Raw genomic sequence first — 46621 nt, 5'->3', positions numbered from 1 at the left:
GGTCTTGTCCGCGAGGTTGCGCACGCCGACCGTGGTCTTCCACTTGCTGACGGAGTCGCTGTAGGACAGCGACACCGAGTGCAGGAAGTAGTCAGGCGTGTTCAGCTTGTAGATGCTCGTGTCCGGGTTGTAGGCCGTGGACGTCGGATTCCGGCGCTGGTAGTACTCGTAGCTCGACGTCTTGCCGACCCACTCCATGCCGTAGTAGACGTTCCAGCCCTTGACCGCGTAGTTCACGTCCAGCGCACCAGACCAGCGCGGCAGCCCGATGCGGCCGTTGTTCTGGGTCAGCGGGTCGGTCGCGAAGACCTTGCTGGCTTGCGAGTGGTACTCGGTCGCCGACATGTTGACGCGCAGCTTGCCGATACCCACGTCGTTCGTATAGCGCAGGTTGTAGTCATAGCCGCGCACGACGTCGGTCGCGAGGTTGATGTAGCTGTTGTTGACCGTCAGCGCGCCGGTATTCTGATCACGCGTGATCAGGTTGCAGAAGCCGCCGCCCTTGCGGAAGGCCGGGTCGTCGTAGCACAGCGTCAGGATGGAGCCGGTGGTGACGCGCGACACGCCGTTGTCGACCTGGATGTCGAAACGGTCCAGCGCAACGGACAGATCACCCCAGCCGGTCGGCAGCGCCGGCTGCAGGATCAGGCCCCACGACGAGTTCTTCGAGGTTTCCGCAGCCAGGCCCGACTCGCGACCACCCTTGGTGATGGAGGTAACGCTGTTCTTCTGCGCGAAGTCAGCCGGCAGGCCTTCGCTCGCGCAGTTGGTGGCGCGCACGCTGCCAGCGGACGGGGTGTTGCAGGGGTCGGTCGAAGCGTTCGCGAAGCTGGTCGTGGCACCGACGAACTGCTCGAACAGCGCCGGGGCGCGGTACGAGGTGCCGCTGGTGCCGCGCAGCGAGACCCACTTGACGGGCGACCACAGCGCGCCGATCTTGTGCGTGGTGCCAGAGCCGTAGGACTTGTAGTCGGCCAGGCGGGCGGAGGCATTCAGCGTCAACTCATGGGCGGCCGGCAGGTTCTTCAGCAGCGGCACTTCCACTTCGGCGAACACGTCGGTCGCCTGGTCGCTGCCGCGCGTCGGTGTGGAGGACGTGAAGTTGTAGATGTTGGCGGTCTGCTGGTCGATCGACGGGGTGTCGTCGATGGAGTTGCGACGGAACTCCGCACCGATCGCGCCCTGCACGTTGCCATAGGGCAGCGCAAAGAGCTTGCCGGTCGTCGAAGCCGTCACCACGTCTTCCTTGTACTTGGTCACGCCGGTGTAGTTGCCGTAGACGAAGCCCAGCCATGCCGCCGGCAACTTGCCACCCACCACGGAGGAGCTCAGGGCCGGTGCGGCCACGCAGCCATTGGCCGTATTGACGCAGTTGAAGCCGCCGCTGCCGTTGGACACGACGTTCAGGCTCTGCGCCAGGCGGTCGGTGCGGAAGCCGTCGAACGTATAGGAGCCACGGCTCTCACTGTGGGTCACCGAGACGTCGTAGTCCCAGCTGATCTTGGCGAACGAGCCACGCAGGCCGGCGACGGCGCGCGTGAAGTCCACGGCTTGGCTGGAGAAGCTGTTGCCGGCACCGATGAAGGCGCGCACACCCAGCGCGGCACCGTTGGTGAGCGACGTAGGCGCCGACTGGAGCGTGCTGAAGGCCAGGCTGGCCGGGATCAGCGGGCTGCCCTTGGCGTAGTCCAGCGCCAGCTGGCGGAAGCCGACCTGCGACGAGTCGCGACGGTTGAACAGCAGTTCCCAGTAGGCCTCGGCGTCACCGCCCAGCGCCGGCACGTCGAACGCGCCCTGGGCATAGAGGTTGTGGTTGCGCACCGGCGACATCACCGCGTTGTTCATCATGCGCGGGTCGAAGGTATCGCGGACGTTGAGGTTGTTGCTGCCGCCGCCCACGCCCTCCCAGCCGGCCATATTGCCCGTGATGGCGGAGTTGGGACGCCAGCGGTCGAAGCTCGTGCCCACCGAACCTGCGGCACCGGTGCCGGCAACGCTGTTGGTGCCGATGGTGTTGAGGCTCGTGCCGTTGGAACCCGTATCCGTGATCGGGTAGCACTTGGCCTGGCCGGTCAGCGGGTCCTTGAAGTCCCAGCTGCCCCATTCGCCGACGGTGCCATTCACGCTGGTGCGACGGTAGTCGGTGTTGCAACGGGTCCAGTCACGCTGGCCCAGCGTCATGCGGGTGTTCTCGTTGAAGTTGTACGAGACCAGGAAACGCGAATGGTCCGAGACCATGCCACCTGCCGCGGAGAAGTTGTAGGCGTTGCCGCCGCCATGCTCCGTCTGGGACACAGAGGCGTCGAGGCGGATGTCGGTCAGATCCTTCTTCGTGATGATGTTGATCACGCCGGCCACCGCGTCGGAGCCGTAGATGGACGAGGCGCCGTCCTTCAGCACTTCGATGCGGTCGACGATGGCGTTGGGCAGCGTGTTCAGGTCAGCGGCGCCGACCGAACCACGGGTGCCCGAGGGCGACATGCGGCGGCCGTTCAGCAGCACCAGCGAGCGGGTCGGCGCGAAACCGCGCAGGCCGACCGTGTTGGCACCCGGGCCACCGTCGGTGACATAGCCGCCGAATGCGTTGTTGATCTGGCCGGCGCCGCCGGTCACGGCCGTGCTTTGCAGGACCTGGGCCGTCGACGTGAAGCCCGCCAGCGCGGCGTCTTCGTTCTTGATGACCTGGATGGGGGCGGGCGAGCTGAAGGCGTCACGCTTGATGCGGGAGCCGGAGGTCACAACGACCGTATCCAGCTTTTGCGTGGCTTCGGTTTTCGCGGCGGTGGATTGCGCCGTGGTTTCGGACTTACTTTCGGCCGAGGTTTGCTGCGCCGCAGCATGCTGCGCCAGGATCAGGCCAAGAACGGCCAGTGCGATGGGTTTTTGAACAGGCTTGAAACCGGAATATTGGATAGACATATGAAAATACAGCTGAGAAAGCATGTTCACGAGCAATCCGCCAAGCGGTCAGGCGCTTCAGCCTTCATCTCGTCAACAAACATTCATGTTAGGGATGGGGTGGCGTTACCCAGAAGTTTCGAGCCCAACCTAGGGTCTTCTCTTAGTCTTCAGGCCGGTCCAGGCGGCCGAACCGTTGCACGCAACCAACAAAGCGAGCCGGCGGCCGGCGATCGACCCGCGCAGGCCGGCACCCCAGCGCTACACGCCAGACATACTCGGCAAGGTAAAAATTAACGTTCGCAGATTCCAGATCTGGGGATTGCGGATGGAGAAATCAGGGCCTTCACCGCCGTGGCCAGAAATGCTCGCGGCGTAATTTTTCTTACTAGAAAGAAAAAATATCCCGACATGATTGGGATGGAGTTGTCGGCGCCGAAAATACGCCCATGAGTTCCATGCCTGATGCCGCCGTCCCCGACCTGCTGTTCGTGCTGCTGCCGGACAGCGGCCTCGCGCCCGACGGCCCCGACACCCTCGCACCGCTGGCGGCAGCCCTGCAGGCCCAGTACCCCCGGGCCGCGACGCTGACCGTGCACCCGCCGCTGCGCGACGCCGAGGGCCGCTGCCGCTGGTGGGCCGACGCCCAGCCCAGCGCCGAAGGCGTCGATGCTGCCCTGCCGCACCTGATAGCCCGCCTGCGCATGGAGGCCGCCAAGCTGGACCTGCCCTGGCAGCGCGTGGCGCTGGCCGGCATGGGCGACGGCGGGCTGCTGGCGCTGGAGGCCGTGCAGTCCGAACCCGCCCTTGTCGGGCGCGTGCTGTCCTTTGCCGGCGGCTATCTGGCCCGGCCCGAGCACGCGCCGCAGGACGTCTGTGTGCACCTGCTGCACGGGCTGGACGACCAGCGCTACCCCTACCGCCAGGTCGTCGACGCGGCCCAGTCGCTGGTGGACCTGGGTGCCGACGTGACGGCCGACCTGTTGCCCCATCTGGACCATGGCCTGCACCCGGCCCTGATCGAAAAGGCCATGGAGCAGCTGCGCACCTTCATCCCCGCGCGGCTGTGGCGCGAGGCGGTAATCGCCGCCCAGGACAGCGAGCGTCCCGCCAGCTGACCGCTCAGGCCGCCGCCACCGCGCGCGCGGCCAGCTCCGGGATCAACGCGGCGCGGTAGGCCGCCGTGCCGTGCAGGTCGCTGTTCAGGCCCGCGGCGTCGACCTTGACGGCGCGCGCCGCGGCCGGGCTCCAGTCGCGGCCCAGCGCCTGCTCCAGCGGCGTGCAGCGAAACACGCCCGGCCCGGCGCCGGTGACGGCCACGCGCACGCCAGAGTCGAAGCGCGCGACGAACACGCCCACCAGCGAGAAGCGCGATGCCGGCTGCTTGAACTTCTGCCAGGCCGCCGCCTTCGGGATGGGAAAGCCGACCGCGGTGATCAGCTCGCCATCCTGCAACGCCGTCGTGAACAGGCCCTGGAAAAAGTCGTCGGCCGCGATCTGGCGGCTGCCGGTGTGGACAGTGGCGCCCAGCGCCAGCACCGCCGCGGGGTAGCAGGCGGCAGGGTCGTTGTTGGCCAGGCTGCCGCCCAGCGTGCCGGCATTGCGCACCTGACGGTCGCCGATGCGACCGGCCAGGTCGGCCAGCGCCGGAATGGCGTGCTGCACGTCGGCCGACGCGGCGACCGCGGCATGCGTCGTCGCCGCGCCTATGCGCAGGGTCTTGCCGTCGACGGCGATGCCTTGCAGCTCGGGCAGCCGGCGCACGTCGACGAGGCCGGCGGGCGCGGCCAGACCCAGCTTGATCGCGCCCAGCAGTGACTGGCCGCCGGCCAGGAACTTGTCGTCCGCGCCCAGGCGGGCGGCGGCGACGGAGGATGCGGCTTGGTAGTTCATCGCAGTGGTCTCCTCAGGCCCGGGCCGATTGCAGCGCCGTCCAGACCGCGCAGGGCGTGGCCGGCATGGGCAAGTCCTTGACGCCTATGGCGTTGCAGATCGCATTGATGACGGCCGGCGGCGAGCCTATGGCGCCCGCCTCGCCGCAGCCCTTCACGCCCAGCGGGTTGTGCGTGCAGGGCGTGCCGGGCGCGGTCCGCACCTGGAAGCTGGGCAGGTCGTCGGCGCGCGGCATCGCATAGTCCATGTAGCTGCCGGACAGCAGCTGGCCCGACTCGGCGTCGTAGACGCCATGCTCCAGCAGCGCCTGGCCTATGCCCTGGGCGATGCCGCCGTGCACCTGGCCCTCGACGATCATCGGGTTGACGATGTTGCCGAAGTCGTCCACGGCGCTGAAGCGGTCCACCCGCACGACGCCGGTGGCCGGATCCACCTCCACCTCGCAGACATAGCTGCCGGCCGGGTAGGTGAAGTTGGCGGGGTCGTAGAAGGCGTTCTCGTTGAGGCCCGGCTCCAGCTCGCCCAGCGGGTAGTTGTGCGGCACATAGGCCGTCAGCGAGACCTGGGCAAAGGGGACGACGCGGTCCGTGCCGGCGATGCGGTACTCGCCGTTCCTGAACTCGATGTCCCCCTCGCTGGCCTCCAGCAGATGGGCGGCGATCTTGCGACCCTTGGCGATGACCTTGTCCACCGCCTTGACGATGGCCGTGCCGCCCACGGCCAGCGAGCGGCTGCCATAGGTGCCCATGCCGAACAACACCTTGCCGGTGTCGCCATGCTGGATGTCCACGTCCTCCAGCGGGATGCCCAGGCGGTCGGCGACAACCTGCGCGAACGTGGTCTCGTGGCCCTGTCCATGCGAATGGCTGCCGGTGAAGACGGTGACCTTGCCGGTGGGATGCACGCGCACTTCGCCGGCCTCGAACAGGCCCGCGCGCGCGCCGAGCGCCCCGGCGATGTTGGACGGCGCCAGGCCGCAGGCCTCGATATAGGTCGAGTAGCCGATGCCGCGCCTGAGGCCCTTGGCCTCGCTGACCGCCTTGCGCGCCGCGAAGCCCGCCACGTCGGCAAGCTGCTGCACCTGGGTCAGCGTCGCGTCGTAGTCGCCGGTGTCATAGGTCAGGCCCACCGGCGTCGCATAGGGGAACTGGGTGATGAAGTTGCGGCGGCGGATCTCGGCCGGGTCCAGGCCCAGCTCATGCGCGGCCGTTTCCACCAGCCGCTCGACCACATAGGTCGCCTCCGGCCGGCCCGCGCCGCGGTAGGCGTCCACCGGCGCCGTGTTGGTGAACACGCCGGTGACCTCGGCATAGATGCTGGGCGTCTTGTACTGGCCGGCCAGCAACGTCGCGTACAGGATGGTCGGCACGCACGACGCGAAGGTGGACAGGTAGGCGCCCAGGTTGGCCGTCGTATGCACGCGCATCGCGAGGAAGTGGCCGGCCCTGTCCAGCGCCAGCTCGGCCGTCGTCGCGTGGTCGCGTCCATGGGCGTCGCTGAGGAAGCTCTCGCTGCGCTCGGCCGTCCACTTGATCGGCCGGCCCAGCTGCTTGCTGGCCCAGACCAGCGCCGTCTCCTCCGCGTACAGGAAGATCTTGGAGCCGAAGCCGCCGCCCACGTCGGGCGCGACGACGCGCAGCTTGTGCTCGGGAATGCCCAGCACGAAGGCGCACATCAGCAGCCGTTCGACATGCGGGTTCTGGTTGGCGACGTAGAGCGTGTAGCTGTCGTCGGCCGGGTTGTAGCTGGCGTTCGCGGCGCGCGGCTCGATGGCGTTGGGGATCAGGCGGTTGTTGCGGAAGGCCAGCGTCGTCACGTGCGCCGCCTGGTTGAAGGCCGCGTCGGTCGCCGCCTTGTCGCCGCAGCTCCAGACATAGCTGCGGTTGTCCGGCGCCTCGTCGTGCACGCAGCCTGCGTGACCGGCCGCGCTGGCCGTGTCGGCGACGGCGGGCAGCTCCTCGTAGTCCACGTCGACCAGCGCCGCCGCGGCCTTGGCCTGGGCCAGCGTCTCGGCGACGACCAGGGCCAGCGCGTCACCCACGTAGCGCACCTTGCCGTCCGCGAGGATGGGGTGCTTCGGCTCCTTCATCGGCGTGCCGTCGGTGCTGGTGATCAGCCAGCCGCAGGGCAGTCCGCCGACGGCACGGAAATGCGCGCCCGTGTAGACGCCCAGCACGCCATCGGCCGCCTGTGCCGCGGCGGTATCGATGGCACGAAGCCGCGCATGCGCATAGGCGCTGCGCACGAAGACGCCGTAGGTCTGGCGCGGCAGCACGATGTCGTCGGTGTACTGGCCGCGGCCGGTCAGGAAGCGCGCATCCTCGCGGCGCTTGACGCTCTGGCCGATGAAGCCCTTGTCGGGTGCATTCATGTCACACCCCCTTCATCGCGGCCGCGCCCGCCTGCACGGCGCGCACGATGTTCTGGTAGCCGGTGCAGCGGCACAGATTGCCCTCCAGGCCCTCGCGGATGGCGGCCTCGCTGGAGCAGTCGTGGTGCTGCACGAGATCGACGGCGCTCATCACCATGCCGGGCGTGCAGAAGCCGCACTGCAGGCCATGGCAGTCCTTGAACGCCGCCTGCATGGGGTGCAGCGTGCCGTCCTGGGCCGCCAGGCCTTCGATGGTCGTGATGCTGGCGCCGTCGACCTGCACTGCCAGCAGGTTGCAGGCCTTCACGGCGCGGCCGTCCAGGTGGACGGTGCAGGCGCCGCATTGCGCGGTGTCGCAGCCGACATGGGTGCCCGTCAGGGCCAGGTCTTCGCGCAGCAGCTGCACCAGCAGGCGGTCGGCATCGACCTCCCTGCTGACAGCGCGGCCGTTGACCACGAGATGGATCCTGTGGCTCATCGCTTGTCTCCTGGTTGTGAGGCCGATGCTCGGCCCGCTTCAAGGGCTTGTGATTGCCGATTACCCTAAGGCCTTGTTCAAGACCTCGAAGCTGGAGATGGCAATCCATGGACAACCTCGACCTGAGCGTGTTGCGCTTGGCCGCTGGCTGGCTGGCCGAGGGCCGCGGCGTCGTGCTGGGCACGATCACGCGCACCTGGGGCTCGGCACCGCGGCCGGTGGGCTCGCTGGTCGCCCTGCGGGATGACGGGCGGATCGCCGGCTCGGTGTCCGGCGGCTGCATCGAGGACGACCTCGTCGCCCAGCTGCGCGCTGGCGGCCTGGCGATCACGAAGCCCACGCCGCTTCGCTACGGCGTCGGCGCCGAGGAGGCACGGCGCTTCGGCCTGCCCTGCGGCGGCACGCTGGAGCTGATGCTGGAGCCGCTGTCGCCGCAATCGGCCATCGACGCGCTGCTTGCGCGGCTTGAGCGCGGCGAGCGCGTGCAGCGCAGGCTGGACCTGGCGACCGGCGCCGTCACGCTGTCCGAGGCCGAGCCCGGCGCCGACCGGCTGACGCTGACCGACGCCCTGCTCGTCAGCCACCATGGACCGCAATGGCGGCTGCTGGTCATAGGCGCCGGCCAGATGACCGACTACCTGGCGCAGATGGCCCTGGCGCTGGGCTATGGCGTGACGGTGTGCGACCCGCGCGCCGAGTACGCCGACGGCTTCCACCTGGCCGGCGTGACGCTGACTCGAGACATGCCGGACGACGTCGTCACCGCCTTCCGGCCCGACGGCGCGACGGCCATCGTCGCGCTGACGCACGACCCCAAACTGGACGACCTCGCGCTGATGGAGGCACTCCGCGGCGCGGCCTTCTACGTCGGCGCCATCGGCTCGCGCGTCAACCAGGCCAAGCGGCGCGCGCGGCTGGCCGAGCATTTCGGGCTGACCGCTGCCCAGTTGGACCGCCTGCACGGCCCGGTGGGTCTGGACATCGGCGCACGCACGCCGCCGGAGATCGCGCTCAGCATCCTGGCCGAGATGACCTCGGTGCGCTATCGCGCGGCGGGCGCCCGGCCCGAGGCCGGTTGCGTCGTTTAGCCCCGTGCCCCGGGCCGCCCCGGGGACAGAGGCTGGACAAACTACACCCAGTGGGCGCGATGTGCCTGCCCAGGGGCCGCGGCGCGGCCTGCAGGACAGGCCAAGGTATTCATCGGACAGGGGTTCATTTCATCGTGTAGCCGCGCCCGTCCATGCAGGCCTCGACGGCGCGGTTGAACACACTGGTGTCCGCCTGCGCATTCGGCTGCGTCGTCGCCCAGCGGTTGCAGTCGCGGCGGTCGCTCTCCTGCTGCTCGGGCGACTGGCCGTTGCGCGGGTAGATGACCGGATCGGCCCTGGACGCGGGCGGTGGCGGCGGCATGACTTGCGCGGCGTCGGCCCCGGGGGGCGGTGCGACGACGACATAGCCGTCCGGCACCGACTGGTAGTAGACGCCGTTGGCGTAGTAGTAGGGCAGGCCGCCCAGCGTCAGCGTCACGTAGGCCGCCGGCAACAGCGGGATGACGAGGCCGAAAGGCGGCAGCACGACGCGGAAGCCGGCGCCATACGGCCGGTACCAGACACCACCATGGAACCAGTAGCGGCCGGGCCCGACGCCGACGCCCACGGCGCCGTAGGGCACGCGCGGCGCCACATAACCGGGCGCGGGGTAGTAGTGGTCGTGGTGATAGCGGCCATCGAACACCATGCCGATGCGGGCGTGGGCACGCGCGTCGGCGTGGGCGGCGGGCGCGCCCATCGAGGTGCCCAGCACGAGCAGGGCCGCTGCACAGGAGTGGAGCAAGGTCTTCATGATCTTCAGCCGTGAAGCCGCGGGAGTTTGCCAACGCGTTCAGCCTCGCGCGGGTGCACTGCGGGGGCGTTGCGGCAACGTAAAGTTCGCCGACTCACCCGTCGCCACGCCATCCCGCCATGATCGAACTGCACTACTACCCCAGCAACGCCAGCTTCGCACCCCATCTGCTGCTCGAGGAGATGGGCATTCCGTACAGGCTGCGCGAGGTGGACCGCGCCAACGACGAGCACAAGTCGGCGGCCTATCTCAAGCTCAACCCCAATGGCCTGATCCCCGTGCTCGTCGACGGCGACATCGTCCTCTACGAGACGGCCGCCATCCTGATGCACCTGGCCGACTGCCATCCTGCTGGTGGCCATGTCTTCGCGCCGGCAACCGGCACCGCCGAAAGGGCCCAGTACTACAAGTGGATGGTGTGGCTGACCAACACGCTGCAGGCCATGCTGATCCACTACTTCTATCCGGACCGCATGGCCAGCGCTGCGGCCGAGGTGAAGGACCGCGCCGAGGCCCAGATCGCGCCCATGCTGGACCAGCTGGACGCCGAGCTGGCCCGCCATGGCGGGCCCTGGTTCATGGGCCAGCACTACACGGCCGTCGACCCGCTGGTCTTCATGCTGTGCCGCTGGACCCGGATGCAGGCCCGCCCGGCCAGGGCGCGGCCGGTGCTGGGTGCCTATCTGCAGCGCGTGCTCGAGCGCGCGGCCACGCAACGCGTGGTGGCCAGGGAAAAGCTGGCCGATCCGGTCTACTGATCGTTGGCCCGGATCGCCGCCACGACATAGGCCGCGAGCCCGGGTGCCACGGCATCGAAATGCGCTGCGAAGCGCTCGTCGGTTTCGTAGAGCCGGGCCATCTGCGCATGCATCTCGCGCGAGCAGGGGTAATGCCAGCGGTGGATGTGCTCGCGATGCCGCTCGGCGTGCGACCGGGCGGCGGCGCTGTCGGCGGCTTCACCCTGGCGCATGACGACCGCCCAGTCGGCCAGGATGCCCGCCTCCTCGGCCTTCATCGCCGCCGCGTCGGCCGGGCCGCGAGCCTTGCGCCGCGATTCGGATGTGCGCCATTGCGGGCTGGCGCCCCAGCGCTGTTCGGCTTCGTCGGCGAAGGGGGCGGATTCGGGATCGGGTTCAGGCAGGTTCTGGTCTTGCAGTCGCATCGCGGGGCTCCAGTCGAGAATGTTGAGGAGGGCGACGTCCAGGCCCCGAAGCCGTGAGGCCGCATCGGCCAGCTCGGCTTCCAGCACCGCCCGCTGCTCGCGCAGTGCCGCCTGCAGCCCGGCTGCGTCCGCACAGAGCAGGGCACCGATGCGCTCCAGCGCAAAGCCCAGGCGGCGCAGCCAGACGATGCGCAGCAGCTGGGCCACGTCGCTCTCGCGGTAGCGGCGGTGCCCTGCCTCGCTGCGCGGCGGGGCGAGCAAACCCAGGTTTTCGTAATGGTGCAGCGTGCGCACCGTCACGCCGGCACGGCGGGCGATGCCGGCAGGGCTGAGGAAGCGGCTCATGGCGGGGTCTCGGAAGTCACAAACACAACTCTGGAACCTGACGCCGCGTCAGGTGCAAGCCCCGCAACCGTTCATTGCGGCCGCTTTTGCATCTGCGCCAGCAACTCGCCCATCTTCTGGTGCACGGCCTGCATGCCCTTGAGCGGCCTGACCATGACCTTGAAATCGACGATCTGCCCGGCGTCGTTCCAGCGGATGATGTCCACGCCGTTGACCTGCACGCCCGCCAGCTCCAGTTCGAACTCAAGCAGGGCATCATGCTCGCCGCGGATCTCGCGCACATAGCGGAAGCTGTCGTTGGCCAGCACCGCCAGCGCGGCGCTGAGGTATTGCCTGACGATGGCGCGCCCCTTCTGCGGGGTATGGACGACTGGCGAATGCAGCACGGCGTCTTCGGCCAGCAGCGCGTCCAGCCCGCTGACGCTGCGAGCGCGGACCAGCTTGTGCCAGGTATCGATGGGATGGGTCATGGGGTCCTCACGGGTTCAGGGCCAGTGGCGCCGGAAGACGGCGGCGACTTCCGGCTGCTGCTCCACGCGCAGCAGCTGCGCGAAGAAGCCCGGCCGCTCGGCCTGCAGCATCGCCCGCACGCCCGACCACTTGGACACCACCGTCGCCAGCAGTTCCAGCGCGCCGGGCGAGCCAGCGTCGAAGCCGATCTCGAACTGGTCGGCGAAGCACCGCCAATGCTCGTGCAGCCGAGCCCGCGTGCCGGCGCGGATCTGCGCCTTCGTCGCGTCGTCGCAGGGCTCGCACCAGCGCTCCGGGTAGTCGATGACGCCGATGGCCGAATAGCAGTTAGCCGCGATGTAGACCAGGCCGCGCAGCACCCGGGCCCGCGCGCCGGCATCGCTGGGCAGCAGCAGGCCCGGTGGTGTCGTCAGGCCGAGATGGATGAGGATAGCCGCGCTCTCCGTCAGCACCGTGCCGTCGGCCAGCAGCAGCGCCGGGATCTGGCCCAGCGGGTTCACGCGCAGCAGCTCGTCCCGCCCCGGGCCGGGATTCCACGACGCTGCGTCGACACCGGTGTAGGCCAGGCCCGCGCGCGCCAGCGCCGCCTCGATGGCCGCAGAACCCGAACCCTTGGTGCCGTATAGGGTCAACATCGCCATGACTCCTTCGTTGAGCGTGCAAAATCGTCGCACATCATGAACGCCCGCCCCGCTCTGCCCCCGTCACGCCGCGCCAGCCCCAGGCCCAGCTTCGGCCGGGTCAGCGTGGGCGTGCACGGCCGCGTGATGATGTCCATCGCCGAAGGCCCCTTCGACGCCGAGCTGATGGCCGCCACGCGGCGTGCCATCACGCTGGCCGGCAAGCGCCTGCCGACGGACCGCCGCTTCGCCGACCTGCTGGAGATCCGCGGCAACCTGCTGATTGACGCCAACGCGCTGACCCAGTTGCGCGCCAGCATCGATGGCTTCGCGGCGCGCGGCATCGTCGCCCTCTCCACCGTCTTCCTGGTGCGCCCCGGCATCCCCGGCATCGAGCGCCTGCCGGCGCTGATGGACATCTGGCGCGCCAGCCGGCCGGTGCGCCGCGCGGACAACTTCGAGTCTGCCTGGGCACTGGTCAACGCCGACCTCGCAGCGGCCGGCCTGCCCACGCAGCCGCCGCCGTCGCGGCCCTGAACTCAGGCGGGCCAGGCTCGTTGGGCCGGGCGCAACTGCTCCCAGGCCGCGGCCAGCGCCAGCACGCCTGCATCGTCGAAGCGGCGGCCGATGATCTGCAGGCCTATCGGCAAGCCCTCCGACGTGTAGCCGGCGTTGATGGCCAATGCCGGCTGCTCGCTCATGTTGCTGGGCAGCGTGAAGGCGATGTGCTCGAAGGGCTTGGCCGGATCGTGCAGAGGGCTGGCGAGATGTGCCGGGTAGGCCGGCATGGGCGCCACCGGCGACAGCACGAAGTCGAAGGGCTCGCAGGCCGCATGGGCGGCCTCGCGCAAGGCCTGCATCTGGCTGTAGCCGCGAAAGACCGTCGCACCGTCATACCCGGCCGCGGGCGCGACCCAGTCCAGGATGTAGGGCAGCACGCGGGCGCGGCGCTCCGGCGCCAGGGCTGCGATGTCCAGCCAGGAGCGCATGCGCCAGAAGCGGTCGATGCCGTCGGCCATCTCGCGAGTCGTGAAGGCGCCCAGCAGTTCGACGACGGCGCCGGCCCGCTCGAAGGCGTGCGCCGCAGCGGCCACCGCGGCCGCCACCTCGGGCCGCACCGCTTCGCCCCAACCGGCATCCAGCAACAAGCCCAGGCGCAGGCCGCGCAGCTCGAGGAGGCGAGACGCGAAGGGGCCGGGCGGCAGTTGCGTGGGGTCGCGCGCGTCCGACTGCGCGAGCACGGCCAGCATCAGCGCGGCGTCCGCCACCGTGCGCGTCAACGGTCCGGCGACGCGGCCGGCATAGCCGGGCTTGATGGGCACGCGGCCATGGCTGGGCTTGAGCCCGACCAAGCCGCACCAGCCGGCCGGCAAGCGGATGGAGCCGCCGATGTCAGTGCCCAGGTGCAGCGGGCCATAGCCAGCCGCCGCCGCCGCGGCTGCACCGGCACTCGACCCGCCGGGCGTCATGCGCGCATCCCAGGGGTTGCGAGCCGGCTCGGCGTAGAGGCTGGACAGGCCCGAGCTCAGCATGCCGTAGTCGGGCATGGTCGTGCGCGCCCAGGCGATGGCGCCAGCCTCGCGCAGCCGCGCGGCGGGCGGGGCCTCGAAGTCGGCGATCGCCGCGTCGGCCGTCGCCGCCGTGCCCAGGCGGTAGGCCGCGCCGGGCTGGGCGATGTTCTCCTTCAGCGTGACCGGCACACCGTCCAGCGCCCCGGCGGTACCGGCACGCCAGCGCGCCTCGCTGGCGCGGGCGGCGGCCAGCGCGCCATCGGCGTCGACGGCGCACAGCGCATGCAACTCGCCCTCGCGCCGCTGCGCCTGGGCCAGCACCGCCTGCATGACCTCGACGGGCGACAGCGTGCCCTTGCGGTAGGCCGCCAGCAGTTCGGCCGCGCCGAGGCCGGCGATCACTTCTTCAGCTGCTGAACGGCCTTCAGCATCGCGTCGATGTGGCCGTCGGGGTTCATGCTGGCGTGCACGGCAGCGACCTTGCCGTCGGGAGCGATCAGGTAGGAGACGCGGTCGGCCATGCTGCCCGGCACCATCTTCAGCTCCACGTCGTAGTCCTTGATGACCTTGCCGCCGGCATCCGCCGCGACGCCGAACTTGTTGCGGCAGGCCTCGACGCTGAACTTCTTCAGCGTCTCGATGTCGTCGTTGGACATGCCGATGACGGTGGTGCCCAGGGCCTTGAACTTGTCCGTGGCCTCGGCGAACTGGTGGGCCTCCACGGTGCAACCGCGGGTAAAGGCCTTGGGGTAGAAGTACAGCACCACCGGGCCCTGCCTGAGCGCTTCGGCGAGGCGGAACTTGAAGGGCTGTCCGCCGACGGCGGCGTCGGCCGTGAAGTCCGGGGCGGCGGCCCCCACGCTCAGCGCGGCCCGGGCCGGCGCGATGGCCAGCAACGGCAGGATGGCGGCCAGCGTGAGGCGGCGCAGGCGAGTCGGAAAGGTGTTCATGGCGGATCCTGGTTCACGAAATCGGGGCTGCGCCAGTATGCGGGCTGCGCGAAGTCCCGGCGCGCGGCGGGGCCACCGGCTGCTGCGGCCCTACGCAACAAGGATCTCGCGGCGCAACGCCGTGGCGCGCAGGAACTGCTCGCGCTCCAGCGCATCCTCGAACACCGCGGCGCGGCCCGCCAGGCAGCGGCGCGCGGCATCCGCGGTAGCCGCGGCGCGCGGGTCGCGTTGCAGCGTCAGCAAGCGTGCGCACCAGAGTGCGGCATCGGCCTCGTCGTTCCGCCAGCCGCCGCGGCCGGTTACGTCGGCCAGCAAGGACTCGACGGCGGCGCGCGCGGCGGGCTCGTCGCCCGCCTGCTGCAGCGCGCAGGCGACGCCGGCCTCGCTGATGAGCGCATCTGCCGGTTCGCCATGGGCCGCGAAACCGGCATGCGCCAGGCGGCCGTGCTCGACGGCCTCCTGCCAGCGGCCCAACAGGTAGCAGCACTCGAACACGGCGCCATGGCCCGAGGCCTGGATGTAGCTGTCGCCACTGCGCTCGCCTATGCGTATGCCGTGGTACGCGTGCTCCAGCGCCTCCAGCATCTGCCCCGATTCGGCCAGCACGCCGGCCAGGTTGCAGCGGGCCTGGCCGCTGATCTGCTGGTGGTCGATGGCGTCGCTCATGGGCAGCAGGTCCAGCAACTGGTCGCGAGCCTGGCCCAGCTGGCCGCGCAGCTGCGCCCCATAGGCCAGGTTCAGCAGCGCGATGGCCTCGCCGTAGCGGCTGCCGATGCGCCGGTACAGCGCCAGCGCCTGCTCGCCATAGGCCGCCGCCTCGCGCAGCTGGTACTGGGCCGTGTAGCCGACACTCAGGTTGTTGAGCAGCGAGGCCTCGGTGTAGGCGTCGCCAGCGGCGCGCGCCAGCGCCAGCGCGGCATGGGCCTGCTCGCGCGCCTCCGCGTGGCGGTTCTGACGCGCCAGCGCGATCAGCAACATGTTGCGGACCTTGGCCGCCTCCAGCGGTGCCAGCGCCTCGGCCGCGGCCAGATGGGTCAGGCCCAGCGCCAGCGCCCGCTCGTAGTCGCCATCCCAGCATTGGCGGTGCATGCGGGCCTGGGCGGCGATGAGCCGCATCACTGCGTCGCCCTGCGCGTCTGCCAGGGCTTCGAGCGCCTCGATGGCCTTCAGGTGCTGGGCCACGTCGCCGCGGCGCGACCCGACGATCGCACGCACGCGCAGCAACGCGAACCGGCGCTGCACGTCATCGCCGGCGTCCAGAGCCAGCGCGCGCTCGGCATGCGCCAGCGCCGCGGCGTCGGCATGCCGGGCGGCGGCTTCCTGGGCCGCCCTCGCCCAATGGGTGGCAGCGCGGTCGGCGATGCCGGCGCGCTCGAAGTGCTCGGCAATCAGGCCGGCGAACTCTGCGCCGCGCCCGGCACTGCGCGCCTCCAGCCACAGGGCCACGCGGCGGTGCTGCTCGGTGCGGTCGCGCTTGAGCACCGTGCCGTAGGTGACGTCGTGCAGCACATGATGCTTGAAAGCGAACTCCAGCGCATCGCCGAAGGCGCTCTGCGCCTGCGGCAGCACGAGCCCGCGCTGGCCCAGCGCGTCCAGCGCCGCCGGCGCGCGGGTGTCCAGCGCGGCCAGCGTCTCGTCCCAGAACACGGCGCCGACGACGCTGGCCTGCTGCAGCGCGCGCCGCTGCGGCGCCTGAAGCGCATCCAGCCTGGCCTGCAGCACGCCCACCAGCGTGGCCGGCACCTGCAGCTCCGGCAGGCCCGCGGCCGCCAGCTGCCAGGGGGTGGCGCTCGTGACCAGCACGCCCTGGTCCACCAGCATCTGCAGCAGCGCCTCCATGTGGAAGGGATTGCCCTCGGTGCGCTCGATCAGCAGGCGCTGCAGCTGCGGTGCGTCGGGGTGCTCGCCCAGGCGCTGCAGCAGGGACTGCGCCAGCGCGTGGCGGTCGGCCGCCCCCAGCGGCGACAAGGCCAGCGCCAGATGGGCCGGCCAGCCCTCGGCCCAGCGGGGCCGCCGCTCGATCAGCTCGGGCCGCGCCGCGCACAACAGCAACAGCGGCAGCGCCTGCCCCGCACGGGCCAGCTGCGAGATGGCGTCGAGCGAGCCGTCGTCGGCCCAGTGCAGGTCGTCCAGCATCAGCACCAGCACACCCCCCGCCGGCAGCCGCGCGCAGGACAGGCGCAGGTACTCGACCCAGGCATGCACGGCGCGGGCGCGCAACTGCTGCCCGTCCTGCAGGATGCCGGCGACGAAAGGGCTGGCCCGGTAGTCCAGCCCGATCAGCTGGCCCAGCAGCGCCGTCTGCTCCTCGGCGCGCTCACCGAACAGCGGCGCCAGCCCGGCGGCCAGCTTGGCCTGGGCCTGCGCCAGCGGGTCGCTGTCCTGCACGTCGAAGCAGCGGAACAGCTGGTCGCGGATCACGCCATAGGGTTGGTTCAGCCCCTGCGGATGGGCGCCGGCATGCTGCGTGACGACGGCCGCGGGCAGCCCGGCTTCGAACTCGGCCAGCAACCGCGTCTTGCCCAGGCCGGCGTCGCCGACCAGCGTGACCTGCTGCTGCCCCGACTGCGCGGCGGCCAGCGCGTCGCGCATGCGGGCCAGGTCGGTGTCGCGGCCCACCAGGGCGGCGGTGACGGCGTCGAGGCCGTGCCGCACCTGCTGCGCGCTGCGCGGCAGCTCGCGCTCGACCCCGTAGCTGAGCATGGGCGCATCTATGCCCTTGACGCGCAGCAGTTGTCCCTGCTGCACCTCGAAACGGCCCGGCACCAGCCGGTAGGTGTCAACGCTGATTAGCAGGCTGCCCGGCGCCGCGCTCTGCTCCATGCGGGCGGCGACGTTGACGGCGCTGCCGCGAATCGTGCCCTCGGCATCGACACCGCCGCCCAGCAGCACGCGGCCGGAATGGATGCCCACGCGGACGTTGAAGCCGTCATGGCCATGCGCGGCCCGTACCTCGCCACCCACCCGGCCAGCCTCGACCAGCAGTGCCAGGCCGCAGCGCACGGCGCGCTCGGCGTCGTCCTCATGCACCTCGACGGTGCCGAAGCCCGCCAGCAGGCTGTCGCCAGCGTACTGCAGCACGCGGCCGCCATGGGCCTGCACGACGCCTGTGAAGCGCGTCATGGCACCGTCCATCACCGCGTGGATCTCTTCCGGGTCCAGCCGCTGGCCCAGCGAGGTGGAGCCCACCACGTCGAGGAACAGAATGCTGACCAGGCGCAGGGCCTGCTCGCCGGCGTCCGGCGGCGCGCGCAGCCCGTCCAGCTGGGCTCGCAGGCCCGCCACCGCCACGTCGACGACCGCATCGCCGAGCACCGCACGCTGCGACTCGAGTGCCGCGATCGCGGCTTGCAGGGACTGCGCGGTATCGCCCGGTGGCTGGCTCATGGAGACTCCCTGATCCTGGCGCGGTTCTGCGCCGCGACGACCGCGCCACTATCGCATCAACACGGCCGCCGCAGCAGCCCCTCGGCCAGCCATTGCTGCAGCGCGCCGACGACGGCCGGCGCGGCGGCCTCGGCATCGCCCAGTAGCGCCGCGGCGCGCTCGCACAGTCGCGCAAAGGGCTGTCCCGTGGCTATGGCCTCCAGCAACGCCGCCTCCAGCGGCTCCAGCGAGCGCCAGCGCGTCTCCAGGCCCTGGCGCCATGCCAGCAGCACATGCTCGTGCGGCACGGGTTCGGGCAGCGCGGGCGGATCGGCTCCCGACCCGGGCTCCCATGCGCGCAACATTCGCCAGGCGGGCTCGATGGCGTGGGCGAGGTGCACCCGGTGCACGCCGGGCTGCAGCTGCAGCACCAGGCCGGCCCAGTCGTCCGGGCCCAGCGCGGCCAGCGTGGCGGCTTCCAGCAGCGGCGCGTCGGCGGCGTCAAAGGCCGCGCGCAGCGCCCAGTCCATGCGGGCGAAATCGATCAGACTGGCATGGGGAACCAGCGCGTCGCCAGCCGCCGCCATGAAATCGGCGAGCTGGTGGCCAAACCAGCGTATGGACGGGTGCCGGCTGGGCCGCGCATCGACATAGGCACGGCCCAGCGCGTCAAAGGCCGCGTCGCCCAGCGCACGCGCGAGCACGCTGTAGTTGTCGGCCAGCGCGGCCAGCAGGCGGGCACGGTAGGCGTGACGGTAGACGGCCAGGCCGGTTGCGAAGTCGCCTGCCAGCAGGCCGTCCGCATCGGCGCCGTCGCGGATCGCGGCGGCGAGGCGCTGCTGGAGCTCGCGCGTGCTCACGGGTGCACCCTTCGCGGGCTTGCTCCCGCCGGGCGGGCGCGAATTAGCCTGGGGCGGCTCGACGCGGCGCTCATGCCTCGGCCGCCAAACGGCGTGCCTGCGCCAGCTCGGCGAGCAGCTCGTCCAGCGGGGGGATGTGGTCGTCGCGCTCGATCATGGTCGGCACCGGGCCGAAGCGCCGCAGCGCCTGGCGGTACAGCGCCCAGACCTCGTCGCGCACCGGGTGGTCATGGGTGTCGATGACGATGTCGCCGCGATCCTCGTGGCCGGCCAGATGGATCTGGCGCACGGGCTCGACCGGAATCGCCGCCAGATAGGCGGCGGGGTCGAAGCCGTGGTTGCGGCCGGAGACATAGATGTTGTTGACATCCAGCAGCAGCTGCGCGCCGGTCCGCTGCAGCAGTTGCGCGATGAAGTCCCATTCCGTCATCTCGTCGGCCGCGAAGCGCACATAGCTGGACACGTTCTCCAGCACCAGCGGCCGGCCCAGCAGGTCCTGCACCTGGGCGATACGGCCCGCCACGTGAGCCAGCGCGGCGCGCGTCAACGGCAGGGGCAGCAGGTCGTGCAGCTGGCTGTGGGCATCGGCGCTCCAGCAGAGGTGGTCGGACACCCAGCCGGGTTCGATCCGGTCCGCCAGCGCCTTCAATGCGCGCAGATGCCCCAGGTCCAGCGGCGCCGGCCCGGCGATGGACAGCGACACGCCATGCATGACCAGCGGATAGTCCGCGCGTATGCGCTCCAGGTGCGCCAGCGGCGGGCCGCCGGGCACCAGGTAGTTCTCGGCAATGATCTCCAGCCAGTCGGGCCGCCGGTCGGCCTCCACGCCGGCCTCGAAGGCGGCGTAATGCTCGACGCGCAGGCCCAGGCCGAAACCTTGGATCTTGGTCATGTCAGGCGCAAAGACGGCGCGGCACCACAAGTGCTCGCACCCCATCCAGCGGCACTGGCGGAACCGGCTGTGCCGGGCCGCTCAGTGCGCCACCTCGAGGGGAGACGCGGAGCGTCTCGGGGGCGGCCTTACTTCTCGACCTTGCCACCAGCCTTTGTGCAGTCGTCGGCGCTCTTCTTGCTGACCCAGCCCTGGCCCTTGCAGCCGTTCTGGCCCTTGCAGTCGTTCTTGGCCGTCTTGCACTCGGATGTGCCCTTGCAGCTGTTCACGCCGGAGCACTTGACCATGCCGTCGGCCGCCACGGCGGTCGTCGGGAAGGCCGTGGTGGCAAACAGGGCCGCAGCGGCGGCGGCGATGCCCAGGCCGTTCTTCAGGGATGCATTCATAGGGAGTCTCCAGAAGGTAAGTGGATGAGATCGGGTCACCACAGGCCGGCCCAGCTCAGCCCGAGCCGACTTGCCAGCTTGCGTCGTAAGGACTCGCCGAGTCCTTACAGCCAGCCCATGGATTCTGATTACCTGCCGTTATGGCTGCAATGGTGTGCGGCATTCGTCAGGGGCCGGGGGCGAGCTAGAGTCCGCGGGCTTGATGATCGCGCCCCCTTTGCCCATGCTGAACACTGAAACCCCGAGCACCCGCCACCCCGACCTGGACAGCTACGCCACACCCGCCCTGCTGGAGGCCTTCATCGACGACCAGACGGCCGCCATCGCCGCCGTCCGGGCCGCCGCGCCGCAGCTCGCCGCGGCCGTGGACGCCGCGCTGCCGCGCATCCGCGCCGGCGGCCGGCTGCTGTATGCCGGCGCCGGCACCTCGGGCCGCCTGGGTGTGCTGGACAGTGTGGAGCTCTACCCCACCTTCTCCTGGCCACGCGAGCGCGCCGTGGCCGTGCTGGCCGGTGGCCAGAGCGCCATGTTCGTCGCCGTCGAAGGCGCCGAGGACGACCGCGCCCAGGGCGCAGCCGACCTCGCCGCGCTCAACCCCGGCCCCAACGACGTCGCGCTGCTGCTGGCAGCAAGCGGCGGCACGCCCTATGTGCTGGGCGCCATAGAGGCCGCGCGCGCGGCCGGCGCGCTGGCCATCGGCATCGCCAACAACCCCGGCGCGCCGGTGGCGCAGCAGGCCGACATCGGCATCGTGCTGGACACCGGCCCCGAGGTCATCTCCGGCAGCACCCGGCTGAAGGCCGGCACTTCGCAGAAGATCGCGCTGAACACCTTCTCGTCGGCGCTGATGGTGAGGCTCAACAAGGTCTACGGCAACCTGATGGTGGACCTGAAGGCCACCAACGCCAAGCTGGTGAAGCGGGCGCTGGCGCTGACGGTGCGCGCCTCCGGCGCCAGCGAGGCGGAAGCGCAGGCGGCCCTGGCCGCCTGCGACAACCACGTGAAGACGGCACTGGTCATGCTCAAGCGCAGCGTGGGCGCCGATGAGGCCCGCAGGCTGCTGGAGGCCGTCGACGGCAGCGTCAGCCGGGCGCTGGCCGCGTGAGCGCCAACCACCGGTCGCCTTGGGCGTGGATCCCCACGCTCTACTTCGCCCAGGGCATCCCCTATGTCGTCGTGATGACCTTGTCGGTCGTCATGTACAAGAACCTGGGCATCTCCAACACCGACATCGCGCTCTACACGAGCTGGCTCTACCTGCCCTGGGTCATCAAGCCGCTGTGGTCGCCGCTGGCGGAGCTGTTCGGTACCAAGCGGCGCTGGGTGACGGTGCTGCAGTTCTTCGTCGGTGCGGCCCTGGCCGGCGTGGCGCTGACCATCCCGACGGACAAGGCCTTCCAGCTCTCGCTGGCGGTGTTCTGGCTGATGGCGTTCGCCTCGGCCTCGCACGACATCGCGGCCGACGGCTACTACATGCTGGCGCTGCCGCAGCACAGCCAGGCCGCCTTCGTGGGCGTGCGCTCCACCTTCTACCGCCTGGCCAACATCGGCGGCCAGGGCGGCCTGGTCTACCTGGCCGGCGAGCTGACCGAGCGCAGCGGCAGCGTCGTTCAGGCCTGGAGCCTGGTGTTCTGGCTGCTGGGTGGCCTGTTCGTGGCGCTGGCCGTCTGGCATGGCCTGGTGCTGCCGCGGCCCGCGGCGGATGCGCGCGGTGTCGGCGGCGGCGCGGCGCGCGGCCTGGTGGCCGAGTTCTTCGCCGTCTTCGCCAGCTTCTTCAAGAAGCCGGGCATCGCCGTCATCCTCGGCTTCCTCCTGCTCTACCGCTTCCCCGAGGCGCAGCTGCTCAAGCTCGCCAGCCCCTTCCTGCTGGACCCGGTCGACAAGGGCGGCCTGGGCCTGTCCACCAAGGCCGTCGGCATCGCCTACGGCACGGTGGGCCTGACGGCGCTGACACTGGGCGGGCTGGCCGGCGGCTGGGTCATTTCCCGCATCGGCCTGAAGCGCGCGCTGTGGCCGCTGGTGCTGGCCATGCATGTGCCCAACGTGGCCTTCCTGGTGCTGGCACTGACGCACCCGACCCATCTCGCCATCATCAGCGCCGCGCTGGCCGTCGAGCAGTTCGGCTACGGCCTGGGTTTCACGGCCTATCTGATGTACATGATCCACGTCGCCGAGGGCCCGCAGAAGACCGCCCACTACGCGATCTGCACCGGCTTCATGGCGCTGGGCATGATGATCCCGGGCATGTGGAGCGGCTGGCTGCAGGACCACATCGGCTATGTGCCCTTCTTCGTCTGGGTGCTGCTGGCCACCGTGCCGAGTATCGTCATGGCCGCGCTGATCCGGGTGCCGGACGATTTCGGCAAGAAGGAGGGCGACGCATGAAGGACCGGCTGCTGTCCCTGGACGCCTTCCGCGGCTTCGCCATCGCGGCCATGCTGCTCGTCAACAACCCGGGCGACTGGGGCAACGTCTATGCGCCGCTGCTGCATGCCAGGTGGCACGGCTGGACGTTCACGGACTGGGTCTTCCCCTTCTTCGTCTTCATCAGCGGCATGGCGATGACGATCAGCCTTGCGCGCCGTGCCCAGGCCGGCACCGACAAGACGGCGCTGCTGCTCAATACCGCGCGCCGTGCCCTCGTCATCATCGGCATCGGGCTGCTGCTCAACCTCATCCCCGGCTTCAACTTCGAGACCGTGCGCCTGCCCGGCGTGCTGCAGCGCCTGGGCCTGTGCACGCTGCTGGCCGCGCCCATCGTGATCTGGTGCGGCCGGCGCGGCGTGGCGCTGTGGGCGCTGGGGCTGATGACGGTCTATGCGCTGATCCAGCTCTGCGTGCCGGTGCCGGACGCCGAGGGCGTCGTCCATGTCGGCCTGCTGGAGCCCGGCAAGGACGTCGGCGCCTGGCTCGACCGCCTGCTGCTGGACGGCCACCTGTGGCGCCAGGCCAAGACCTGGGATCCGGAGGGCCTGCTGTCCACGCTGCCGGCGGTGGCCTCGCAGCTGCTGGGCGTGCTGGCCGGCTATGTGCTCGCGTCGAACCGCCAGCCCGCCGAGAAGACCATGACCTGGGTACTGGCCGGCCTGGCGTCGCTGTGGCTGGGCCAGGTGCTGGACGCCTGGCTGATGCCCATCAACAAGTCGCTGTGGACGCCGTCCTATGTCTTCACGATGGCGGGCTGGGCCTGCATCGTCTTCGCCGCCTTCTACTGGCTGCTGGACGCCATGCCCCAGCCGCTGGCCCGCGCGCGCTGGGCCCGCCTGCTGCACCCGCTGGTCGTGTTCGGCATGAACGCGTTGTTCCTGTTCGCGCTGTCGGGGCTGCTGGCCAAGATGATGTACACGGTCAAGTTCGCCGACGGGCGCACGCTGGGCCGCGTGCTGTACGCGCCGCTGCGCGACTCGGGACTTGCGCCCGTCAACGCCTCGCTGCTGCACGCCCTGCTCTTCTTGCTCGTCATGTACGCCATCGCCTGGCTCATGTACCGCAAGCACTGGTTCGTGAAAGTCTGACAATGAAACGCCGACACCTCCTCAGCCTCGCCTCCGCCCCCCTGCTCGCCGCCTGCGCGACCCCCCCGGTGCCGACCGTGCAGCCCGGCGAAGCCGCGCTCGCCGCCGCGCCGCCCGCACCCGCGACAGCGGAAGCCGGCCCCCTGCCCCCGCCGCCGCCACGCGAATGGCGGGCCGCATGGATCGCCACGGTCGCCAACATCGACTGGCCCAGCAAGCCCGGCCTCAGCGCCGAGGCACAGCAGGCAGAGATCCGCGCGCTGTGCGACACCGCCGTCGGCGTCGGCCTGAACGCACTGATCCTGCAGGTGCGCACCAGCAACGACGCGCTGTACGAGTCCAAGCTGGAGCCGTGGAGCGAGTACCTGACCGGCACCCAGGGCCAACACCCCGGCTACGACCCGCTGGCCGTCTGGCTGAAGGAGTGCCGCGCGCGCGGCCTGGAACTGCACGCCTGGTTCAACCCCTACCGCTCGCGTCACAGCTCCGCCAAGTCGGCGGTGGCGGACAGCCACGTCAGCCGCACCCACCCCGACTGGGTGAAGCGCTACGGCGACCAGCTGTGGATGGACCCGGGCGAGCCGCAGGCCGCCGAGCACACGCTGGCCGTCGTCCGTGACCTGCTGAGCCGCTACGCCGTCGACGGCGTGCACATCGACGACTACTTCTACCCCTACCCCATCCAGGACCCGGCCACCAAGCAGGAGATCGACTTCCCCGACGAGCCCAGCTGGCAGAAGTACCTGGCCAAGGGCGGCTCGCTCAGCCGCCACGACTGGCGACGCTACAACGTCAACACGCTGGTGCAGCGCCTGTACGCGCTGGCCCATGAGGTGCGCCCCGGCACGCGCGTGGGCGTCAGCCCCTTCGGCATGCCCAAGCCCGCCGCACGCCCGCCGGGCATCAGCGGCTTCAGCCAGTACGACAAGCTCTACGCCGACGTGGAGCTGTGGCTGCGCGAGGGCTGGATGGACTATCTCGCGCCCCAGCTCTACTGGCCGCGCGCGCAGACGGCCCAGGCCTTCGAGCCGCTGCTGCAAGCCTGGCGCGCGCAGAACCCGCTGGGCCGGCCCATCCACCCGGGCCTGTTCACCAGCCGCATCAACGACACCGACAAGAGCTGGCAGCCCGACGAGGTGCTGGCCCAGATCGACATCATCCGGAGCGTCTCGCCGGGCAGCGGCCATGTCCACTTCAGCATGGCCGCGCTGGCGCAGAACCGCAAGGGCATCGCCGACGCACTGCGCAGCGGCCCCTACGCCAAGCCCTGAGCAGGCGTGATGGGCGCCAGTCGCGCCACCTCCGCGTCGGTCCAGAGCCGGAGGTGGGCGACGAAGTGCTGCCCCGAGCCATCCTCCAGGCCGAAGCTGCCGCTGTTGCCGGGCGCCACGTCCAGGGTCATCTGCAGGCCGGCCAGGTAGTCGCACTGGGCCTCGCTGGCGTAGACCGGCACGCCGTCCACGCTGCCCAGCAGGCGATCGTCGGCGTTGAGCCTGAGCTCGTGCGCGGCGAAACACATGGGCGCGCTGCCGGCGCAGCAGCCGTGCGACTGATAGAACAGCAGCTCGCCATGCTCGCGCTGCAGTTCTGCGATCAGCGCCTGTGCCGCCTCGCTGGCCCGTACGCGGGGAATGCGGTCGCTCATGGCGATGAAGGGGGCGGCCGGGGCCGCCCCGCCCGCGTCAGAAGAAGCCCAGCGCGTTCGGCGAGTAGCTGACCAGCAGGTTCTTGGTCTGCTGGTAGTGGTCCAGCATGGCCTTGTGGGTCTCGCGGCCGATGCCGGATTCCTTGTAGCCGCCGAAGGCCGCGTGCGCCGGGTAGGCGTGGTAGCAGTTGGTCCACACTCGGCCGGCCTGGATGCCGCGGCCCAGGCGGTAGGCGCGGCTGCCGTCGCGGCTCCACACGCCGGCGCCCAGGCCGTAGGGTGTGTCGTTGGCGATGGCCAGCGCCTCGGCCTCGTCCTTGAAGGTGGTCACGGCCAGCACCGGGCCGAAGATCTCCTCGCGGAAGATGCGCATGTTGTTGTGGCCCTGGAACAGCGTCGGCTGGATGTAGTAGCCGCCGGCCAGGTCGCCGCCCAGCTGCGCGCGCTCGCCGCCGATCAGCACCTTGGCGCCCTCCTCCTTGCCCAGCGCAAGATAGGTCTGGATCTTGTCCATCTGCATGGCTGAGGCCTGGGCGCCCATCATGGTGTCGGTGTCCAGCGGGTTGCCCTGCTTGATGGCCGCAACGCGCTTGAGCGCGCGCTCCATGAAACGGTCATAGATGCTCTCCTGGATCAACGCGCGGCTGGGGCAGGTGCAGACCTCGCCCTGGTTGAACGCGAACAGCACCAGGCCCTCGATGGCCTTGTCGAGGAAGGCGTCGTCGGCCGCCATCACGTCCTCGAAGAAGAGGTTGGGGCTCTTGCCGCCCAGCTCCAGCGTGGCCGGGATCAGGTTGGTCGCGGCAGCCTGCGCAATGACGCGGCCGGTGGCCGTGGAGCCGGTGAATGCGATCTTGGCAATGCGCTTGCTGCTGGCCAGCGGCATGCCGGCCTCGCGGCCGAAGCCGTTGACGATGTTCAGCACGCCCGGCGGCAGCAGGTCGGCGATCAGCTCGGTCAGCACCAGCAGGCTGATGGGCGTGCTCTCGGCCGGCTTGAGCACCACGCAGTTGCCGGCGCCCAGGGCCGGGGCCAGCTTCCACGCGGCCATCAGGATGGGGAAGTTCCACGGAATGATCTGGCCGACGACGCCCAGCGGCTCGTGGAAATGGTAGGCAATGGTGTTGTGGTCGATCTCGCTGAGCGCGCCTTCCTGTGCGCGCACGCAACCGGCGAAGTAGCGGAAATGGTCGGCCGCCAGGGGGATGTCGGCATTCAGCGTCTCGCGGATGGGCTTGCCGTTGTCCACGGTCTCGGCATAGGCGAGCAGCTCCAGGTTGGCCTCGATGCGGTCGGCGATCTTCAGCAGCAGGTTGGCGCGCTCGGCCGGCGGCGTGGCGGCCCACTTCGCCGCGGCCGCGTGGGCGGCGTCCAGCGCCTTGTCGATGTCGGCGGCCGTGGAGCGTGCGGCCTGGGTGTAGACCTTGCCGTTGATGGGCGACACCACATCGAAGTACTGGCCGTCGACGGGCGGCTGGAACTTGCCGCCGATGAAGTTGTCGTAGCGGGGCTTGTAGGCGATCTTGGCGCCTGGGGTGCCGGGGGCGGCGTAGACGGTCATGGCTGTCTCCTGTGCGGATGGGTTGGGGCTCGCTGGACAACGCAGAACCCGTGCCAGCGCCGCCGGGCCCGGCTGCAAGGCCCGCGCTTACGGGAAAGCACGGGCCGACTGTTGCAGCCTGGAGCAGCCCGGCCGCCCTGCCACAGCCCGCCGGGCCGCCCGGCGCCGCGGAGTGCTCCATCCCGCGGCGATTTCGACTGGCATGGAGCTTGCGCCGCTGCCGCTCATCCGCGCCGCCTCTGCACGGCCGCGGAGCCCCATCAACACCGGAGACAGAACCATGCAACTCAAACCCCTCGCCGCCCTGTTGTCCCTGGCCCTGCTGGCCGCCGGCAGCGCGCCGGCCGCCGTGACCGAACAGATGATCCAGGCCTCGGCCAAGTCCGGCCAGGAGGTCCTGTCCTGGGGCCTGGGCACCGAGGGCCAGCGCCACTCGCCGCTCAAGCAGGTCAACACCGGCAACGCCGCCCGGCTGGTGCCGGCCTGGGCTTTCTCCTTCGGCGGAGAGAAGCAGCGCGGCCAGGAGTCGCAGCCGGTCATCCACAACGGCAAGATGTTCGTGACCGCGTCGTACTCGCGCATCTTCGCGCTCGACGCCGCCACCGGCGCCAAGCTCTGGAAGTACGAGCACCGCCTGCCCGAGGGCATCATGCCCTGCTGCGACGTCGTCAACCGCGGCGCGGCGCTGTACGACAACCTCGTCATCTTCGCGACGCTGGACGCACAACTGGTGGCCCTGGACCAGAACACAGGCGATGTGGTCTGGAAGGAGAAGATCGACGACTACGCGGCCGGCTACTCGGCCACGGCCGCGCCCATCATCGCGGGCGGCCTGCTGCTGACGGGCGTGTCCGGCGGCGAGTTCGGCGTGGTGGGTCGCGTCGAGGCGCGCGACCCCAAGACCGGCAAGATGGTCTGGATGCGCCCCACGGTGGAAGGCCACATGGGCTACATCTGGGACAAGAACGGCAAGAAGACCGAGAACGGTGTCTCCGGCACGCTGGGCAAGAGCTGGCCGGGCGACCTGTGGAAGACCGGCGGCGCTGCCACCTGGCTGGGCGGCAGCTACGACGCCAGGACCGGCCTGGCCTACTTCGGCACCGGCAACCCCGCGCCCTGGAACAGCCACCTGCGCCAGGGCGACAACCTGTTCTCCTGCGCCACCGTCGCCATCGACGTGAAGACCGGCCAGATCAAGTGGCACTACCAGGGCACGCCCAACGACGGCTGGGACTTCGACGGCGTCAACGAGTTCATCACCTTCGACATGGACGGCAAGCGCATGGGCGCCAAAGCCGATCGCAACGGCTACTTCTACGTGCTGGACGCGAACAACGGCCAGCTTGCCAACGCCTTCCCCTTCGTCAAGAAGATCACCTGGGCCTCCGGCATAGACCTGAAGACCGGCCGGCCCAACTTTGTGCCCGAGAACCGCCCCGGCGACCCCACCGCCGGCGCCGACGGCAAGAAGGGCAACTCGGTGTTCTCCGCACCCTCCTTCCTGGGCGGCAAGAACCAGATGCCCATGGCCTACAGCCCCGACACCAAGCTGTTCTACGTGCCCGCCAACGAATGGGGGATGGAGATCTGGAACGAGCCCATCGCCTACAAGAAAGGCGCGGCGTATCTCGGCGCCGGCTTCACGATCAAGACGCTGAACGAGGACTACATCGGCGCGCTGCGCGCCATCGATCCCAAGACCGGCAAGATCGTCTGGGAGGTGAAGAACGGCGCACCGCTGTGGGGCGGCGTGCTGACCACCGCCGGCAACCTCGTGTTCTGGGGCACGCCCGAGGGCTGGCTCAAGGCCGCGGACGCCAAGACCGGCAAGGTCGTCTGGCAGTTCCAGACCGGCTCGGGCGTCGTCGCGCCCCCGGTGTCATGGATGCAGAACGGCGAGCAGTACATCGGCGTGGTCTCCGGCTGGGGTGGCGCCGTGCCGCTGTGGGGCGGCGACGTGGCCAAGAAGGTGAACTACCTGGAGCAGGGCGGCATGGTCTGGGTCTTCAAGCTCGCCAAGTAAGCCGGTCCCTCCCGCTGCTGTGAAGGCGCCGGCCCGCGCAGGCCGGCCGGCGCCGCGTTTTATTCCGAGGTTCCCATGCATCCCACCCGCCGCATCTTCATGCTCCAGGCGACCACCGCCTGCCTGGCCTGCCCGACGCTGGTCCAGGCCACCCCCGTCGACGAATCCAGCGAGACCGCCGTCGCACTGGGCTACAAGCACGACACCACCAAGGTCGACGCCGCCAAGTTCCCCAGGCACCAGGCCGACCAGCACTGCGCCAACTGCCAGTTCTGGCAGGCCAAGCCCACCGACCCATGGAGCGGCTGCGCGATGTTCGGCCGCAAGGCCCAGGTCGCCAAGAACGGCTGGTGCGTGGCCTGGGCCAAGATCCCTGGCTGACCCGGGCGCCGCCGCTCAGGCGGTGCCGATCAGACCACGGCGCAGCGCCAGGTGCGCCATCGCGGCGGTGCTGGCCAGGCCCAGCTTGTCGCGAATCTGCGTCTGCAGGTTGGACACGGTCTTGGGGCTGAGGTGCAGCGTGCCGGCGCAGTCCGCCGGCGTGCGCCCTTCGGCCAGCAGGCGGAAGACCTCGAACTCCCGATCGCTCAATGCGTCCAGCCCGTCCGGGTCGCGCGGCGCGGCCTGCAGCCAATGCGCCGGCAGCCCGGCGCACAGGTGGCGCCGGCCCGCCATCACGCGGGCCACGGCGTCCAGCAGTTCCTGCGGCGCACTGCTCTTGCTGACATAGCCGCGCGCGCCCATCGCGAGCGCACGCCTCACCATGGCCTCGCCCTCGTGCATGCTGAACACCAGCACGCGCGCGCCGGCGTCGCGCTCCAGCAGATGGCGCAGCAGCTCCAGGCCGCCGCGCCCGGGCAGACCCAGGTCCGTGATGGTCAGCTCGGGCTGGTGATCGCGGTGCAGATCCAGCGCCTCGTCCACCGAGCCGGCCTGCGCGACGACGCGCCAGGCGCCGCCCAACTCCAGCAGGCGCTGGTAGCCGGCGCGCACGACCGGGTGGTCGTCCACCAGCAGCAGCCGCGTCACGCGGGGCCTCCGTTCAGCGGCAGCCACAGCTCGACGCGCGTGCCCTGGCCCGGCACGCTGTGCACGCTCAGCTCGCCGCCCAGCACCACCGCGCGCTCGCGCGCGCCCAGCAGGCCAAGGCCGCCGGTCACCGTGTCGGCATCGAAGCCCAGGCCGTCGTCCCGCACGCTCAGGCGCACACCGCCGGGCGCCGCGTCCAGCCGCATGTCCACCGCCGTCGCGTGGGCATGGCGCAGCACGTTGGACAGCGCCTCCTGTGCGACGCGGTAGAGGGCCATGTCCACATCCTCGCCGAAGCTGCCATGCTCGTCCGCATCGGTGGCGAAACGGCAGCTTGGCCAGGGGCGCTGGGCGCAAAGGGTGCGCAGCGCGGCGCACAGGCCCAGCGCGTCGAGGTCGGCCGGGCGCAGCCGGCGCAGCAGGCGCTGCACGCCGACCTGCAGGCTGTGCGCGCTGGCGGCGGCGCGGCGCGCGGCGTCCTGGGCCTGGACCAGCTCGGCACAGCGCTCGGCCACGGCGGCTTCGAGCCGGATCGCCGCGCAATGCTGGGCCAGCTCGTCATGCAACTCGCGCGCGAGCGCCTGGCGTTCGCGCTCCTGCACATTGAGGAGCTGGCGTGCCAGCTCGCGGTTGTGCCGCAGCAGCCGGGCGACCTCGCGGTGGCGGCGCCAGGCCTGCCATGCCAGGCCCAGCGCCATCACCGTGATCGCCAGCGGCAACTCGTCAACCTGCCAATGCTCGTAGTGCTCCAGCAGGCCGCTGAGACCCTCGCGCCACTGCCAGGCGCTGCCCAGCGCATAGGCGGCGAGCGTAGCCGCGCCCACCCACAACAGGTCGCCGCGCACGGAGGCCTTCACTGCCAGGCCTCCAACTCCAGCGTGCGCGAGCCGCCCACCAGCATGGGCGAGCTGGACGGCTCGCTGCGCTCCAGCTTCACGAGGCCCACGCCGCGGCAGTACCACTCCAGCGTCGCCAGCGGCTGGTCGCGGAAGCCGCTGATGGGATCGACGAAGACCCGCACGCTGGCACTGCCGCGCACGCGCAGACATGGCGAGAACCTGCCCGCCGCCACCTGCACCTCGTCGTTCACCGCCTCGATCTGGTAGGTCATGGGGATGGCGGGGTGGCTGTGCTTGATCTCCCGCGGGTACTCGTGGGTGCGCATCAGCAGATAGGCCGTCGTCGGCGCCTGCCATTGCGTGCCCACCACGAAGGGCGCCTTCAGCACGTAACGGCCCGGCGCATCGGCGACCGGGTCCACCTGCATGTCGCTCTTGCTGGCGACACGGTAGACGCCGGTGTCGTCAGCGCGCAGCCAGTAGCTCGCGCCGCTGTCGCTGCGGCGCTGCCAGGCTGGCTTGTCGTCCAGCACCAGCGTGTCCGAGCCCAGCGTGCTCAGCGTCAGGCGCTCGCGCTCCGAGGTGTCGGCGCCGTTGCGCGTGGTGACCACATAGGTCCATCGATGCCCGGCCTCCAGCGGAAACCAGGCTTCGTTGCCGGCACCCGGCGAGCGGCCGCAGCCGCACAGCAGCATCGGCACCATCAGGACGGACAGGAGGCAGAGGCGCATGCTCACTTCTCCGGCAGTTGCGGCAGCGGCATGTCGCGCAGCTTGACCTGCTGCTCGTCGCTGCCCGGGCGCAGCCAGGCCAAGCCCTTGCGCGGCTTGGCCTCGGCGGTGCCAAGCTGGCTGATGCCGTTGCGGACCTTCTTCAGCCCCTCGTTGAGCAGGCCGTGCAGGTCCTTGCTGTAGGGCAGCTGGTGGGCGCGCGGCTGGGCCGCGGGCTTGCCGTCCTCCACCGCGTTGACCCACACGTAGAGCGCGCCGTCGCGCTTGGGTCCGGGCTCCTCGATGACGGCGGCCAGCAGCACGAAGCGCTCGGGCAGCGGGTCGCCGCTGGGCCAGCCCCACAGCGTGTGGATGGCCACCTCGGCGTAAAAGTAGAAGCCGCTCACCGCCACCACCAGCAGGCCGCGCAGCCAGGCGGGCCAGCGTGACTGCAGCAGGGCCAGGGTGCAAAGCAGCAGCAGTGCGGCGAAGCTCAGGATGATGGGCAGGGTCATGGTCTTTGCATCAAGCTCTTGGGCAGGGTGTTGACGTTGGTGACACTGCCGTCCGGCAGCAGCGTGAAGCGCACGGCCGTGACCTCGTCGCCCTGGCGGGCGAGCTTGACCGTGCCGTGGAAGACGACGTCCGCGCGCGGATTGACCTTGATGACCGTCACGGTCACAGGCACCGGCTGGCCGTCGTGGGACTGGTAGTACTGGGCGTTGACGACATGCTCGCCCGGCACGATGCCGCGTATGGTCACCACCTCCTGGCGGAACGGGCTCTGGATGCGCTGGCCGTTGATGATGGTGGACGCGTTGCCCTCGCCGCGGTCGTCGCGGTCCAGGTACATCAGCCCGGCCTCGCGCTGGCGGAACCAGACCAGGTTGCCGCCCGGGTCCTGCACCCAGGTGTCGATATCGTTGGGGCTGTTGTCGGGCCAGGCGACGTTGATCAGGTACTCGGCCTTGGACGGCACGTCGCCGGCCTTCAGCGCGCGCGGATTCATCGCCAGCAAGGCGACGATGAAGCAGAACACGAAGCCGATCAGCAGGTTGAACAGCATGTCGTAGAAGGGGTCGACCTCGGCCTCGCGCGAGGCCCGGCGCGGGCGGCGTGTCACGCGGCGTCCCCGGGCAGCGCGGCGCGCTGGATGTCGGCGACGAGGACATCCGCGAAGCGGTCCAGCCGTGTCAGCTGCAGGCCCAGCAGGATGTTGCCCACCAGGCCCACCATGGTCGTCAGCAGCGCCACGCCCAGGCCCGCGGTCAGGCTGCGCAACAGCTCCTGCGACTGCGCCGGGTCGAAGCTCTGCATCCTGCCTATGGTCAACGCCAGCATGGAGAAGCCGATGACCTTGCCCAGCAGGCCCAGCTTCAACTGGATGCCGTTGACCCACCAGGCCGTGCCGTGCGGGCCATGGCTGTGCTCCAGCAGCAGGTCGGCGGCGGTACCGGCGTCATGCCGCAGCGCGGCCATGTAGTCGCTGGCCCAGCTGGGTTGATCGGCACGCGGCGCGGCCAGCAGCGACCGCTGGCGCTGCAGCTCGCGCGAGCGCTGGCCGCACCACAGCGTGGCGCACAGGAAGACCGCGATGATGACCAGCGTCAGCCCCGTGGGGTCGGCGCCCAGCAGCAGAGCCCAGACGCCCTTGAGGCCCAGCAGCCAGGTGCAGAAGGCCAGCCCCCCGCACAGGGTCAGCCATTGCAGCCACAGCGGCTCGGGCGGACGGGCGGGTGATGCGGAGCGGGTGAAGAAGGGCAGCGCGTTCAAAGTTCGATCTCCATGCCGTCGTGGGCCACCTCGATGCCCTGCTCTTGCAGCTCGCGGCGCTGGGGGCCGCGGCGGTCGAGGATGGGGTTGCTGTGGTGGATGTGGGTGAGGACCTTTCGCGGCGCGCCGCTGGCGAGCAGCACGTCCATCATTCCGGGCTGCTCGCCGTGGCGGCGCTGCGGCAGGTGGCCCTTGTCGCTGGCGCTTACGGCGCCCAGGCCGGCGTCGCGCAGGCCCAGCTCGGTCCAGAACGTCCCGTCGACGACGATGCAGTCGGCCTCGCGCATGCAGGCCAGCTCGGCCTCGCCGACACCGGCCAGCGCGGGCGACAGGAACAGGCGCCGGCCACTGCGCAGGTCCTGCACCTGCAGTGCGATGCATTCACCTGCGGCGTCGCTGCGCAGCCGCGCGTGCCGCGGCGCCTGCGCCGGCACGGCCACGGCGGCGAAGCTCAGCGCCGGCAAACCCGGGATCTCGAAGGCCGCGCTGCGCGTGTCGCCGGCGATGGGCAGCATGCGCCAGCGCACGCGGCAGTAGCTTTCCAGCACGTTCAGCAGCGGCAACTCGGACGTCAGGTCCTCGAACACCAGCGGTGTCGCATAGACCTCCAGCTCACGGCTCTCGCGCAGGCTCAGCAGGCCCGCGACATGGTGCAGCCGCGAGTCCAGCAGCACGACGGCGCGGATGGGCTGCTCGCCGGCCTGGCCGGGCTGCAGCGCCGGCGTGGCGCCGATCTGCTGCGGCAGGTCGGGCGAGGCGTTGACGAGCAGCCAGCCATCACCGGGCCGGCCGTCCTGCGAGATGGCGATGGAGCTCTGCGTACGCGCGCTCGCGTCGAGTTCGCCGCGCCGCCAGGCGCTGCATTGCCGGCAACAGCAGTTCCACAGCGGGAAGCCGCCGCCCGCGCCGGAGCCGAGCACGCGCAGCTTCATGGGTGGCACCACAGGGAAGAACGGGACATGGGAGCAGGGAGTCAGGTCTATGCCCGACCCGTGCAAGACCCGTGCCTTGCGCAATACCGCCGTCAATCGGGGGTTTTGCTCCAGATCGGCACAGGGTGAAGCCCCCATCCCCTGGGGAAAGTCCCGGGCCTGTGTTGAGGCCCGGGAACAACGGTCAACAGGGACCTCCGGGTCCCGGGGGCGTCACTCAGCCGCGGGGCTGTTCCAGCGCAGCTTGCGGTAGATGGTGTTGCGGCTGATGCCCAGCTGCTTGGAGGCCAGCGAGATGTTGCCGCCCACCGCGTCCAGCGTGGCGCGGATCATGTCGATCTCGGCCTGCTCCAGCGTGCGCGCCATCGCGGGCTCGGCCGTCGCGAAGACGGGCTGCGGCGCCGGCAGCACCGTGGGCGCCTCGCAGGCGGACCAGACCGGTGCGGGCGCGGGCAGCGGCATCACGCCGCCCACCGCGCGCTGGATGTCGTCCAGAAAGTCGTCGGACAGGTGCGCCGTCGTCACCAGGCGCTCGCCGGCCGACATGACGGCCGCCGTGCGCAGCACGTTGGCGAGCTGGCGGATATTGCCCGGCCACTGGTAGCGGCTGAACATGGCCAGCACCTGCGGGCTCAACTCGGGCGTGTCCTGCGGGCGCTCGGCCTGCAGGATGCGACGCACGATGGCCTCCAGGTCGCTGCGCTCGCGCAGCGCCGGCAGGCGCAGCGCCAGACCGTTGAGGCGGTAGTAGAGGTCCTCGCGGAAGGTTTGCGCGGCAATCATCTCGCGCAGGTTGCGATGGGTGGCGCCGATGACGGCGATGTCCACCGCGATGGACTTGGTGCTGCCAAGAGGCGTCACGCTGCGCTCCTGCAGCGCACGCAAGAGGCGAGCCTGCAGGGCCAGCGGCATGTCGCCGATCTCGTCGAGGAAGAGCGTGCCGCCATTGGCCTGCACCAGCCGCCCCGGCGCGCCTTTGCGCCGCGCGCCGGTGAAGGCACCTTCCTCGTAGCCGAAGAGCTCGGCCTCGATGAGGCTCTCGGGGATGGAGGCGCAGTTCACCGCCACGAAGGGCTGGCGGGCGCGGCTGGAGTCATGGTGCACGGCGCGCGCCAGCAGCTCCTTGCCGGTGCCGGTCTCGCCGAGGATGAGCAGCGGGATGCCGCGGTCCAGCACGCGGCGCACCTTCTGGATGACGGTCTCCAGCTGCGCGTCGCCGGTGCGCAGGTATTGCAGGCCGGAGAAGCGCTGGGACGCGTCGGCACCCACGGCGGAGGCTGGGGGCTCGATGACGGTCGCGGGTTCACGCGCCTGCGCCACATCCACGTCGGCCCGGTGCAGGCCCGCCACCACCGGCCGCGACGGCCAGTCGAAGCGCGCGCTGACGAACAGGCTCTGGCCGGTCGGCAGGCTGAGCTGCATGGGTGGCGACAGCGGCATGCGGAAATGGTCGTAGATGGCCGCGGGCGTCGTGCCCAGCAGGCTGGAGAGGCTGCGCGAGCGCAGCTCGGCGCCGCTCATGCCGAGCTGGTCCAGCGCGGCGCGGTTGGCGCCCAGCAGCCGGCCCTCGGGCGAGACGACGAGGATGCCCTCCAGCAGCGTGCCGATGAACTCGGGCCGGCTGTGGAAATGCAGGCGCAGGCGGCTGTTGTAGTCGTCCGAGAGCCAGTGGTTCTCGATCATGCGCGCCGACATGCGCACCAGGCCCATGGTGTGCTGGTGGTAGCCGCGGTGGTCGCCGGTCACGTCCAGCACGCCCAGCATGTTGCCGCGCGGGTCGAAGATGGGCGAGGCCGAACAGGTCAGGAAGTTGTTGGCGTGCATGAAATGCTCGCCGCCATGGACCAGCGTGGCCGTCTCCTCGAACAGCGCCGTGCCGATGGCGTTGGTGCCCTTGGAATGCTCGGCCCAGTTCTCGCCCGGTGCCAGCGCCACGCGGTGGGCGCGCGCCAGGAAGCCATCGTCGCCCACGGCGTGCAGGATGGTGCCCTGGGCGTCGGTCAGCACGATCATGCTTTCGGTGTTGACGATCTGCTCGTAGAGCAGCTGCATCACCGGCGCGGCATGCGTGTACAGGCGCTGATTGCGCTCCCGCGCGACGTTGAGGTCGCTGCGGATCAGCGGGGCCAGCCCGCAGTCGCTGCGCTTCAGCCCGAGCGCCTCGCTGCGCTGGTGGCTGCGCTCGATGAAGGCCTGCCGCGGCGGCGCAAGCGGCGCCGAACCGGCCGGCGCTGGGTTTTCTATGGGCATAGAGGCGTCCTTGGCCTGCCTCCACAGGCTTGTCTCCGTGATGCGCGATCGCTGCCGCGCTCATCTGACGGGCATCCTGTCCCAAAGCGATTCGCCTGTCCATCGACGCCCACGCGGCCGTGGCCTGGCCACTGTGCCAAGTTGGAGCAATCGGGTGCTGGCATGTGGCTTGCAGCAGGCCCGGCGAGCCCCCACTGGCCATTCAGACCTCGACAACGATGGAGACCGCCCCCATGAAACTCAAACACCCCCTCGTCATCGGCGGCATGCTGTGTCTGGCCGCCGCCGCGGCCGCCATGCAGGCCTGGGCCCACGGCGACGTCACGCCGCAGGCCGTGGACACCACCAGCCTGCCCCAGCTGGGCGAAGGCTGGCGCCCCGAGAACCCCTACCGCGGCAACGACGCCGCCATCAAGATCGGCTCCTCGGCCTACAACCAGAACTGCGCCCGCTGCCATGGCCTGGAGGCCATCTCCGGCGGCATCGCACCCGACCTGCGCAAGCTGGACAACGACTGCGCCACGCTGAAGGACGAGGCCAGGAAGGCCGCCTGCGTGAAGGAGAACGACGACTACTTCCTGAACACCGTGCGCCACGGCCGCAGCCGCAACGGCGCCGTCTACATGCCGCCCTTCGAGGGCGTGTTCACGCAGGAGGCGATCTGGGCCGTCAAGTCCTACCTCGAAGCGCACCGGGAGAAGCCGCTGTGAGGCGCCGGAACCTGCTGGCCTGGGCAGCGGCCGGGGCGCTGCCCGGCACTCAGGCGTCCGCCACCACGCTGGCCCAGGTGCGCGAGCGCGGCCGCCTCATCGTGGGCCTGTACGAAGACATGCCGCCCTTCCACGTCAAGGGCCGGGGCATAGACGTCGAGCTGGGCCATGCGCTGGCCGAGACGCTGGGCGTGAAGTTCGCGCCGCTGCCATTCCAGGCCGACGAGAACATGGCCGACGACCTGCGCAACATGGTCTGGAAGGGGCACTACCTGGGCCACGGCCCCGCCGATGTGCTGCTGCATGTGCCGGTGGACCGCCCGCTGATCGAGGCCACGCCGCAGGCTCGCATCTTCGGCCCCTACTACCGCGAGCGAGTGATGCTGGCACGCCGCGTCGACGAGCTGCCGGTGCTGGACAGCCTGGCCCAGCTCGGCACGCACCGTGTCGCCGTGCCCGGCCAGACGCTGGCAGGCTGGCTGCTGATAGGCGCGGACGGCGGCGCCTACCGCGAACAGCTGCTGACGCAGTGGAAGGACGGCTGCGAGGCCGCCCGCGCGCTGCAGCGCGGCGAAGTGGCCGCGGCGGCCGGCCTGGCATCGGAGCTGGAGACGGTGCTGGCCGGCGACGCGGCCTACCGCATCGAGCCGCTGCCGTCGCCACGCGCACCGCGCGATGGCTGGGCCGCCGGAATGGCGGTGAAGCGCGACGCGGCCGACCTCGCCGAGGCGCTGCAGGCCGCGCTGAACGGCCTGGCACAGTCCGGCCGCCTGGGCGAGATCTTTGCCAAGTACAAGGTGGCCTGGCGTCCGGCCTGAGCCGCCCCACGCATCTGGAGACCTTCATGACCGCAAGATTCGCGCGCCGGGCGCGAAGCACGGCCCTCGCGCTGGCCGCGGGCGCCACCGCCGCGCATGCCGAGACCACTGTTCTGGAGCCCGTCGTCGTCACGGCGACGCGTACCGAGACCGCCCCCTTGGCCCTGCCCGCCTCCGTCGACCGCATCGATGGCGATTCACTGCGCGCCGGCCGCGCCCAGGTCAACCTCTCCGAGGGCCTGGGCGGCGTGCCGGGCCTGCTGGCGCGCGACCGCCAGAACTACGCGCAAGATGTGCAGATCTCCGTGCGCGGCTTCGGCGCCCGCGCCAGCTTCGGCATCCGCGGCGTGCGCGTCTACGTGGACGACATCCCCGCCACGCTGCCCGACGGTCAGGGCCAGATCACCAACGTCGAGATCGGCAGCCTGGGTCGCGTCGAGGTGTTGCGCGGGCCGTTCTCAGCGCTGTATGGCAACTCGTCGGGCGGCGTCATCAGCATCTATTCCGAGGCCCCCACCGGCCCACCGAAGCTGGACGCCAGCGTGGCCTTCGGCAGCGACGGCCTGCGCCGCCTTGCCGCCTCCAGCAGCGGCAAGCTGGGCGGCTTCGCCTACACGCTGGGCGCCAGCCGCTTCGAGACCGACGGCTACCGCCAGCACAGCACGGCCGACCGTCGACTGGGCAATGCGCGGCTGAGCTGGAAGCTTGGCAGCGACACCCAGCTGACGCTCATCGCCAACAGCGTGGAACTGCCCGAGGCCCAGGACCCGCTGGGCCTGACCCGCGCGCAATGGCAGACCGACCCGCGCGGCGTCGACCCGTCGGCGCTGAGCTTCGACACCCGCAAGACCATGCAGCAGGCCCAGGGCGGCCTGGTGCTGGAACATGGCATGGACGCTTCCAACACGCTGCGCGTGATGGTCTATCAGGGCCACCGCACGACGACGCAGTTCCAGGCCATCCCGGTCGCGACGCAGGCCAGCCCGCTGCATCCCGGCGGCGTCATAGACCTGGCGCGCGACTACGAGGGCGCCGACATCCGCTGGCGCTGGAAGAGCGCCACGTCGAGCGTCGTCGCCGGCATCGCGGCCGACGAGTTGCGCGAGCACCGGCTCGGCTACCAGAACTTCATCGGCACCCAGCTCGGCGTGCAAGGTGCCCTGCGCCGCGACGAGACCAACCGCGTCGGCAACGCCGACCCCTATCTGCAGGCGCAGTGGCAGCCCACGCCGGCCTGGCTGCTCAGCGCCGGCCTGCGCCGCAGCAAGGTGGACTTCCGCTCCACCGACGCCTACATCACCAAGACCAACCCCGACGACAGCGGCAGCGCCAGCTACTCGGCCACGCTGCCGGTGCTGGGCGTCAGCTACGCGCTGGACGAGCACCTGCGTGTCTACGCCACCGCCGGCCGCGGCTTCGAGACGCCCACGCTGAACGAGCTGGCCTATCGCGCCAGTGGCGCCACGGGGCTGAACTTCGCGCTGCAGGCATCGCTGAGTCGCAGCGTCGAGATGGGCCTCAAGGCCAGGCCATGGAACGGCGCCGAGCTCACGTTGGCGCTGTTCCAGACCGGCACCGCGCACGAGATCGTCACGCAGACCAACGTGGGCGGCCGCGCCACCTACCAGAACGCCGGCGCGACGCGCCGCCGCGGCCTGGAGGCCGGTGGCCAATGGCAGCTCGCGCCAACGCTGCACGCACAACTCGCCGCCACCTGGCTGGATGCGCGCTATCGCGACGGCTTCCTGACCTGCACCGCCACGCCGTGCGCCACAGCCAACCAGCAAGTGGCCGCCAACAACCGCATCCCCGGCATTGCACGCACGGCAGCCTACGGCGCGCTGACCTGGCAGCCCGCCGGCGGCTGGCGGCTGGGGGTCGAAGGCCGCGCGCTCGGCAGGGTGTACGTCAATGACCTGAACAGCGACGCCGCACCCGGCTACGCGACGCTTGCGGCCCATGCCGGCTACCAGCTCGGCCTCGGCCCCTGGGACGTCGGCGCACTGCTGCGCGTGGACAACCTGGCCAACCGCCGCTACGCCGGCTCCGTCATCGTCAACGACGGCAACGGCCGCTTCTTCGAACCCGCGCCGGGCCGCGGCTGGCTGGCCGGCGTCAACGCCAGCTACCGCTTCTGAGGATCATCACCATGCACCGACTGCTGCCCTCGCTCACCCTGCTCGCCGCCGCCATCGCCTCGGCCCATGCTGGCCCGCTGGCCTACGTGTCCAACGAGGGCTCTGGCACGCTGAGCGTCATCGACACCGCCACCGACGCGGTGCTCTACGAGCTGCCGGCCGGCGCCAAGCCACGCGGCGCCGTCGTCAGTCCCGACGGCCGCCGTGCCTATGTCAGCGACCAGCCAGGCAACCGGCTCGTCGTCGTCGACCTGGCCGCGCGCCGGCTGGCCGGCGAGATCCCGCTGGGCGAATCGCCGGAGGGACTGGGCCAGTCACCGGACGGGCGCTGGGTCACGGCCGCCGTCGAGGAGGCCAACGAGGTGGTGTTCGTCGACACGCGCACGATGGCCCGCAGCTTCGCCGTCAAGGTGCGCGGCAAGAACCCCGAACACGCGGTCTTCAGCCCCGACGGCCGCTGGGTGCTGGTCAGCGCCGAAGAGGGCGGCGCGGTGGACGTCATCGACGTCGAGAAGCGCAGTCAGGTCGCGCAGATCCCGGTCGGCACGCGGCCGCGCGGCATCGGCTTCTCGCCGGACGGGCGCCGCGCCTTCGTCGCGGCCGAGATGTCCAGCGAGATCTACGTCATCAACACCCGGACTTTCACGGTAGCCCACAAGCTCAAGGCCGGCCCCAAGAGCAACGGCATCAGCGTGCACCCCGACGGCCGGCGCGTCTTCATCTCCAACGGCGGCGACGGGACGGTCTCGGTGCTGGACGTGGAGCGCATGGCGCTCGTCGCCACCATCCCGGTGGGCCAGCGGCCCTGGAACATGGCGCTGACGCCCGACGGCCGCAAGCTCTACGTGGCCTGCGGGCGCTCGGGCGCCGTGTCTGTCATCGACACCGAGTCACAGCAGCGCGTGGCCGACGTGGCGGTGGGCAAGCTGCCCTGGGGGGTGGTGATCCGCTGAAGCGCTGGACGAGTTCCAGGCGCGCTCCACGAGGGGTTTGTTCAGCGCTGCATGTGCTCCAGCCTGGCGCATGACGCGGTAGTTCCTCGGGGGCCGTGGCGGGAAATCTTCCCGGGTTCCCGGCCCCCTCGCTCCGAAGAATCGACCGCACGGATTCTTGGAACGGAGACCCACTCATGAACCCCACGCTCTGCTGCGCCGCGCTGGCCCTGGCCGCATCGCCCGCGGCGCATGCGCAGATCCAGCAGCTGGACCGCGTCGAGGTCGTCGGCCTGTCGCCGGTGCCGGGCGCGGACGTCGCGCGCGACCTCATCCCCGCCCACGTGCAGACCGCGCGCGCGGCCGACCTCGAACGCAGCCAGGCCCTGGACCTGAGCGCCTTCATGAACCGACGCCTGGGCAGCGTCCATGTCAACGAGGTGCAGGGCAACCCCTTGCAGCCGGACCTGAACTTCCGCGGCTACACGGCCTCGCCGCTGCTGGGCACGCAGCAGGGCCTGTCGCTCTACCTGGACGGCGTGCGCCTGAACCAGCCCTTCGGCGACGTGGTCAGCTGGGACCTGATCCCGAAGGCCGCCATCGCGTCGCTGTCGCTCAACCCCGGCTCCAACCCACTGTTCGGCCTCAACACGCTGGGCGGCGCGCTGGCACTGCAGACCAAGGACGGGCTTGTGCATCCGGGCACCTCGCTGCAGCTGCTGGCCGGCTCCCACAGCCGCGGCGCCGTGGAGTTCGAGCACGGCGGCCATGACGACGACGGCCTGCACTGGTACGTCACCGGCAACCGCTTCCACGAGCGCGGCTGGCGCGTCGACTCGGCCTCCGGCGTGAGCCAGCTGTTCGGCAAATTCGGCCGCCGCAGCGGCGATACCGAGTTGAGCCTCAGCGCCGCCGTCGCCGGGACCGACCTGAACGGCAACGGCCTGCAGGAGCAGCGCCTGCTGGAGCGCGACCGCGCCAGCGTCTACACGCGGCCCGACAACACGAAGAACCGTGCCCTGCTGCTCAATCTCGCGATGTCGCAGGAGCTGGACGCGCGCTGGACGCTGAGCGGCAACGCCTACGCGCGCCGCATCGCGACGCGCACCTTCAACGGCGACCTCAACGACGACTCGCTGGACCAGTCCCTCTACCAGCCCAGCGCCGTCGAGCGCGCCGCGCTCGCGTCCGCCGGCTTCAGCGGCTTCCCCACCGCCGGCGAGAGCGCGGCCAACACGCCCTTCCCCAAATGGCGCTGCATCGCCCAGGCGCTGCTGCGCGACGAGCCCGCCGAGAAGTGCAGCGGCGTCATCCGCCAGACCCGCACGCACCAAAGCCAAGGCGGCGTCACCGCGCAGCTGGCCTACAACGGCCCGCTGTTCGGGCTGAAGAGCCAGTCCCTGGTCGGTGCCGCAGCGGACTTCAGCCGCATCCACTTCACCCAGGGCTCGGAGCTGGGCTACCTGAACGCCAACCGCACGATCACCGGCGTTGGTGCCTTCGGCGACGGCGTGACGGGCGGCAACGTGGACGGAACGCCCTACGACACGCGCGTCGACCTGGCGGGCCGCACACGCACGCTCAGCGCCTTTGCCAGCACCGTCCTCACAGTGGCCGGCGGCACCCACGTGACGCTGTCCGGCCGCTACAACCACACCAGCGTGCGCAACCGCGACGCCATCACGCCCGGCGGCGGCCCCGGCTCGCTGGACGGCGACCACCGCTTCAGCCGTCTCAACCCCGCCATCGGCCTGAGCTTCACGCCAATGGCCGGCATCAACGCCTGGGTCGGTGTGAACCAGGGCAGCCGCGCCCCCTCCGCCGTCGAGCTGGGTTGTGCCGACCCGGCCACCCCCTGCAAGCTGCCCAACGCATTCGCCGGCGACCCGCCGCTCAAGCAGGTCGTCACGACCACACTGGAGGCGGGCCTGCGCAGCGCGGCCGGCGCGCCACTGGCCTGGAGCCTGGGCCTGTTTCGCGCCGACAACCGCGATGACCTGCTCTTCGTCGCCGACAACGCGGCCGGCTTCGGCTACTTCAAGAACTTCGGCAAGACGCGCCGCCAGGGCCTGGAGCTAGGCCTGAGCGGCCAGCCTGCCCAGGGCCTGACGGCGGGAGCGAACCTCACCTTGCTCGACGCCACCTACCGCACGGCCGAGGTCGTCAATGGTTCGTCCAGCAGCGCCAACGACGCGGCTCGGGCCGGGCTGCCTGGCGTGGACGGCAACATCGCCATCGCCGTCGGCGACCGCATCCCGCTGCTGCCTCGCCGCATGCTCAAGCTCTATGCGGACCTGGACCTGGGCACCGCCTGGTCGCTGGGCGCCGACGCCATCGCCATGGATGGCTCGATGGCGCGCGGCAACGAGAACGGCCAGCACCGGCCCGACGGCATCTACTACCTGGGCCCCGGCCGCAGCGCCGGCTACGCGGTACTCAACGTCAACGCGGCCTGGCGGCCGGCGAAGGGGCTGAAGCTGTTCGCGCAGGTCAGCAACCTGCTGGACCGCGCCTACAGCACCGCCGCCCAGCTGGGCCCCACGGGCTTCGACGCCGCCGGCAACTTCCAGAGCCGGCCCTTCCCGGCCAACGCCAACGGCGACCGGCCGCTGCGTCATGCGACGTTCTACGCGCCGGGCGCGCCGCGCGCCGTCTCGCTGGGCCTGAGGTACGAGTACTAGCCCTAGGGCGCCGCTGCGCGTTGCCACAGGCGCGCTGCGGCTTGGCACAGCGGCCCGGCGGGGCCGCGCAACAGCACGCGTCCGGGCCGACCCGCAACGGCGCGCCAGCGCGGCACGCCCCTGCGCCCCCAACCTGTCCCCATTGCGCCACGCGGCAACGCCCGCGCGCACCCGTCGCTCCAGGCCGGCACTGGCACAGCCCTTGCGCAAGGCGCTGCGGCCCCATCAACACCACTGGAGACGACATGAACACCACCCACACCGCCATCGCCCTTGCCACCGCGCTCGCCGCCGGCACGGCCCACGCCGCCGACTTCAAGGCCGGCGAATGGGACATCGCCCTCGGCGGCATCGTCAACGCCTACTACACCCACACCAGCTGCTCCGGCTCGCAGGCCGTCGACGGCGTCGCTCTCGCCAGCAAGGGCCTGGGCTGCGGCGGCACCGACGGCCGCACCGTCATCGGCAACGGCCTGCTGCCCAACGCACTGACGACGATGGCCAAGACGCGCCAGGAGGGCTTGGACATCAGCGCCACGCTGATGATCGGCGCGGCCGTCGCCAGCGGCGACGCCATCTCCAACAACAGCAACGTGGATGTGCGCCAGGGCTTCATGACCTTCGGCAACGCCGACATAGGCAGCGTCAAGCTGGGCCGCGACTACGGCCTGTTCGGCTCATCCGCCATCCTTGGCGACATGACGCTGCTGGGCGCCGGCGCGCCCGTCAGCGCCACGCAGCGCAACCGCGTCACGCTGGGTCACATCGGCTCCGGCTACACCTATCTGGGCACCTACGGCCAGGTAGCCTACACGCTGCCAGTCAGTGGCAACTTCTCGGCCACCGTTGCGCTGATGAGCCCGGTGGACGCCGGCAGCAGCCATATCGGTCGCAACGAGCCGCAGTTGCAGGCGCTGGCCACCGCCAGGTTCGGCGGCGGCAAGGCCTGGCTGGGCGTCAAGCACCAGAAGTTCGAGGGTGTGGGCGGCGCGGCCGGCTTCACGATGAACGGCGCCGAAGTCGGCGCCAGCGTCACGCTGGGCGCACTGGGCCTGGCGGCCAATATCCAGTCCGGCAAGGGTCTGGGCGTGCTGACCGACGGCGACAGCGGCAACCGCAAGCAGACCAACCTGCTGCTGCAGGCCACCTGGCAGGCCACGGCCAAGACCAAGCTGGGCCTGAACTGGGGCGAGAGCCGGCTGAAGGACGGCACGGCCAGCGACCTGCGCGGCAACAGCAACGTGACGGCGGGGCTGTACTACGGGCTGACGAAGAGCGTCACGCTCGTCACGGAGCTGAGCCGCACGATGTCCAGGCCCGTGGTTGGGAATGAGGCGCGGATGAATGGGGTCGCGCTGGGAGGGATCGTGTTCTTCTGACGTTCGGTGATTGGCTGGATCAGATAGGCTTGATCCAGCTGCAGTAGGGCGGTGCAAGGGGCTGCTATCGACCCAGTGCTGCCGACCGCGCCCGTGTTCCGACGGGCGGCCATGTGACCTATCGCGGCCATTCAGGAAGTCCGACGCCATCGTGCCAACCTTTCAAACCTTCACCATCAGGCCGGGCCACCTTGCTGGCAGATGAGTGGTGAACTTGGTTGGGCGGCTCTATTGCGGTGTCTTCAGAAGATCTGGGTGAACTGTCTCGAGGTGTTTGCGCAGCCGCTTTCGCAATGCCTTCGCTTGTGCAATGCATTCAGCCGATGCGGCAGGTGTGATGGGCTGGCCGGTGTAGTCGTTGGCGTTGCGCTGACGGCGTAGCGCGTCCAGCACCACCCACACGTCGTTTTCGGCGCCCAGCGTGAGCGGGAGCGACTGGATCATTGTCTGGTGGTGGCCCGGTTCAGTGGAGGAGGGGCGGAATCCAGCCGCCAACATGCCAACCAGTGCGCACTGCATGACGGCCTTGTAGGCCGCATCAAAACGAGTCTCGTCGCTGATGGTGGACACCGCCGCGTCGGCCAGATTGCGGTCGATAGCGGCCAGCAGGCGCTGCACTTCATCCGCTGTTGCGGCATGTTGCTTAAGCCGCCCGATTCGCAGCAAGTTTTGCAAAGTCATCCTTGTCTCCCATCAGCCAAAGCTTGGGGCCCTGGACCACGCTGCGCGCGAAGCCGTCGCCGGCCGCGAGAGCTTGCATGAACCCGCGCGCGGTCATCACGGTCGGGTTCACCTCGCGCCGCAAAATCGGCTGGGCATCGGCCAGCGCCCGCGCCAGGTCTGCAAACCCAGCGGAACCAAGGACCATCAAGTCGACATCGCTGCCCGGACGCTCCTTCCCAGCTGCGACCGATCCATACACGAAGGCGAATGTCACCTTGTCGAGCAGCGGCGCGAGCCTGTCGCGAAGCACGTCGGCGATGCCGGCGGTCTTGCGCAGAATGCCGGCCAATTCCTCGAATACAGGGCTGTCAGGGTTGGCGCGGTAGTGCACTTGACGCCCAACTTCCTGGCGAAGCAACAGACCCAGGCCGGAAAGCAGGCGCAACTCCCGGTGCAAGGAGCCAGGGGAGGCGCCGGTCAGCCGGGCCAGCTCACGCACATGCAACGAGTCCTGTGGATGCAGCAGTAGCGCACCCAGCACAGCAGAACGGGTTTGACCGAGCAGATGATGCGCCAACGAAGTCATGCAGCAAATTATGCTGCACTTGAAGCAAGTTTGAGAACGATTGGCCCGATGGGCGTGATAGCCTAGACCGTCACCCAAAGGCGTGGGACCGCTTCCAAGGCGTTGCGGCCGTCGAGCCCGCAGCATCGAACGGCGGCATCTGGCCGACTGCGGATGCTTTTGGACTGCTGGCCTATTGCAGAAACTCTCCGCGTGGCAGGCGCGCGGCCCCGGCATCGAAGGTTACGAAGCGCGAGCGGCCAAGATGTGTCGCTCGGGCGGCGAGGAGGCAGTCGGCGAAGTCCGCGGACGGAAACTGGTCGAGCAGGTAAAGCGCCTCTTCCACCGTGGCGTCATGCTCGAACTCGATGCCGGGCGTCTCCAGCATCGAGATGAAGGCAGTGACCATCGCC

The 46621-nt window shown here is 70.2% G+C and carries 42 protein-coding genes and 1 pseudogene; 16 read left to right on the top strand and 27 right to left on the bottom strand.

Annotated elements, in window-relative coordinates:
- Window positions 1-2739 (bottom strand): TonB-dependent receptor domain-containing protein (locus tag JOY88_RS21010; protein ID WP_293504600.1); only part of this gene is annotated, 2739 nt, incomplete at its 3' end.
- 608 nt (window positions 2740-3347) lie between these two features.
- Here JOY88_RS21010 and JOY88_RS21005 point away from each other — a divergent pair.
- Window positions 3348-4016: an alpha/beta hydrolase family protein gene (locus JOY88_RS21005; protein ID WP_293504599.1), complete on the top strand. Its 669-nt coding sequence runs from the start codon at window positions 3348-3350 to the stop codon at window positions 4014-4016.
- A gap of 4 nt (window positions 4017-4020) precedes the next feature.
- On the opposite strand, the gene JOY88_RS21000 is transcribed toward JOY88_RS21005, so the two are convergent.
- From JOY88_RS21000 to JOY88_RS20990, 3 genes are read right to left on the bottom strand one after another with little or no spacing between them, the layout of a single operon-like run.
- Window positions 4021-4791, bottom strand: coding sequence for an FAD binding domain-containing protein (locus tag JOY88_RS21000; protein ID WP_293504598.1), 771 nt, complete (start codon window positions 4789-4791; stop codon window positions 4021-4023).
- Window positions 4792-4804: 13 nt separating this feature from the next.
- Window positions 4805-7162, bottom strand: a complete 2358-nt coding sequence (locus JOY88_RS20995; RefSeq protein ID WP_293504597.1) for a xanthine dehydrogenase family protein molybdopterin-binding subunit — start codon at window positions 7160-7162, stop codon at window positions 4805-4807.
- Window position 7163: 1 nt separating this feature from the next.
- On the bottom strand, window positions 7164-7640 hold the full coding sequence (locus tag JOY88_RS20990; protein ID WP_293504596.1) for a (2Fe-2S)-binding protein: 477 nt from the start codon (window positions 7638-7640) through the stop codon (window positions 7164-7166).
- A gap of 107 nt (window positions 7641-7747) precedes the next feature.
- On the opposite strand from JOY88_RS20990, the gene JOY88_RS20985 reads away from it, so the two are divergent.
- Complete coding sequence (locus tag JOY88_RS20985; RefSeq protein ID WP_293504595.1) at window positions 7748-8728, top strand: XdhC family protein; 981 nt, start codon at window positions 7748-7750, stop codon at window positions 8726-8728.
- 124 nt (window positions 8729-8852) lie between these two features.
- Here the strand turns inward: JOY88_RS20985 and JOY88_RS20980 are convergent, their stop codons facing one another.
- Window positions 8853-9482: a DUF6515 family protein gene (locus JOY88_RS20980; RefSeq protein WP_293504594.1), complete on the bottom strand. Its 630-nt coding sequence runs from the start codon at window positions 9480-9482 to the stop codon at window positions 8853-8855.
- A 119-nt stretch (window positions 9483-9601) separates the two neighbouring features.
- Here JOY88_RS20980 and JOY88_RS20975 point away from each other — a divergent pair, with 119 nt between their 5' ends.
- Window positions 9602-10240 carry a glutathione S-transferase family protein gene (locus JOY88_RS20975; RefSeq protein WP_293504593.1) on the top strand — a complete coding sequence of 213 codons (639 nt, stop codon included), beginning with the start codon at window positions 9602-9604 and terminating at the stop codon, window positions 10238-10240.
- On the opposite strand, the gene JOY88_RS20970 is transcribed toward JOY88_RS20975, so the two are convergent.
- The 3 genes from JOY88_RS20970 to JOY88_RS20960 form a co-directional block, all read right to left on the bottom strand.
- Window positions 10234-10989 (bottom strand): MerR family transcriptional regulator, encoded by a 756-nt coding sequence (locus JOY88_RS20970; protein WP_293504592.1) that lies wholly within the window; start codon window positions 10987-10989, stop codon window positions 10234-10236. The genes JOY88_RS20975 and JOY88_RS20970 overlap by 7 nt on opposite strands.
- A 71-nt stretch (window positions 10990-11060) precedes the next feature.
- Window positions 11061-11459 carry a nuclear transport factor 2 family protein gene (locus tag JOY88_RS20965; RefSeq protein WP_293504591.1) on the bottom strand — a complete coding sequence of 133 codons (399 nt, stop codon included), beginning with the start codon at window positions 11457-11459 and terminating at the stop codon, window positions 11061-11063.
- A 15-nt stretch (window positions 11460-11474) separates the two neighbouring features.
- On the bottom strand, window positions 11475-12095 hold the full coding sequence (locus tag JOY88_RS20960) for a glutathione S-transferase family protein (RefSeq protein WP_293504590.1): 621 nt from the start codon (window positions 12093-12095) through the stop codon (window positions 11475-11477).
- 42 nt (window positions 12096-12137) lie between these two features.
- On the opposite strand from JOY88_RS20960, the gene JOY88_RS20955 reads away from it, so the two are divergent.
- Window positions 12138-12617, top strand: a complete 480-nt coding sequence (locus JOY88_RS20955) for a hypothetical protein (protein ID WP_293504589.1) — start codon at window positions 12138-12140, stop codon at window positions 12615-12617.
- Between the two features lie 2 nt (window positions 12618-12619).
- Here the strand turns inward: JOY88_RS20955 and JOY88_RS20950 are convergent, their stop codons facing one another.
- From JOY88_RS20950 to bufA2, 6 genes are all read right to left on the bottom strand, one after another.
- Window positions 12620-13990, bottom strand: coding sequence for an amidase (locus JOY88_RS20950; protein WP_293504602.1), 1371 nt, complete (start codon window positions 13988-13990; stop codon window positions 12620-12622).
- The gene (locus JOY88_RS20945; protein ID WP_293504588.1) at window positions 13990-14541 is read right to left on the bottom strand and encodes a peroxiredoxin; all 552 of its coding nucleotides are present in this window, start codon (window positions 14539-14541) and stop codon (window positions 13990-13992) included. Before JOY88_RS20945 ends, JOY88_RS20950 begins: the two co-directional genes overlap by 1 nt.
- A 90-nt stretch (window positions 14542-14631) precedes the next feature.
- Window positions 14632-17928, bottom strand: a complete 3297-nt coding sequence (locus tag JOY88_RS20940; protein ID WP_293504587.1) for an adenylate/guanylate cyclase domain-containing protein — start codon at window positions 17926-17928, stop codon at window positions 14632-14634.
- Window positions 17929-17984: 56 nt separating this feature from the next.
- Window positions 17985-18767, bottom strand: a complete 783-nt coding sequence (locus JOY88_RS20935) for an HvfC/BufC N-terminal domain-containing protein (protein ID WP_293504586.1) — start codon at window positions 18765-18767, stop codon at window positions 17985-17987.
- 70 nt (window positions 18768-18837) lie between these two features.
- Window positions 18838-19659, bottom strand: coding sequence for an MNIO family bufferin maturase (bufB, locus tag JOY88_RS20930; protein WP_293504585.1), 822 nt, complete (start codon window positions 19657-19659; stop codon window positions 18838-18840).
- 128 nt (window positions 19660-19787) lie between these two features.
- Window positions 19788-20045: a BufA2 family periplasmic bufferin-type metallophore gene (gene bufA2, locus JOY88_RS20925; protein WP_293504584.1), complete on the bottom strand. Its 258-nt coding sequence runs from the start codon at window positions 20043-20045 to the stop codon at window positions 19788-19790.
- 223 nt (window positions 20046-20268) lie between these two features.
- Here bufA2 and JOY88_RS20920 point away from each other — a divergent pair, with 223 nt between their 5' ends.
- Genes JOY88_RS20920 through JOY88_RS20905 form a run of 4 tightly spaced genes read left to right on the top strand, consistent with a single transcriptional unit; the run spans window position 20269 to window position 24831 of the window.
- Window positions 20269-21150 carry an N-acetylmuramic acid 6-phosphate etherase gene (locus JOY88_RS20920; RefSeq protein WP_293504583.1) on the top strand — a complete coding sequence of 294 codons (882 nt, stop codon included), beginning with the start codon at window positions 20269-20271 and terminating at the stop codon, window positions 21148-21150.
- Window positions 21147-22430 (top strand): MFS transporter, encoded by a 1284-nt coding sequence (locus JOY88_RS20915; protein WP_293504582.1) that lies wholly within the window; start codon window positions 21147-21149, stop codon window positions 22428-22430. Before JOY88_RS20920 ends, JOY88_RS20915 begins: the two co-directional genes overlap by 4 nt.
- Window positions 22427-23560, top strand: coding sequence for an acyltransferase family protein (locus JOY88_RS20910; RefSeq protein WP_293504581.1), 1134 nt, complete (start codon window positions 22427-22429; stop codon window positions 23558-23560). The genes JOY88_RS20915 and JOY88_RS20910 overlap by 4 nt, the downstream gene beginning before the upstream one ends.
- A gap of 2 nt (window positions 23561-23562) precedes the next feature.
- Window positions 23563-24831, top strand: a complete 1269-nt coding sequence (locus tag JOY88_RS20905) for a glycoside hydrolase family 10-like protein (RefSeq protein ID WP_293504580.1) — start codon at window positions 23563-23565, stop codon at window positions 24829-24831.
- On the opposite strand, the gene JOY88_RS20900 is transcribed toward JOY88_RS20905, so the two are convergent.
- On the bottom strand, window positions 24816-25205 hold the full coding sequence (locus JOY88_RS20900) for a DUF779 domain-containing protein (RefSeq protein WP_293504579.1): 390 nt from the start codon (window positions 25203-25205) through the stop codon (window positions 24816-24818). The genes JOY88_RS20905 and JOY88_RS20900 overlap by 16 nt on opposite strands.
- Before the next feature lie 37 nt (window positions 25206-25242).
- On the bottom strand, window positions 25243-26766 hold the full coding sequence (exaC, locus tag JOY88_RS20895) for an acetaldehyde dehydrogenase ExaC (protein WP_293504578.1): 1524 nt from the start codon (window positions 26764-26766) through the stop codon (window positions 25243-25245).
- 280 nt (window positions 26767-27046) lie between these two features.
- Between exaC and JOY88_RS20890 the strand changes: the two genes are divergently transcribed.
- Together JOY88_RS20890 and JOY88_RS20885 are read left to right on the top strand one after the other, a co-directional pair.
- Window positions 27047-28789, top strand: coding sequence for a PQQ-dependent methanol/ethanol family dehydrogenase (locus JOY88_RS20890; RefSeq protein ID WP_293504577.1), 1743 nt, complete (start codon window positions 27047-27049; stop codon window positions 28787-28789).
- Window positions 28790-28864: 75 nt separating this feature from the next.
- A complete protein-coding gene (locus JOY88_RS20885) occupies window positions 28865-29170 on the top strand; it encodes a high-potential iron-sulfur protein (protein ID WP_293504576.1) in 306 nt (101 codons plus the stop codon).
- A 15-nt stretch (window positions 29171-29185) separates the two neighbouring features.
- On the opposite strand, the gene JOY88_RS20880 is transcribed toward JOY88_RS20885, so the two are convergent.
- The 8 genes from JOY88_RS20880 to JOY88_RS20845 form a co-directional block, all read right to left on the bottom strand.
- Window positions 29186-29818 carry a response regulator gene (locus JOY88_RS20880; RefSeq protein WP_293504575.1) on the bottom strand — a complete coding sequence of 211 codons (633 nt, stop codon included), beginning with the start codon at window positions 29816-29818 and terminating at the stop codon, window positions 29186-29188.
- Entirely contained in the window at window positions 29815-30675 is an 861-nt protein-coding gene (locus JOY88_RS20875) for a sensor histidine kinase (protein WP_293504574.1), read from the bottom strand. Before JOY88_RS20875 ends, JOY88_RS20880 begins: the two co-directional genes overlap by 4 nt.
- On the bottom strand, window positions 30672-31388 hold the full coding sequence (locus JOY88_RS20870) for a hypothetical protein (protein ID WP_293504573.1): 717 nt from the start codon (window positions 31386-31388) through the stop codon (window positions 30672-30674). The genes JOY88_RS20875 and JOY88_RS20870 overlap by 4 nt, the downstream gene beginning before the upstream one ends.
- A gap of 2 nt (window positions 31389-31390) precedes the next feature.
- A complete protein-coding gene (locus JOY88_RS20865) occupies window positions 31391-31882 on the bottom strand; it encodes a hypothetical protein (RefSeq protein WP_293504572.1) in 492 nt (163 codons plus the stop codon).
- Window positions 31879-32490, bottom strand: coding sequence for a hypothetical protein (locus JOY88_RS20860; protein ID WP_293504571.1), 612 nt, complete (start codon window positions 32488-32490; stop codon window positions 31879-31881). The genes JOY88_RS20865 and JOY88_RS20860 overlap by 4 nt, the downstream gene beginning before the upstream one ends.
- Entirely contained in the window at window positions 32487-33140 is a 654-nt protein-coding gene (locus JOY88_RS20855) for a hypothetical protein (RefSeq protein ID WP_293504570.1), read from the bottom strand. The genes JOY88_RS20860 and JOY88_RS20855 overlap by 4 nt, the downstream gene beginning before the upstream one ends.
- Window positions 33137-34072: a pyrroloquinoline quinone biosynthesis protein PqqB gene (pqqB, locus tag JOY88_RS20850; RefSeq protein WP_293504569.1), complete on the bottom strand. Its 936-nt coding sequence runs from the start codon at window positions 34070-34072 to the stop codon at window positions 33137-33139. The genes JOY88_RS20855 and pqqB overlap by 4 nt, the downstream gene beginning before the upstream one ends.
- A 213-nt stretch (window positions 34073-34285) precedes the next feature.
- Window positions 34286-36322: a sigma-54-dependent Fis family transcriptional regulator gene (locus JOY88_RS20845; protein WP_293504568.1), complete on the bottom strand. Its 2037-nt coding sequence runs from the start codon at window positions 36320-36322 to the stop codon at window positions 34286-34288.
- Window positions 36323-36588: 266 nt separating this feature from the next.
- On the opposite strand from JOY88_RS20845, the gene pedF reads away from it, so the two are divergent.
- The 6 genes from pedF (at window position 36589) to JOY88_RS20815 (ending at window position 44980) form a co-directional block, all read left to right on the top strand.
- Window positions 36589-37032 carry a cytochrome c-550 PedF gene (gene pedF / locus JOY88_RS20840; protein ID WP_293504601.1) on the top strand — a complete coding sequence of 148 codons (444 nt, stop codon included), beginning with the start codon at window positions 36589-36591 and terminating at the stop codon, window positions 37030-37032.
- A complete protein-coding gene (locus JOY88_RS20835; RefSeq protein ID WP_293504567.1) occupies window positions 37029-37850 on the top strand; it encodes a substrate-binding periplasmic protein in 822 nt (273 codons plus the stop codon). Before pedF ends, JOY88_RS20835 begins: the two co-directional genes overlap by 4 nt.
- Before the next feature lie 26 nt (window positions 37851-37876).
- The gene (locus JOY88_RS20830; RefSeq protein ID WP_293504566.1) at window positions 37877-39988 is read left to right on the top strand and encodes a TonB-dependent receptor family protein; all 2112 of its coding nucleotides are present in this window, start codon (window positions 37877-37879) and stop codon (window positions 39986-39988) included.
- 11 nt (window positions 39989-39999) lie between these two features.
- Window positions 40000-40941 (top strand): beta-propeller fold lactonase family protein, encoded by a 942-nt coding sequence (locus JOY88_RS20825; protein WP_293504565.1) that lies wholly within the window; start codon window positions 40000-40002, stop codon window positions 40939-40941.
- A 176-nt stretch (window positions 40942-41117) separates the two neighbouring features.
- Complete coding sequence (locus JOY88_RS20820) at window positions 41118-43601, top strand: TonB-dependent receptor (protein WP_293504564.1); 2484 nt, start codon at window positions 41118-41120, stop codon at window positions 43599-43601.
- A gap of 245 nt (window positions 43602-43846) precedes the next feature.
- Window positions 43847-44980, top strand: coding sequence for a porin (locus JOY88_RS20815; protein WP_293504563.1), 1134 nt, complete (start codon window positions 43847-43849; stop codon window positions 44978-44980).
- Between the two features lie 228 nt (window positions 44981-45208).
- Here the strand turns inward: JOY88_RS20815 and JOY88_RS20810 are convergent, their stop codons facing one another.
- The 3 genes and pseudogenes from JOY88_RS20810 to JOY88_RS20800 form a co-directional block, all read right to left on the bottom strand.
- A complete protein-coding gene (locus JOY88_RS20810; RefSeq protein ID WP_293504562.1) occupies window positions 45209-45661 on the bottom strand; it encodes a DNA-binding protein in 453 nt (150 codons plus the stop codon).
- Window positions 45624-46229 (bottom strand): nucleotidyltransferase domain-containing protein, encoded by a 606-nt coding sequence (locus JOY88_RS20805; RefSeq protein ID WP_293504561.1) that lies wholly within the window; start codon window positions 46227-46229, stop codon window positions 45624-45626. Before JOY88_RS20805 ends, JOY88_RS20810 begins: the two co-directional genes overlap by 38 nt.
- Before the next feature lie 172 nt (window positions 46230-46401).
- Window positions 46402-46621 (bottom strand): annotated as a pseudogene (locus JOY88_RS20800) (PIN domain-containing protein); the annotation flags it as partial.

The organism is Roseateles sp. (assembly GCF_019237615.1).
In the GTDB taxonomy this organism is placed as follows: Bacteria; Pseudomonadota; Gammaproteobacteria; order Burkholderiales; family Burkholderiaceae_C; genus Pelomonas.
This window is presented reverse-complemented; position numbering and strand designations above follow the sequence as displayed.

What these genes read in the sequence shown, in the direction of transcription:
- JOY88_RS20890 (WP_293504577.1), top strand. Translation starts at nt 27,047, where the DNA reads ATGCAACTCAAACCCCTCGCCGCCCTGTTGTCCCTGGCCCTGCTGGCC.
- bufA2 (WP_293504584.1), bottom strand. Translation starts at nt 20,045, where the DNA reads ATGAATGCATCCCTGAAGAACGGCCTGGGCATCGCCGCCGCCGCTGCG.
- exaC (WP_293504578.1), bottom strand. Translation starts at nt 26,766, where the DNA reads ATGACCGTCTACGCCGCCCCCGGCACCCCAGGCGCCAAGATCGCCTAC.
- JOY88_RS20825 (WP_293504565.1), top strand. Translation starts at nt 40,000, where the DNA reads ATGCACCGACTGCTGCCCTCGCTCACCCTGCTCGCCGCCGCCATCGCC.
- JOY88_RS20970 (WP_293504592.1), bottom strand. Translation starts at nt 10,989, where the DNA reads ATGAGCCGCTTCCTCAGCCCTGCCGGCATCGCCCGCCGTGCCGGCGTG.
- JOY88_RS20820 (WP_293504564.1), top strand. Translation starts at nt 41,118, where the DNA reads ATGAACCCCACGCTCTGCTGCGCCGCGCTGGCCCTGGCCGCATCGCCC.
- JOY88_RS20905 (WP_293504580.1), top strand. Translation starts at nt 23,563, where the DNA reads ATGAAACGCCGACACCTCCTCAGCCTCGCCTCCGCCCCCCTGCTCGCC.
- JOY88_RS21000 (WP_293504598.1), bottom strand. Translation starts at nt 4,791, where the DNA reads ATGAACTACCAAGCCGCATCCTCCGTCGCCGCCGCCCGCCTGGGCGCG.
- JOY88_RS20955 (WP_293504589.1), top strand. Translation starts at nt 12,138, where the DNA reads ATGAACGCCCGCCCCGCTCTGCCCCCGTCACGCCGCGCCAGCCCCAGG.
- JOY88_RS20965 (WP_293504591.1), bottom strand. Translation starts at nt 11,459, where the DNA reads ATGACCCATCCCATCGATACCTGGCACAAGCTGGTCCGCGCTCGCAGC.
- JOY88_RS20995 (WP_293504597.1), bottom strand. Translation starts at nt 7,162, where the DNA reads ATGAATGCACCCGACAAGGGCTTCATCGGCCAGAGCGTCAAGCGCCGC.
- JOY88_RS20975 (WP_293504593.1), top strand. Translation starts at nt 9,602, where the DNA reads ATGATCGAACTGCACTACTACCCCAGCAACGCCAGCTTCGCACCCCAT.
- JOY88_RS20805 (WP_293504561.1), bottom strand. Translation starts at nt 46,229, where the DNA reads ATGACTTCGTTGGCGCATCATCTGCTCGGTCAAACCCGTTCTGCTGTG.
- JOY88_RS20810 (WP_293504562.1), bottom strand. Translation starts at nt 45,661, where the DNA reads ATGACTTTGCAAAACTTGCTGCGAATCGGGCGGCTTAAGCAACATGCC.
- JOY88_RS20920 (WP_293504583.1), top strand. Translation starts at nt 20,269, where the DNA reads ATGCTGAACACTGAAACCCCGAGCACCCGCCACCCCGACCTGGACAGC.
- JOY88_RS20945 (WP_293504588.1), bottom strand. Translation starts at nt 14,541, where the DNA reads ATGAACACCTTTCCGACTCGCCTGCGCCGCCTCACGCTGGCCGCCATC.
- JOY88_RS20980 (WP_293504594.1), bottom strand. Translation starts at nt 9,482, where the DNA reads ATGAAGACCTTGCTCCACTCCTGTGCAGCGGCCCTGCTCGTGCTGGGC.
- JOY88_RS20990 (WP_293504596.1), bottom strand. Translation starts at nt 7,640, where the DNA reads ATGAGCCACAGGATCCATCTCGTGGTCAACGGCCGCGCTGTCAGCAGG.
- JOY88_RS20985 (WP_293504595.1), top strand. Translation starts at nt 7,748, where the DNA reads ATGGACAACCTCGACCTGAGCGTGTTGCGCTTGGCCGCTGGCTGGCTG.
- JOY88_RS20940 (WP_293504587.1), bottom strand. Translation starts at nt 17,928, where the DNA reads ATGAGCCAGCCACCGGGCGATACCGCGCAGTCCCTGCAAGCCGCGATC.
- JOY88_RS20865 (WP_293504572.1), bottom strand. Translation starts at nt 31,882, where the DNA reads ATGACCCTGCCCATCATCCTGAGCTTCGCCGCACTGCTGCTGCTTTGC.
- JOY88_RS21005 (WP_293504599.1), top strand. Translation starts at nt 3,348, where the DNA reads ATGAGTTCCATGCCTGATGCCGCCGTCCCCGACCTGCTGTTCGTGCTG.
- bufB (WP_293504585.1), bottom strand. Translation starts at nt 19,659, where the DNA reads ATGACCAAGATCCAAGGTTTCGGCCTGGGCCTGCGCGTCGAGCATTAC.
- pedF (WP_293504601.1), top strand. Translation starts at nt 36,589, where the DNA reads ATGCTGTGTCTGGCCGCCGCCGCGGCCGCCATGCAGGCCTGGGCCCAC.
- JOY88_RS20900 (WP_293504579.1), bottom strand. Translation starts at nt 25,205, where the DNA reads ATGAGCGACCGCATTCCCCGCGTACGGGCCAGCGAGGCGGCACAGGCG.
- JOY88_RS20815 (WP_293504563.1), top strand. Translation starts at nt 43,847, where the DNA reads ATGAACACCACCCACACCGCCATCGCCCTTGCCACCGCGCTCGCCGCC.
- pqqB (WP_293504569.1), bottom strand. Translation starts at nt 34,072, where the DNA reads ATGAAGCTGCGCGTGCTCGGCTCCGGCGCGGGCGGCGGCTTCCCGCTG.
- JOY88_RS20960 (WP_293504590.1), bottom strand. Translation starts at nt 12,095, where the DNA reads ATGTTGACCCTATACGGCACCAAGGGTTCGGGTTCTGCGGCCATCGAG.
- JOY88_RS20885 (WP_293504576.1), top strand. Translation starts at nt 28,865, where the DNA reads ATGCATCCCACCCGCCGCATCTTCATGCTCCAGGCGACCACCGCCTGC.
- JOY88_RS20845 (WP_293504568.1), bottom strand. Translation starts at nt 36,322, where the DNA reads ATGCCCATAGAAAACCCAGCGCCGGCCGGTTCGGCGCCGCTTGCGCCG.
- JOY88_RS20910 (WP_293504581.1), top strand. Translation starts at nt 22,427, where the DNA reads ATGAAGGACCGGCTGCTGTCCCTGGACGCCTTCCGCGGCTTCGCCATC.
- JOY88_RS20830 (WP_293504566.1), top strand. Translation starts at nt 37,877, where the DNA reads ATGACCGCAAGATTCGCGCGCCGGGCGCGAAGCACGGCCCTCGCGCTG.
- JOY88_RS20870 (WP_293504573.1), bottom strand. Translation starts at nt 31,388, where the DNA reads ATGCGCCTCTGCCTCCTGTCCGTCCTGATGGTGCCGATGCTGCTGTGC.